Source organism: Pseudonocardia sp. (assembly GCF_029263155.1).
Lineage (GTDB): Bacteria > Actinomycetota > Actinomycetes > Mycobacteriales > Pseudonocardiaceae > Pseudonocardia.
In genome coordinates this window covers 1-57,099 of sequence record NZ_JAJCYB010000014.1, presented here as the reverse complement: position 1 = coordinate 57,099, position 57,099 = coordinate 1, and the positions used below count along the sequence as shown (strand labels likewise).

The following is a 57,099-nucleotide window of genomic DNA, read 5'->3' as shown; positions in this document are numbered from 1 at the left end:
TGCGTCGGCACGGCCGCGCCGACCACCACCACCGACATCACCTGCTCCGCGGCCGGGCGGGACTGCGCGCCGCGGATCCCGTGCCGCTGGAACGTCCAGATGGCCGTGGCCCAGTCGTCCCAGTCGTAGACGAACACGCCGCGCGTCCCGGACGAGCTGCCGGAGGCGGCGGCGTGGTAGCGGTCGAACAGGTAGGCGTCGGAGGTCAGGGCGGCCAGGTGGTCCTCGACGACGTCGAGCCGCAGGCGCTCGTCGGTGACGACGTCGTCGAAGTGCGCCATCAGGTCGTCCTTGGTCATCACCGGGATGCCGGTCAGGTCGGACTCGTCGACGGTGTCGACGTCGACGCCGGCCAGCCGCTCGCGGTGCCACGGCGAGGTCTCGCGGGCCACCCGCAGCAGCCGGCGCAGCTCGGTCGTGCGGTGCTCGGCGAGGCGGTCCGCGGGCCAGGTGAGGCGGTCGAGCATCGGGGGGAGCAGGGTGGCGGCATGGGCGATGTGCCGCTGCCGGAGCTGCTGGTAGGTGGTCTCGGTCGTGGGGGTCTCGGTCATGGCGGCGTTGTTCATGTCCGGGACGCTACGAACCGGCGCGCTGCGGGTCTGGCGTACTGGTACGTGCTGAGGTACGTGTTCCAGGAGTACGCAGCCCCAGCTCCGCGGCCCGCCGGGTGAGCTCCAGCTTCGACCGCACCCCCAGCCGCGCGTACGCCCGCGCGAGGTGCCCCTCCACGGTGCGCTCGCCGATGAACAGGGCGGCGCCGATCTCGCGGGCGGAGAGCCCGTCGACGGCGAGCTGGGCCACCTCGCGTTCGCGGGCCGTCAGTGACGACGGGCCCAGGGCCGCCGCGGCCGCCCGTTTGCCGCGGGTGCCCAGCGCGGCCAGCTCGTCGAGTGCCCCGGTCCGGCGCAGCACCGCGCCGCAGCCCTCGAACAGGGCCGCGGCCTCGGTGAGCGCCTCGACCGCCTGGTCCCGCTCACCGGTGCTGCGGGCGACGAGGACGAGCGCGCGGCCGCGGAGCAGGGGCCGGTCGGTGAGGGTGTCGGCGGCCACCCGGGCGAGGTCCCCGTCACGAGTGCACCACGCTGCGGCCAGGTCGGCGAGCGCGCGGTGCGACCCGAGGCCGGTGCGGCCGGCGATCTGCGCCAGCGCGTCCGCGGCGGCCGGTTCGGGCGTGCCGGACCGGGCGGCGATCTCGGCGAGATCACCCAGCGCCGCGACGGCCGCCACCAGATGGTCGCCGGCCACCGTCGCCGCGGCGACGCGGCGCAGGAGCGCGCACGCGTCGTCGGGTCGGCCGTCGCGCCAGGCGAGGAGCGCGTCGACGTGGTCGGCGAACCTGGTGTGCAGGCCCCAGCCGAGCGCCCGCAGCCGCCCCGACCAGCGGCGGGCGTCGGCGAAGCGACCGGCCTCGACCGCGGCCATCGCCGCCCCGCCGAGCCCGAGACCCACCCGTCGGGTGGCGGGCATCGGCCCGATGCCGGAGACGTCGCGGGCGACCGCGAGCGCTCGGGTGATCAGGCCGGCGTGGAGGCTGAACATCGCGTCGTAGTCGGCCGCGTTGCCCGGCGCCGCTGCCGTGATGGCGTCGAGGGCGGTCAGGCCCTCCTCGACGCGGTCCGCACTGATCGCGGTCATCGCCCGCCCGGCCGCGGCCAGGAACAGCAGGTTCGGATCCCCTCCCGACGTCGCGGCCAGCTCGTCGAACGCCGCCTGCGCCTCGGCCGGGCGGCACCGCCACAGCGCCACCTGGCCCAGGGTGCGCACCGCACGGCTGCGCACCACGGCGTCGCCGCACCGGGTGGCCTCCTCCGCCACCGCCCGGGCCTCGGTGTCGAGACCGGCGACGTCGCCCGTGACGCCGTGCAGCCAGGCCAGCTCGTGCGCGGCGAGCAGGGCGCCGCGTCGGTCGCCGGCCCGGGCGAACAGGTCGCGCGCCTCCGCGCAGATCTGCGCGGCCTCGGCGACGTCACCGTCGCCCCACCCGAGGAAGGTCGCCAGCCGCAGTTTCACCGGGGCTCGACGACCCGGGTCGTCGAGCGCGGCGAGCGCGGCGTCCATCGCCCGCAGCGCCGGCACGCCCTTCGCCGCGTGGTTGTCGGCGCGGTGGTCGACCACCCACTGCGCGTCCCACGACAGCGCGTCCACCACCTCGACCCAGCGGGGGTCGCCCGCCGGCAGCAGCGGCACCAGCGCGCCGAGCACGGTGAGCGCCTCCTGGAACGCGCCCGCCCGCTCGGCGGCGTGCACGGCCGTGCGCAGCACCGTCACCGCCTCGTCGTCGCCGGGGCCCGCCGAGCGGGCGAAGTGCCCGGCCGCCTCGCCCAGGCGTCCCATCGACCGCAGCACCCGCCCGACCTCCCGGTGCAGCAGGTGCCGCCGGGCCGCGGACATCCGCTGGTAGACCGCATCGGCGACGAGCGGGTGGGAGATCTCGACCGTGACGTCGGAGCCGCGGTCGTCCTCGCCGACCAGCCGGGCCCGCACCAGGTGCTCGATCCCGGCGACCAGCTCGGCGGGCGGGCGCCCGGACAGCGCGACCAGGCTGCGCAGGTCGGCCCGGCGCCCGATCACCGACAGCAGTTCCACGATCGTGCCGGCGACGGCATCGAGCCCGCGCAGCCGCAGCGCGACGCGGTCCGACAGCGCCTCGGGCAGCCGGCGCAGGGCGGGCCGGTGCAGGTCGGCGCCCTCCTCGACCAACGCGTGCAGCAGGCCGATGGCGTCCAGCGGGTTGCCGCGGGTGCGGTCGGCGAGCCAGGTGACCAGCGTCTCGGGCGGCGGGTCGCCGAGCACCGACGCCGCCAGCTCGCCCAGTGCCGACTGCTCCAGCGGTCCGACCGCGAGCCGGCGCGCGAGGCCGTCCTGTTCCAGCCGCACCAGCACCTCGACGGCCACCCCGTGCTCGGCCAGCTCCACCGGCCGCGCGGTCCCGATCACCAGCACCGGCTGGTCGGCGCAGTGGTGGGCCAGGTAGTGCAGAGCCTCCAGCGACGACGAGTCGGCCAGGTGCAGGTCGTCGACGACGAGCACCACCGGCCGTTGCGCGGCCAGCGCCCGCAGCAGCACGGCCAGTGCGTCGAGCAACCGGGTCCGCGGCGGCTCGACCCGCGGCGCCCGGTCCCCCCGATCGCCGAGCGTGGCCACGCTGCGCAGCAGCCCGGCCAGCTCGGGCTCGATGCCCGCGCACAACCGCCGGACCTCCTCGCGGGGCCGGGCCCGCAGCGCGCCGTCGAGCGCCTCGGCCCACACACCGAACGCCGTGGTGGAGCCGAGGTGGTAGGCGCGCGCGGTCAGGACGGCGAGCGCGTCGCCCTGCTCGGCGACGAACTGCCCGGCGAGCCGGGTCTTGCCCACCCCCGGGTCACCGACCAGCAGGACGCAGCCGAACCCGCCTGCGACGCTGCGCTGGAGCGCCCCGTCGAGCTCGCGCCACTCGACGTCGCGGCCGACCAGGGCGGCCCGCACCCGTCCGGTCACCGGTCCCCCTCTCTGCCGCGGGCCACGGCCGCACCTGGGACCCGACGAGTGGGACTCCCGTACGAACCTTGCGTACGACGGTCCCACTCGTCCGGCCCGGAACGGGGTCGACCGCCGGTGCGGAGATTGTGCCGTCCGGACGGGCCGAATCCCAGCGTCAGCCGCCGACCGCCGCCGCGTAGCGCTGCGCGAGTACCCGCAGGTGCTCCACCAGCGCCGGTGGCTCGGTGACGCGGAAGTCGAGGCCGAGCATGCCGACGTAGACGGCGACGACCTCCAGGCTGTCGGCGCCGGTGACCAGCACCGACGTCGTCGCGTCGACCGACTCGACCACGCCGACGGTCGGGTTGATCCGCGCGAGCACCTCTTCCGCGGCCGCGAACACGGTGATCCGGGCGTGCACCGCCCACCCCGTGGACGCGACGTCGCGGAGCACGAAGCTCGTGTAGTCGCCGCCCGGCAGCGGCGACGGAGCGAAGCGGCGGTGGGTGGGCATCCGCAGGCCGATCCGGTCCACGCGGAACGTGCGCCAGGTGCCCGAGTCCGGCTCGCGGGCGACGAGGTACCAGTGCCGCACCCAGCTGACGAGCCGGTAGGGCTCGACGAGCAGCGGCGGCGCGCCGTCGTGCTCGGGCTCGGTGCGGTCGACGCGCAGGTACTCGCCGTCGCGGATCGCGCTCGCGATCGCGGTGAGCACCGCCGCGTCCACCACGGGGTCCTCGACGTTGGTGTCGGTGTTGTCCGGGGCGCGGGTGGTGGTGGAGTGGATCGCACCGACCTGGCGGCGGAGCCGGTGGGGGAGCACGTGGTCGAGCTTCTCCAGCGCCCGCGCGCTGCTCTCCTCGATGCCGGCGATCCCGGTGGCGCCGCGCAGCCCGACCGCGATGGCGACGGCCTCGTCGTCGTCGAGCAGCAGCGGCGGCAGCTTCCCGCCCGCCCCCAGCTTGTAGTGCCCGGCGGTGCCACGGACACCGTCGACGGGATAGCCGAGCTCGCGGAGCCGGTCGATGTCCTTGCGGATCGTGCGGTCGCTGACGCCGAGGCGCCCGGCGAGCTCGGGGCCGGTCCAGTGCGGGCGGACCTGCAGCAGGGCCAGCAGCGCGAGTACCCGCGAGGTGGTCTGGTGCACGCGAGAATCGTCGCACGAACCGGAACGAAGTGTTCCTGTTTCGTTCCTACCGTGCTCCCATGACCGAGACGCAGACCATTCGCCCCTTCCGCATCGACATCCCGCAGGCCGACCTCGACGACCTGCTCGACCGGCTCGCCCGCACCCGCCTGCCGCGCCCGGCGCCCGGCGACGGCTGGGACCACGGCGTGCCGAACCACTACCTGAGCGAGACCGTGGAGCACTGGCGGTCCGGTTTCGACTGGCGCGCCCAGGAGGCGCGGATGAACGCCTTCCCGCACCACATCACCGGGATCGACGGCCAGGACGTCCACTTCGTGCACGTGCCGTCGGCCGAGCCGGACGCGACGCCGCTGCTGCTGGTGCACACCTACCCGGGCTCGTTCATCGACTTCCTCGACATGATCGGCCCGCTGACCGACCCCGTCGCCCACGGCGGCCGGGCGGAGGACGCGTTCTCCGTCGTGGTGCCGTCGATCCCCGGGTTCGGGTTCAGCGTGCCGCTCGCCGACGCCGGTTGGACCTCCGCACGCACCGCGCGGGCGTTCGACACCCTCATGCGGCGGCTGGGCTACGCGAGCTACGGCGTGCACGGCAGCGACAAGGGCGCGATCATCGCCCGCGAGCTGGGCCTGCTCGACCCGCCCGGCTTCCTGGGCCTGCACGTGCTGCAGCTGTTCTCCTTCCCGTCCGGGGACCCGGCCGAGTTCGAGGGGCTGACCCCCGCCGACCACGCGGGGCTGGAGCACATGCAGTGGTTCCAGTCGGTGGGCGGGTACAACACGATGAACGCCTCGCGCCCGCAGACCGTGGCCGCCGGGCTCTCCGACTCCCCGGTGGGCCAGCTCGCCTACTCCGAGCTGTTCGAGTCCTTCGGCAACGGCACCAGCCTGCTCACCCGCGACCAGGTGCTCACCCAGGTGACGCTCTACTGGCTCACCAACACCTCGGCGACGGCGGCGCGGTCGTACCTGGAGGACGCGCGGGCCGCGGCGGAGCCCGCGGTGAACGCGGCACCGACCGGGGTGGCCGTGTTCGCCGACGACTTCCGGACGATCCGCAACTTCGCGCAGCGGGACAACAGCGCCATCGTGCAGTGGAGCGAGTTCCCCCGCGGCGGGCACTTCGCGAGCATGGAGGTGCCCGACGACGTGACCGCCGACCTGCGGACGTTCTTCGCCGGTCTCCGTGCGGCCGGGCCGCGGGGCCGGTAGGCAGGCCCGGGGCCTGCGGCGGGCCGCCCGCTCCAGCCGCTCGCGGTGGCGCGGCCAGTACGCGGGGTCGTCCGCCCCCATGTTGTCGTGGTCCGGCCGGTGCCCGGCGGCACCGACAGGACCGGCTGACCTGCCCGGCCTACCGGCCCTACCGGCGCAGCGTGCGCAGGATGCGGGCCAGGTCGGCGCGGTCGGCGTCGCTGAGCCGGCCGAAGAAGCCCTCGGCGTCCGCGCTCCGGGCGGCCCGGACCGCGGCCCCGATCTCCCGGCCCTGGTCGGTGAGGTGCACGAGCGTGGCGCGCCGGTCCTCGGGATCCGGCCCGCGCTCGACCAGGCCACGGGCCTCCAGGTCGTCGACCACCTCGGTGGCCGAGCGGGGGGCGATGCGCAGGTGCTCGGCGAGGTCGCGCAGGCGCATCGTGCCGTGCCGCAGCAGTATCCACAGCGCCCGCGACTGCGACGGCGTGACGGCCCACGGCGCGAGCGCGTCGCGGCTGCGGTGGCGCAGCTCCCGGGTGACGGCCCAGAACGCCTCCGCGAGCGACTCCTCGGGCTCCTCGGGCACGGGAATACCGTACCCGGCCCTCACGTTGCTCCCTCATGATGAGGTAACCTCAGTATATTCCGTCCTGAAGGAGCCCTACTTGGAGCCCGATCCCCAGCACCGGCCGTACAAGCCCGGCCGCACCCCCGTCACCGCCACCGAGAAGAAGCAGGCGCGCGAGGTCTCCCTGCGCCGCATCGGCCGTCTGTTCACCCCCTACCGGAGCTCGGTCGCCGTCGTCGTCGCGATCATCGTCGCGTCCTCGATCGTCGCGCTGGCCTCGCCGTTCCTGCTCCGCGCGGTGATCGATATCGCGCTGCCCCAGCAGAACGTGCCGCTGCTGGCCTGGCTCGCGGCCGGCATGGTCGCGGTCGCCGCGGTCACCGCGGTGCTCGGTGTGGTCCAGACCTGGATCTCGACGAAGATCGGCCAGCAGGTGATGCACCGGCTGCGCACCGACGTGTTCGCGCACCTGCAGCGCCAGTCGATCGCGTTCTTCACCCGCACCCGAACCGGCGAGGTGCAGTCGCGCATCACCAACGACATCGGTGGCATGCAGTCGGTCGTCACCTCCACGGCCACCTCGGTCGCCTCCAACCTCACCACCGCCGTCGCCACCGCGGCCGCCATGGCCGTGCTGTCCTGGCAGCTCTCGCTCATCTCGCTGGTGGTCATGCCGCCCGCGATCTGGCTGACCCGCCGGGTCGCACAGATGCGCCGCGCGATCACCACGCAGCAGCAGCGCGAGCTGGCCGACCTCAACGTCACGGTCGAGGAGGGGCTGTCGATCAGCGGCATCCAGCTCTCCAAGACCATGGGCGCGGGCCCCGCCGTGGTCGACCGCTTCACCGCGTCCTCGGCGCGGCTGATCGACCTGGAGCTGCGCAGCCAGCTCGCCGGGCGCTGGCGGATGGCGTCGATGAACGTGATCTTCGCGGCGATCCCGGCCGTCATCTACCTCGGTGCGGGCCTGCCGATCACGGCTGGGGCGATGACCATCGGGACGCTGATCGCGTTCACCACGCTGCAGGCCGGGCTGTTCCGGCCGCTGATGGGGCTGCTCAACGTGGGCGTCTCCATCGTGGCGTCGCTGGCGCTGTTCGCGCGGATCTTCGAGTACCTCGACCTCACCGTGGACGTCGACGACCCGGCCGACCCCGTCGACGTCGACGTCTCCCGGGTGCGGGGCCACGTCCACTTCGACGACGTCACCTTCACCTACCCCGGCAGCGACGTCGCCGCGGTGGCCGGGGTGAGCCTCGACGTCCCGGCCGGCTCGACGCTCGCGCTGGTCGGTGAGACCGGCTCGGGCAAGAGCACGCTCGCCGCGCTGGCCGCCCGCCTCTACGACCCCGACGCCGGGCGCGTCACCATCGACGGGGTCGACCTGCGCGACATGCGGCTGACCGACCTCGCCGCGATCGTCGGCGTGGTGAGCCAGGAGACCTACCTGCTGCACACCACCGTCCGCGAGAACCTGCGCTACGCCAAGCCCGACGCCACCGACGCCGAGATCGAGGACGCCGCGCGCGCCGCGCAGGTGCACGAGCTGATCGCCGGCCTGCCCGAGGGCTACGACACCGTGGTCGGGTCGCGCGGCCACCGCTTCTCCGGAGGGGAGAAGCAGCGCATCGCCATCGCGCGCACGCTGCTGCGCGATCCCCGCATCCTCGTGCTCGACGAGGCCACCAGTGCCCTGGACACCGAGACCGAGCGGGCCGTGCAGCGCGCCTTCGACGCCCTGTCGCGGGGCCGCACCACGATCACCATCGCCCACCGCCTCTCGACGGTGCGCGACGCCGACCGGATCGCGGTGATCGACCACGGCCGCGTGGTCGAGTCCGGCACGCACGCCGGGCTGGTGGCCGGCAACGGCCGCTACGCCGCGCTGGCCGCCTGACCTTCTGCCTGCGGCGCGGTGCGGCGCGCGGGGCCCCGGGGACGCGCGACGTCGCCGCCGCAGGAACCGGGCCGTCGCCGCAGCGGGGCGGGTCGGACCGGCGGGCCGCGGGCCGGGTCGGACCGGCCTGCGGCGGGGCGGCGTGGGACCGGCCGGCCGATGCCATGATCGACGTCTCGGAACGGGGAACCGCGGCACACACCGTCGCCTGTTCCGGTCCGGCGATCACCGGGCCGCTCCGGGGCGGGGCGGGGCGGGGCGCGGCCGGGGCGCGGCGAGGCCCGGTCCGGCGGTGCGGTGATCGCCACCCCGGAACCCGGGGCGCACCTGCTCGTTCTCGTTCGTCGATCACGGCGACGCCGGGTGCCGAGGTGGGCCGTCCGGGCCCCGGCCGGCCGGCACGTCGTGCCGCGATCCCCGGGACATCACGGAATCGGCGGGTCGGGAGGATCATCCCGCGTTCCTGACCGCAGGGAGTCATCGGGCGTCACCCGTTCGGGTGGCACTCGTTGGATCGACCGTGGGCGAGCACCGGCGCAGGTCATCGGCCGCGCGCCTCGCGGGCGCGGCACTCGGCGGGTTCGTGCTGGTGGCGGCCTGCGGGTGGCTCGTGCAGGCCGCCGTCGAGCCGGTGCCGGCGTCGAGCCCGGTCGCCGCGCCCGCTCGACCGGCGGTCACACCGGTACCCGCGCCCGAGCCCGCACCCACCCTCGAGCCCGCACCCACTCCCGAGCCCGCGGCCGACACCCCCACCGCCGAGGCGGCCGGGCTGCCGGCGAGCACCACCTTCACGACGATCGACGGCGCCCCGCCCGATCCGGACCCGACCGCCGCGACGGACGGCACGGTCGTCCACCCGCTCCGCGCCACCGCGGTGCACGACGCCCCGGGCGGGACGCCGATCGCCACGATGGCCACCGAGCAGTTCGGTGACACCTGGCTCCCGGTGATCGGTGAACGGGACGGCTGGGTGCAGGTGCTGCTGCCGTCGCGGCCGGCCCGGTCGAGCGGCTGGATCCGCGCCGCCGACGTGGAGCGCGCCGTGACGCCCTACGTCATCGAGGTCCACCTCGGCTCGCGCACGATGGAGCTGCGCTCCGGTGGGGCGGCGGTCGGCACCTGGTCGGTCGGGGTGGGCGCCCCGGGCACCCCGACGCCGGTCGGTCGCACGTTCGTGCTGGGCGCCTTCCGCAACGCCGAGCAGGACTACTCGCCGCTGTTCTTCCCGCTGGGGACGCACAGCCCGACGCTCGACAGCTTCGGCGGCGGGCCGGGCACCGTCGCCTTCCACGGCTGGCCCACCGGTGACACGTTCGGAGCGGCCACGAGCAATGGATGCATCCGCGTGCCCGCCGACGCGCTGCGAGCGCTCACCGCGGTGCCGGTCGGCACGCTCGTGCTGATCGACGAGGCGTGAGCTATCGGGCCAGCAGGGTGGCGTAGCGGTCGAGGTCGACGTTGCCGCCGCTGACCAGCACGCCCACGCGCTGCCCGGCGAACTCCGGCGCGAGCCGGCGCAACGCCGCGAAGGCGAGGCAGCCGGTCGGCTCCACCACCATCTTGAGCGTGCTCGCGAACACCCGCATGGCGTCGACGAGCTCGGCGTCGGTGACGGTATGGATGTCGGTGACGCGGCGGCGGATGATCGGGAAGGTCAGCGTGCCCAGGTGCTGGGTCTGCGCGCCGTCGGCGATGGTGTCCGGGGTCGGGATGTGCACGATCTCGCCGCTGCGGAACGAGCGCTGCCCGTCGTCGCCCGCTGCGGGCTCGACCCCGAACAGCCGGCACGTCGGGGCCGCGGCCTCCGCGGCGAGCGCGGACCCGGCGAGCAGCCCGCCTCCGCCGAGGCAGACGAACAGCGCGTCGAGCCCGTCCACGTCCTCGAACAGCTCCAGCGCCGCGGTGCCCTGCCCGGCGATGACGTCGGGATGGTCGTACGGGGGCACGAGGGTGAGACCGTGCTCGGCCGCCAGCGCCGCGCCGATCCGCTCGCGATCCTCGGTGACGCGGTCGTAGCCGACGACCCGGGCGCCGTAGCCGAGGGTGGCGGCGACCTTGCTGCGTGGGGCGTCGTGCGGCATCACGATGGTGGCGGGCATGTCCAGGATCCGGGCGGCGAGCGCCACCGCCTGTGCGTGGTTGCCCGAGGAGTACGCGACGACTCCGGCGCGGCGCTGGGCGTCGGCGAGGCGCGACAGCGCCGTGAACGCGCCGCGGAACTTGAACGCGCCCATCCGCTGCAGGTTCTCGCACTTGAAGAACACACAGGCCCCGGTCTCCCCGTCGACCCGGCGGGAGGTGGCGACCGGGGTGCGGTGGGCGTGGCCGCGCAGTCGCTCGGCGGCCGCGCGGACGTCGGCGGGGGAGGGCAGTGGGTTCACCGGAGAAATTCTCCCGAATCGTGCGTCACCCGATCGGTCACACTGTCGTTGACAGTCCGTGCTGCTCGTGTCGAAGTGCGATCACGCGACGACCCACCGTGGTGGGGTGCCTCGTTCGCGAGTTCCGGGCCGCGATATGTTCGATGGACCGCGCCCGGAAGGGGTAGTCGTTCACTCTTCCGCGAGTCGCTCCCCGTACGCGCTGCCCCGGATGGGTTGGTAATGGCACAACACTCTGCGCCCGTCCGCACGGACCGACCGCGCCCGTCCACGTCCTCGTCGTTCATCCCCTGGGTGATCGGCGGCGTGGTCCTGCTGCTGGTCGTCGTGTTCGGCTTCGTGGGTCTCGGCGGCGGCGGGTCGACCGCCGCGACCGCCGGGTCCGACCAGCCGCCCGCCGTCGACGTCGCGTCGTTGCCGATCGCCGACACCTACGGCGAGCTCACCGGCGCGCCCGTCGACACCGCAACCGACGCGCCCACCGACGGGACGGTCGTGCACCCGCTGCGCGAGACCCCCGTGCACGACGCTCCCGGCGGCACCCCGATCGCGCGGGTCGAGCCGACCCAGTTCGGTGACGTCTGGTTCCCGGTGATCGCGGAGCAGGGCGAATGGGTGCAGGTGCTGCTGCCGTCCAAGCCGGCCGGTTCCACCGGCTGGGTCCGCTCGGCCGACCTCACCTCCGCGGTGACGGACTACCGCATCGAGGTCCACCTGGGTTCGCGGACGCTGGAGCTGATCCGCGACGAGAGGGTCGTCGAGCAGTGGCCGGTGGCCGTCGGCGAGGCGCAGACACCCACCCCGGCCGGGCGGACGTTCCTGCTCGGCGCGTTCAGCGACCCGGACCAGGACTTCTCGCCGGTGATCCTCCCGCTCGGGTCGCACAGCCCGACGCTCGACAACTACGGCGGGGGACCCGGAACCGTGGCCATCCACACGTGGCCCGACGACGACGTGTTCGGCAGCGCGACCAGCGACGGCTGCATCCGCGTTCCCGCCGACGCACTCGAACAGCTCACGGAGGTGCCGCTCGGCACCGTCGTGTTGATCGACCAGGACTGAAGGGGCATCAGCCACGTGAAGAACAAGAAGATCGCCGGCGTCGGGATCGCGGGCACCGTCGCCGCCACCGCCGTGACCGCACTGCTGCTCGGTGCCTCTCCGGCGATGGCCGACGAGAACGGCGGCTACGGTTCCGCCTACGCCATCGGCGCGACCGGCCTGATCCCGATCGAGCCGATGAAGTTCGTGGAGTCCGACGGCGAGCTCGTCCGCGACGAGGTCCTCGCCGTCGGCGAGCGCACCGAGCTCGAGGACGCGGGCATCTTCGTCGGTGTGCTGAACTCCGCCGCCGAGGCGGGCAGGGCCGAGTCGAGCGTCCTGCGCCTCGAACTGCTCGAGCTGCTGCGCGCCGATGTCGTCCGCACGTTCTGCGACGGCGACGAGGGTGGCGTCGAGCTCGTCAACGGCACGCTGCTGGGACAGAAGCTGCCCGACACCCCGCTGCCCGAGACCGAGATCAACGGATCGCCGCTGGCCCGGGTCACCCTCAACGACCAGGTCCGCAACACCGACGGGTCGCTGACGGTCACCGGTCTCGAGCTGACGTTGCTGCCCGGCCGCTCCGACGAGCGCAACGAGCGGCTCACCGCCGCGGACCAGGCCAGCCTGCCCCTGCTGGGTGACCTGCTCGGCGCCGACCTGCCGACCACGCTGGCCACCGAGAACGACGTGGTGGAGCAGCTGGGCCTGAGCCGCGGCGGGGCGCTGCAGACCATCACGATCGGCTCGGCGACCTGCGCCGTCGCCGACAAGGACGTCGACGTCGACAAGGACCTCGACAAGGACGAGGACTCGGACGACGAGCCCGTGGACGAGGACACGACGGACGACGACGACTCCGCCCCGGCCCCGACCGTCGTCGAGGCCTCGCTGCCGGTGACCGGCTGATCCCTCCCACCGGTCCGGGGCTGCGCCCGGAGACGCCCGTGCGGTGCCCCCAGTCGAAGACGGCTGGGGGCACCGCCCGTTCCCGGACGGTCGCCGATCACGGCGGGCGGCCGCTCAGGGGTCGGCGGTGCGGAACCGGTCCAGGATGCGGCGGTCGCGTTTCGTCGGGCGCCCGGCGCCGCGCTCGCGGCGGGCCACCGGGATCAGCGCCTCCGGTGGCGGCGCGGGCGTGTGGTCGACGTAGCAGGTGGCGGCGTCGGCCGCACCGACCCTGCGGTGGATCACCCGGACCACCTCCACCACCCGCGTGACGTCGTGCACCCGGGCCCGCACCCGGTCCCCCGGCTGGACCGGGGTCGCCGGCTTCGCGGGCCGGTCGTTGACCCGCACGTGCCCACCGCGGCACGCGGCCGCCGCGTCGGGACGGGTCTTGGTCAGGCGCACCGCCCACAGCCAGCGGTCCAGTCGGGTCGACTCCACAGCGCCGATGATGCCCGGTCCGCGCGACCGCCGTGGCAACCAACGGCACTTTCGTGCGCTCCGAGTGGACGGGAGGGCCGTTCGTGGCGTCAGGGTCGCCCGGCCCGCATCACGTCCACGACGGCCCGCACCCGCGGGTCGCCGCGCAGCTCCTCCAGCGACACCGGCAGCGGCAACCGCCAGTTCGGGTACTCGTCGACGGTGCCGGGCAGGTTCGGCTGGCGCACCTCCCCGATCACGTCGTACGGCGAGACCAGCGCGAGCCGGGAACGGGTCGCGGCCAGGAACGCGTGCATGGCGACGACCAGCGCCTCGTCGTCCGCCCCCGGCGCCGCGAAGCCCTCGGCCTCCAGCAGCGCCACCAGCTCCGCCCGCTCGGCCGCGGCGCGCCGCTCCTCGACGGCGACGTCGTCGAGCAGGCCCAGCTCGGCGCGCGCCCGCACGTGCTCGCCGCGCAGGAAGCCCATCGCGGTGGGCAGGTCGTGGGTGGAGACGGTGGCCACCGAGTCCGCCGACCACCGTGCCGGGGGCAGCAGCGGCTCGCCGTCGACGTCGAGGTCGCGGGTGAACCACAGCACCGACGAGCCCAGCATGTGCCGCTCCGCCAACCCCTCGGTGACCTCCGGCTCGACGGTGCCCAGGTCCTCGCCGATCACCAGCGCACCCGCGCGGTGCGCCTCCAGCGTGAGCACCGCGAGCATCACCTCGGCGTCGTAGTGGACGTAGGTGCCGCGGTCGGCCGACTCGCCGGGCGGCACCCACCACAGCCGCCACAGCCCGGCGACGTGGTCGATCCGCAGTCCGTCGGCCTGGCGCAGCTGGGCGCGCAGCAGGTCGCGGTAGGCGGCGTAGCCGGTCGCGTCGAGCCGGTCCGGGCGCCACGGCGGCAGCCCCCAGTCCTGGCCCTGCTGGGAGAACGCGTCCGGCGGTGCGCCCACCCGCACACCGAGCGCGAGCATGTCCGCCCAGGCCCAGGCGTCCGCGCCCTCGGGATCGCAGCCGACGGCGAGGTCGTGGACGATCCGGACGCCGTGCGCGCGGGCGGTGTCGCGGGCGGCCGCGAGCTGGGACTGCACCTGCGCCTGCACCCAGGCGTGGAACGCCACGCGCGGCGCCAGCTCGGCGGGCGCCGGTCCCGGCCGGCGCAGGTGCTCGGGCCAGCGGCTCCAGCGCCCGCCGAACCGCTCGGCGAGCGCGCAGAACGTGGCGAAGCCCGCCAGGTCGTCGTCGACCGCGTCCGCCCCGGCCCACCCCGGGCGACCGGATGAGCGCCACAGCAGCTCCAGCGCGGAGCGCTTCGCGGCCCAGGCGCGGTCGTGGTCGATGCGGTCGCCGCCCTCGGGGCGCAGGGCGTCGATCTCCGCGCGGGTCCGGGCGTCGGCGGCGCGGTAGGCGTCCAGGTCGGTGATCCGCAGGGCCAGCGGTGTGCCGAACCGGCGGCTGGAGGGCGTGTACGGCGAGGGCTGCACGGGCGGCACCGGCGTGAACGCGTGCAGCGGGTTGAGCAGCACCGCACCCGCGCCGTGCTCCCGGCCGGTCCAGGCGGTGAACTCCCGCAGGTCGCCGAGATCCCCGATGCCCCACGAGCTCCGCGAGTGCAGCGCGTAGAGCTGCAGCATCCAGCCCCACGACCGCTCCGGATCGGGCAGCGACGGCGGTGCGACCACCACCGTGACCTCGCGGCCGGCGGTCTCCAGGACGTACCAGCCCGGCTCCAGCCCCGCGGGGATCTCGGTGACGGCCCGGCGGCGGCCGTGCTCGTCGACCAGCACGCCGGGGCCGGGCAGCGCCCGGGCCCGGTCGGTGCGGGTCGCGACGGTGCCCGGCAGCACCCCGGAGGCCGTCCGGTCCCGCGCCGCGGCGAGCGCGGCACGGCGCGCCTGCGGGGTGCTCGCGTCCACGTCGAGCAGGCCCAGCACCCGCACCACCACGTCCTCGTCGACGGTCACCGGGCGCCGGTCCCCGTCGCGGTACCCGGTCGCGACGCCGTGTGCGGCGGCCAGCTCGCCCAGTTCGTCGTCCACGCTTCCCCCGTTCCCGACACCCCGCGCCATATCACGGTGTGTGATCGAGAGAATGCTAGGTTCAGTGGCACGGGCCGCTCCGGTCCGGTGCTCCGCGACATGCCGCGCGGGCGTGGATTCTCTTCTCGGCGGGGACACCGATGACCGTGCTTCCGATGGTGCTGATCGTCGTCGGCGTCCTGCTGCTGCTGGCGCTGGCCGCGGGGCTGTGGTGGCAGCGCCGCCGGTCCGCCGTGCCGGCCGGCCCGCGCACCGTCGCCGACCTGGTCAGCAAGCGGGCGGCGGAGGGCGCGTTCGCGGCCGGCCCGCCCGCTTTCGCCTCGGCCCCGACGCCCGGCGCCGAGATCGACGAGATCGACGAGATCTCCCGGATCGAGCCCGCCGACCTGGAGCCCGCCGATCTGGAGCCCGCCGATCTCGAGCCTGCCGAGATCGAGCCCGCCGATCCGGAGCCCGCCGATCCGGAGCCTGCCGAGATCGAGCCCACCGACGTCGCGCCTGCCGGGGAGGGACCGACCGTGGCGGAGCCCGCCGAGTCCGCCGCCGTGGCGGACGAGGGGGCCGCGGGCGGTGCGCCGGACGAGGTGGCACCGCCCGACCCGGACGTGGCCGAACCGGCGGCCGCGGATGCACCCGAGAACCCGGCGCCGGGCCCGCTGGGCGGGGAGGCGCCGTGGCGTCGCGCCACGCACATGTCGACCGCGGCCGAGGAGCGGGAGCCCGTGGCGGACCCCGAGCAGGCCGCCGAGTCGGGTCGCATCCCTGCACTCGCGCTGCTGCGCGGGCCGATCACCGCCGGCCCTCGCGACCCCGCCCTGGATCCGCCCTTCGCCGACGGTGACCCACCCCGCGGCCGCGTCGCCGACCCGCCGGCCTCCCCGCCGTCGCGGCCGGACCCGGATCCGGCCGTCGAGGACCGGCCGCACTGGAGCACGCCCGGCCGAGGGGTGGCCGGGACCGAGACCGACTTCGGGTCCCCGGGAGCGGTCGTCGCGGTCCTGCCGTTCCCGGTGGCCGATCCCGACATCATGTTCGACACGCCCCCCGCGCCGGTCCGGGCGGTCCACGGCGCCGGGCCGGTCGCCGAGCCCGTTGTGGCCGAGCCCGTTGTGGCCGAGCCGGTCGGTACTGAGCCCGATGACGCCGAGCCCGATGACGCCGAGCCGGCCGGTGCCGAGCAGGCCTCCGCGCAGCCGCTCGCCGCCGAGCCGGGTGAAGCGGAGTCATGGTCCGACCCCGCCCGGCCGCGTCGCGACCCGGCCCGGCTCGCTGCGGAGCAGGCCGCCGCGGACCTGGCGCTGCTGCGCACATTCGGCTCGGCGGATCTCGGGTCGCGCCCCGACCGGGCGCCGGTGGTCGCACTCGAGGGGTGCCGCAGGCCCGGGCCGGGGCCGGGGCCGGGGGCTGGGGCTGGGGCTGCACAGCCCGTCCGGTTCCGGACCGTGCGCCGCGACGGTGCCGCGATCCCGGACGTCGCCGTGGCCCTGCTCGACGACCGGGGGTACGAGACGTCCACCGGCCGTTCCGGTGTCGGCGGGAGCGGGGAGCTGCGCGCCCCCCACCCGGGCAGCTACGTCCTCGTGGCCACCGCCCCCGACCACCTGCCGGGTGCCGTCGCGCTCACCGTCGCGGAGGTCCCGGTCGACGCCGACGTGCTGCTGGTGCGCTCGGCGTCGCTGGTCGGCACGGTCACCGGCGAGGACGGCCCCATCGCCGGAGCTCGGGTCACCCTCGTCCAGGACGGGGAGGTGGTCGACTCCACCGAGTCCGGCGCGGACGGCGGGTACACCGTCGCCGACATGGCGGCAGGGGAGTACGCACTGTCCGTGGCGGCGGCGGGCTGCGAGCCGCACGTGACGCTGGTGGTGGTTCCCGAGGAGGCCGAGCTGGTGCACGACGTGGACCTCGCCCCGGCCGGTGTCGGCGCCGGATAGATTGACCGGCGTGGCGGACTCGGATGTGCGGATCGACGGGCGACTGACCGGCGCCCGGGGCGTCGAGCTGTTCTGGCAGGGCTGGCTCCCGGCGGGCGACCCGGCCGGGGTGCTGCTCCTGTGCCACGGCCTCGGCGAGCACTCCGGACGCTACGGCCACGTCGTCGACGCGCTGGCGCCCGACGGGTGGGCGGTCTACGGGCTGGACCACCGGGGTCACGGCCGCTCCGGCGGTCGCCGTGCCCATCTCGACCACTACGCCGACTGGCTCGACGACTTCGACGCCTTCCGGCGGCTCGTCGTGGCCCGGCATCCGGGACTGCCCGTGTTCCTGCTCGGCCACAGCATGGGCGGGCAGATCGCGCTGGCCTACGCCCTCGACCACGGCGCGGACCTGCGCGGGCTGGTCCTCTCGGCACCCGCGCTGGCCAGCAACGCCGTGCCGAAGGCGGCCGTGCCGGTGCTGCGCGGGCTCGCCCGCCTCGCGCCCACGCTGCGCCCGGCGGGCATCGACGCCACGAAGATCAGCAAGGATCCGGCCGTGGTCGCGGCGTACCAGGCCGATCCGCTCGTGCACCGGGGCAACCCGACGCTGGGCCTGTCGTCGGCGCTGTTCGCCCAGTTCGACGTGCTGCCCGAGCGGGCGCGCGAGTTGCGGCTGCCGCTGCTGTTGCAGCACGGCACCCTCGACGTCCTCACCGATCCGGCAGGCACCCGACGGCTGGAGGCCACCAGCGGCTCCCCGGACCAGACCGTGCACTGGTACGAGGGGCTGTGGCACGAGATCTACAACGAGCCCGAGCGCGGCGCCCCGCTCGCCGACCTGCGCGAGTGGCTGGCCACGCACCGATAGGCCTATCGGGGAACCTCGATCGCCGCGCCCATGTCGAAGGACACCCGGTCCGCGGTGACGGTGGCGAGCGGGCGGCGGGGCAGGCGCAGCGCCCGCAGCTCGTCGGCCATCGGGTGCCCCCGCCCCAGCTCCACGTGCGCGCCGCCGCCGACCCGCAACCGCAGCCCGCCGACCCGGGCCCGCACCGGCGAGGCGAGCACGCCGCCGCCGTGCGGGGCGAGCGCGGTGATCGCGCCGGGCACGGTGAACGGCAACCGCGGTGGCAGCGCTCGCATCGTGGCCGTGAGCACGTGCCGTCCGGTGTCGTCGGCGAGTCGGCAGGAGGCGTGGCCACCGTCGATGGTGAGGTCGACGCGCGCCGGCCACTTGGGCAGCCCCCACAGCGCGCGCCCGGCCTCCATCGTGAAGCTCTGCGTCACCGGGAGCTGGTGCACGTAGGGCCCGGTGACGCCGCGGTGCCGCACGAGGAACGCGACGCCGGCCTCGTCGTAGTCGCCCAGCTCGTTGACCCGGTAGTCGACCAGCACCAGCAACAGCGGCGTGCGTCCGGCGACCGACACGAGCTCCAGCCCGGTGCCGGCCACCAGCGGGCGCGCGAGCGCGGTGCGCACGAGGTAGGCGGCGCACGCCGCCGACGCCGCGCTGATCCGGACCGGGAACCCGAGACGCCGGCCCTGGACCTCCCAGCTGCCGTCGTCGAGCATCGTCGCCATGCCGGACATCCTCCCGGTTCGTGGGAGGGTGTGGGGGCAACGGGTGCGGACGTGCTCGGGTGTGGTCAGGCCCCTCGCCCCGGTCCCCGGCGAGATCCGGGCAGCCGCCGGGCCGACCACGTCGACCGGTGTCGGTGCACGAGCCGGCCGCCCCGTCCGCTCCCGCACGACCACTGGAGTACCCCGTGCTGCAGCACGCTCCTCGCGCCGTCCCGATCTCGCTCGGGCTCACCGACCTCGTCGCCCTCACCCGACGCGTCGCCATGGACGTCCGGGCCGGCGCCCACCCGGTGGTGATCGACCCGGAACGGCGCTGGTACCAGCGGATCCAGGGCGACGACTACGTCGACGTGTGGCTGATCAGCTGGGCCACCGAGCAGCACGCCGAGATGCACGACCACGCGGGCTCGCTGGGGGCGCTCACGGTCGTCTCCGGCACGCTGGCCGAGACCCGGTGGACGGCGAGCGGGCCGGCGTCGCGGCGGCTGCGGACCGGGCGCAGCGTCGGCTTCGGGCTGGGCCACGTGCACGACGTCGCCAACCCGTCGCCGACGCCCGCGGTGAGCGTGCACGCCTACTCGCCGCCGCTCACCGCGATGTCGTACTACGCCCCCGACCCGGACGGCGCGCGGCTCCGGTTGCACCGCACCCGTAGCGTCCTCGTCGAGGCTGGCACCTCGGAGGGGATCGGATGACGGTCGACGAGATGCTGGCCGCCGCCCGGGCCCGCCTCGACCGCCCGGACCCGCGCCGGGCGGCCACGATGGTTGCCGAGGGGGCGATCCTCGTCGACACCCGCCCCGGCTGGCAGCGCGCGCAGGAGGGTGAGCTCCCGGGGGCGCTGGTGATCGAGCGCAACCACGTCGAGTGGCGCTGCGACCCGACCTCCGCCGCCCGCGTCCCGCAGGCCGTCGACCACGACGTCACCTGGATCCTGGTCTGCTCCGAGGGCTACAGCTCCAGCCTGGCGGCGGCGTCGCTGCAGGAGCTCGGGCTGCGCAATGCCACCGACCTCGACGGCGGCTACCGGGCGTGGTGGGAGGAGTTCGGCGATCGCTAGGCGAAGGCGCCGATGCCGGTGATGTCGCGGCCCACGATGAGGGTCTGCATCGTCTCGGTGCCCTCGAAGGTGTGGATGGCCTCGATGTCGGCCCAGTGCCGCACCACGTGGTGCTCCAGCAGGATCCCGTTGCCGCCCAGCAGGTCCCGGGCCTCGGAGAGGACCTTGCGGGCCGTGCGGGTGTTGTGCATCTTGGCCAGCCCGGCGACGGTCGGGGACAGCCGCCCGGCGTCGGCGAGGCGGCCGAGCTGCATGCAGTAGAGCTGCATCGACGTCAGGTCGGCGAGCATGTGCACGAGCCGCTGCTGCACGATCTGGAACGACGCCAGCGGCTTGCCGAACTGCTCGCGCGCCATCGCGTAGCGCATCGCGGCGTCGTAGCCGGCGGTCGCGTGACCCAGCGCCATCCACGCGCAGATGCCGCGGGTGTTGGCCAGCACCTTCGCGCAGTCCTTGAACGTGCGGGCGTTCTCCAGCCGGTTCTCGTCCGGGACCCGCACGCCCGTCAGCTCGATGTCGGCCTGCCACACCGACCGCAGCGACATCTTGCCGGTGATCACCGATGCCTCGTAGCCCTCCGCCGGGGTCTCGACGACGAATCCCGTGACGTCGCCGGAGCCGGTGTCACGCGCCCACACGACGACGAGGTCGGCGATGGTGCCGTTGCCGATCCAACGCTTGCGGCCGTCGATGATCCAGTGGTCGCCGTCCTTGCGTGCGGTGGTCTCGAGCGCGATCGAGTCGGAGCCGTGGTCGGGCTCGGTGAGCGCGAACGCGCCGATCCTGTCCAGCGCAGACATCGCCGGCAGCCAGCGCTGCTTCTGCTCCTCCGACCCGCACATCGCGATCGACTGCATCGCCAGCCCCGCGTGCACGCCCAGGAACGTGCCCAGCGACCCGTCGCCGCGGTGCAGCTCCATGTGCACCAGACCGCACGCCATCGGGCTCATGCCCGCCGCGCCGTACCCCTGGATGTCCTCGCCGACGATCTTGAGCTCGGGCAGCCGTCGGAACAGGTGCCACGGCAGCTCGGCCTTCTCCCAGTAGTCGCCGATGTCGGGCAGCACCTCGTCGTCCACGAACTTGCGGACGGCGATGAACCGGTCCCACTGCTCGCCGGTGAACTGGTCGCGGACGGAGAAGAAGTCGGTGCCCAGTGCCTCACCGAGATGCGCGTATTCGGCCATCGGGCGATCGTGGCACGGCCCGCGCCGGGCAGCAGCACCTGGGATCCGATCGCCCGCCCCGCACTTCGGAGCCACAACGCCGTACCGAGGGCCTCGGGAACAGCACTGTGGCTCCGAAGTGCTGTCAGATGAGGGTGTGGGCGATGTCGTCGGCGTGGGCGTGCAGCCACGCGCTCGTGCGGGCCGCTCGCGATCGTGCCTGCGCCGTCCAGTACTCGGCGAAACCGGGGATCCCGCGGCGGGCGCCGTCGCCCACCAGTTCGGTCATCCACTCGTGGTGGCCGACCACGGCGGCGGGCAGGAGGGTCCGGCCGGCGTCGTCGAGGCCGTACGCGTCCGCGAGGACCCGCAGGCGGGTCAGCTCGCGGTTCCGGCGCCGGTCGGTGGTGTCGGTCGGGTCGCGCAGCGGGGCCCAGAGCCGGGCGGCGCCCGCGACGTCCCACACGGGGTGGCCGGGCGCGGCGAGGTCGAAGTCGATCAGGGCCACTGCCCGGCCGTCGCGGAACACGACGTTGTCGAGGTTCGGGTCGTTGTGGGTGATCCCCCCGTCCGCGAAGGGCTCCGGTGCCGACGCCGACCACGCGTGCGGCCGGGGGTCGAATCCGGTCACCGCGTCGTGGAAGCGCCGCAGCAGGTGTCCGACGCTGCGCAGCGCGGCGTCGGTGAGGCCCCAGCCCGGGGCGGGAGCCGTCACCGCCTGACCGGGGACGTAGCTGAGGATCTCGCGGCCGTCGTCGTCGATGCCGAGCACGCGGGGCGCGCCGTCGAAGCCGACGTCCTCCAGGTGGCGCAGCAGCGCGTGCACGGCGGGGGTGGTGCGGCGCAGCGGGCGGCGCACGGTGTCGCCGACGCGGTGCACGCGGCCCCGGTTGGCGGTGCCGCCCAGCAGGGGGACCTCAATGGCCATCGGCGGCCTCGATCAGCGCGTTGGCCAGCGTGGAGTGCGTGACCAGGCTGTTCACCAGCCCGCCCCGCACCGCCGCGAGCACGGCATGGGTCTTCGCGAGGCCGTACACGATGCCGATCACCTCGGGAACGGCCTCCATCTGCCGGTGCGTGATGCCGATCATGCGCTCGGTCAGCGCGGCCGGCACCGCCACACCGTGCGCGTCGACGAGCACGCCGGAGACGTCGGCGCAGACGCCCATCCGGGCGAGCTCGGCGCGCTCGGCCTCGCCGGTGGCGTCGTAGAGCGTGGACTGCTCCGGTTCCCACGCCCCCACCCCGGCAACGGCCACCGTCACCGAGCTGATCAGCGAGAACGCCCGGGCGACCTCCGGCTGCTGGCGCAACACGCGGGCGGTGGCGGCGTCGGGCACGGCCATGGGGGCGTAGAAGAAGTACGCGGGCCCACCGGAGACCCGGGCGACCTCGCGGACGAGCTCGATGGAGCTGTCGTCGACGCCGGGGCGGGCGAGCGCGCCGGTGAGCTGCACGACCGGCACCGGCGCGAGCCCGGTGAGCGCCGTGGCCATCGCGCTCACCGAGCGGGCCCAGGACAGGCCGAGCACGTCGCCGTCGGTGACGACCTCGCTCAGCAGCGCCGCCGCGGCCGTGCCCAGGTGCTCGCGCAGCGCGGCGGGGTGCTCGTCCGGGGTGTCGGTGACGACGCAGTGCGTGAGCCCCAGGGTGCGCATGAGCCGTCCGGACAGCTCGACGTCGACGGTGCCGGGGTAGCCGATCTCGATGCGCACGATCCCGCTGGAGCGGGCGTCCTCCAGCAGCCGGGCGACCTTGAACCGGCTCAGCGCGAACTCCTCGGCGATCTCGACCTTCGAGCGGCCGTCGAGGTAGTAGCGACGCGCGACGGACGCGGTGAGGACGAGCTGCGCGGGCCCCTTGGTCATCGACAACTCCTGCTCATCTGAGCGCTTCGACGCCCATTCTTACACGTTTCTTGGCCTGCAGGGTGAGCGCTGCCACACTTCGATCGTGTGATCGGGCTGGTGCTCATCTGAGCACTCTTCTGTCGGGCACTTTCTGTCGGGCACTTCTGTCGGGGAGGGTGAGATGAGACGTTCGCGCGCGGTGCTGCTCGCGATCGTGGTGCTGCTGGTGAGCTCGGGATGCGCGGGATGGGGCGGCTCCGTCGGTGGGGGCGGGCCGAACAGCATCAACGTGCTGATGGTCAACAACCAGCAGATGGTGGATCTCCAGCGGCTCACGGCCGACCACTTCACCCGCGAGACCGGCATCACCGTCAACTTCACGGTGCTGCCCGAGAACGACGTCCGCGACAAGATCAGCCAGGAGTTCTCCAGCCAGGCCGGCCAGTACGACGTCGCGACGCTGTCCAACTTCGAGATCCCGATCTACGCGCGCAGCGGCTGGATCGCGCCGATGGACTCCTTCATCGAGGCCGACCCGGAGTTCGACCAGGACGACATCCTCGCGCCGATGGTCACCTCGCTCACCGGTGACGACGGGCAGGTCTACGGCCAGCCGTTCTACGGCGAGTCCTCGTTCCTCATGTACCGCCGCGACGTGCTGGAACAGGCCGGCATCACCATGCCGGAGAACCCGACCTGGCCGCAGGTGGCCGACATCGCCGCGCGCATCGACGGCATCCAGCCGGGCATGGCGGGGATCTGCCTGCGCGGCCAGCCGGGATGGGGCCAGGTCTTCGCGCCGCTCACCACCGTGGTCAACACCTTCGGCGGCACCTGGTTCACGCAGGACTGGCAGGCGCAGGTGAACGCGCCGGAGTTCACCGAGGCCGTGACCTTCTACGTCGACCTCGTGCGCGAGCACGGCGAGACCGGCGCCGCGCAGGCCGGGTTCACCGAGTGCCTCAACAACCTCATCCAGGGCAACGCCGCGATGTGGTACGACGCCACCTCGGCGGCGGGATCGCTGGAGGCCGCCGACTCCCCGGTCCGGGGGCGCATGGGCTACGCCCCGGCCCCGGTGGTCGAGACCGACAGCGCCGGCTGGCTCTACGCCTGGTCGTGGGGCATCCAGGCGGCCAGCGAGCGCAAGGACGCGGCCTGGCAGTTCGTCTCGTGGGCCTCGGGCAAGGAGTACGAGCAGCTCGTCGGCGAGGAGATCGGGTGGTCGTCGGTACCCGCGGGCAAGCGGGCGTCGACCTACTCCAACCCGGACTACCTCGCCGAGTCGGCGGCGTTCGCCGAGCCGACGCGCCGGGCGATCGAGTCGGCCGACCCGCGCGACCCCGGCGTGCAACCGCGACCGGCGCTGGGCGTCCAGTTCGTCGGCATTCCGGAGTTCCCGGATCTGGGGACCCAGGTGTCGCAGCAGATCAGCTCGGCCATCGCCGGCCAGACGAGCGTCGCCGAGGCGCTCGACCGCGGCCAGGAGCTGGCCGACGACGTGGCGGAGCGGTACCGGTCCCGGGAGAGTGGATCATGACGACGACGGTGGAACGGCCCCGGACGGCCCAGCCCGAGGGGCCCGCGCTGCGCAAGGCCGGTGACTGGGCGCGCCGGGCCCCGCTGCTGCCCGCCCTGATCTTCCTGATCGTCGTGACGCAGCTGCCGTTCCTGGGCACGCTGGTGATCTCGTTCATGAACTGGAACGCCTACTACCCCGACGAGCGCGGGTTCGCGGGATTCGACAACTTCGCGCGCGTCCTCACCGACGTCACCACGCGCGAGGCGATCGTCACGACGATCGTGCTGACCGTGTCGGTGGTGGCGGTCAGCCTGGTGCTCGGCCTGCTCATCGCGCTGCTGCTCGACCGCGCGTTCCTCGGGCGCGGGTTCGTGCGCACGATGATGATCACGCCGTTCCTGGTGGTGCCGGTGGCCGCGGCGCTGGTGTGGAAGCACGCGCTCTACAACCCCGAGTACGGGCTGTTCAACGGCGTGCTCACCTGGATCTTCGGGGCGAACGCCCCGCAGCCGGACTGGATCTCCGCCGCACCGCTGACGTCCGTCGTCGCCGCGCTCGTGTGGCAGTGGACCCCGTTCATGATGCTGATCATCCTGGCCGGGCTGCAGAGCAAGCCGCTCGACGTCATCGAGGCCGCGCAGATCGACGGCTGCTCGAACTGGCAGATCTTCCGCTACATGACCTTCCCGCACCTGCGCCAGTACCTGGAGCTCGGCGGGCTGCTCGGATCGATCTACATCGTCCAGAACTTCGACGCCGTCTTCACGATCACCTCGGGTGGCCTGGGCACGGCGAACCTGCCGTACACGATCTACCAGACCTTCTACAACGCGCAGGACTACGGCCGGGCGTCCGCCGCCGGGGTCATCGTGGTGATCGGGACGATCCTCATCGCCATGTTCGCCCTGCGCACCGTGTCGTCGCTGTTCCGCCAGGAGGGTTCCCGATGACCGACGACGCACTTCTTCCCGCGGAGGAGCCGACATGACTGCCACTCTCGATGCTCCGGCCACCCCGTCCGGACTCGCCACGGCGAAGCCGCAGCGCCGCCGGTCGGGCACCTATCTCGGGGTGGTCGCCTGGATCGTCGGCATCCTGTTCGTGCTGCCGGTCGTGTGGATGGTCCTGACCTCGTTCCACAGTGAGAACGATGCGGCGACCAACCCCCCGTCGGTGTTCGCGCCGCTCACCCTCGACGGCTATCTCAACTTCTTCGGGGCGTCGACGGGGGCGAGCCCGTGGCCGCCGCTGCTCAACTCGATGACGGCGAGCGTCGTGTCCACGGCGCTGGTGCTCGTCCTGGCGATCCCCGCCGCGTACGCGCTGTCGATCCGTCCGGTGCGCAAGTGGACCGACGTGCTGTTCTTCTTCCTGTCCACCAAGATGCTGCCGGTGGTGGCCGGCCTGCTGCCGGTCTACCTGATCGCGCAGGGCATCGGGATGCTCGACAACATCTGGCTGCTCATCATCCTGTACACCTCGATGAACCTGCCGATCGCGGTGTGGATGATGCGCTCGTTCCTCGCCGAGGTCCCCGGCGAGGTGCTGGAGGCGGCGGCGATGGACGGCTGCTCGCTGATGCGCACGCTGCGCACGATCCTGATCCCCATGGTGCTGCCGGGGATCGCGGCCACGTCGCTGATCTGTTTCATCTTCAGCTGGAACGAGCTGCTGTTCGCCCGGGTGCTGACGGCGACCGTGGCGCAGACGGCGCCGGTGTTCCTGACGAGCTTCGTCACCAGTCAGGGGCTGTTCCTGGCGAAGGTGTGCGCGGCGGCAGTGGTGGTGTCGCTTCCGGTGCTCATCGCCGGGTTCGCGGCGCAGGACAAGCTGGTGCAGGGCCTGTCGTTGGGAGCGATCAAGTAATGAGAGCAGCTGTCATCTCCGCCGACCAGGTCACCGTGGAGACGGTGCCGGACCCGGCGCCGGGGCCGCGGGAGGTCGTCGTCGCCGTGGCCGGGTGCGGCATCTGCGGCACCGACCTGCACATCGCCGACGGGGAGTTCGCGCCCACGCTGCCGGTGACACCGGGGCACGAGTTCGCCGGGGAGGTCGTGGCGAGGGGTCGCGACGTCACCGAGGTGCAGGTCGGTGAGCAGGTGGCCGTGGACCCGTCGCTGCACTGCGGCGAGTGCTACTTCTGCCGGCGCGGGCGGGGCAACCTGTGCGAGCGCTGGGCCGCGATCGGCGTGTCGACGACGGGTGGTGCGGCCGAGTACGCGGTGGCGCCGGTGGCCAACTGTGTGGTGCTGCCCGCCGGGGTGTCGCCCGCCGACGCCGCCCTGATCGAGCCGCTGTCGTGCGCCGTGCGCGGCTTCGACGTGCTCGCCCCGGCGCTCGGCGACCACTACCTGATCTACGGCGCGGGCACGATGGGCCTGATGATGATGGAGCTGGCCAAGCGGGCCGGCGCGGCCAGCGTCAGCATGGTCGACCTCAACCCCGCTCGGCTGGAGACGGCGAAGGAGCTGGGCTGCACGGCCACCGTGACCGGCGCCGACGAGCTGGACCGCCCGCGCGGCTGGGACGTCGTGATCGACTGCACCGGGGTCGTCGCCGCCATCGAGGACGGCCTGGGCCGCGTGATCCGCGGCGGCACGTTCCAGCAGTTCGGGGTGGCCAACGAGGACGCCGTGGCGCGGTTCTCGCCGTTCCGCGTCTACAACCAGGAGATCCGGATCGTCGGGTCGATGGCGGTGCTGCACAGTTTCGAGCGGGCCGCGGAGCTCTTCGCCGACGGGGTGCTCCGGCCGGAGATCATGATCAGTGACCGCAGGCCGCTGGAGGAGTACCCGGCTGCACTGGAGCAGTTCCGGGCCGGGGTGGGACGGAAGATCCAGGTGCGCCCCTGACGCGGGGCGGCCGCGCTGTACGGCGCCGGTCGGGTGGTTCTGGAGGAGCGCGACGCGCCGCGACCCGGCGTCGATCAAGGTGATGGTCCTCCCGGGCGCGTGGTCAGCCGCTGACGCGCGAGATCTACGTCAGAGGGGTTCGTGCCATCGCTCTCCCCGCTCGCGTAGATCTCGTGCTGCGAACTGTGCGAAACGCCCACGGAGCGGATGCGGTTGCGGGCATCCTGCGCCGATGGTCGTACCGGGGTGGCCCGTCGCCTTTCGTGGCTCGCTCGCCGTCGCTGCGGGGCTCGTCACGAAGGACGTGCTGCGCGGGCCGCGGTTCGCGCGGCTGTTCCCCGATACGTACGTCGCCGCCGAGCGGAAGCGTGACCTCACACTGCGCTCGCACGCCGCCTACCGCTACGTCGAGGGCCGTGGAGTTCTGTCCGGCTACGCGGCGGCCGAGCTGCTCGGAGCCTCCTGCGGCCCGCGGGACGCGCCGGCCGAGGTGACTGTGTTCGCAGGGAAGCAACGGGTCCATCCCGGCCTGCTCGTCCACCGGGACCGCCTGGCGCCCGGGGAGATGCAGTGCGTCGGCACGCTCCGGACGACCACCCCGATCCGTACCGCCTGGGACCTCGCCCGCCGGGGTGACCTCGTCGACCGAGTGGTGGCGGTGGACGCGCTCGCCCGCGTCCACGGCTTCTCGCCCGACCTGCTGCTGAACTTCCTGGTGCACTTCCCCCGTGCGCGGGGGAACGACGCCGTCTGCGAGGTGCTATCGCTCGCCGACCGCCGGTCCGGGTCCCCGATGGAGACGCGCCTGCGCCTGTTGCTGGTGCTCGCCGGGCTGCCGCGGCCCGAGGTGCAGTGGGTGGTGCAGGACGAGCAGGCCCGCCGAGCGGTGTGGCTCGACCTGGCGTACCCCGAACACATGATCGGGATCGAGTACGAGGGCGAGGGACACACGACCCCGGAGGGCGTGCTGCGCGACATCGGCCGCGGTACCGACCTGGTCGACAAGGGCTGGCGCCTGTACAGCTACACGAAGTACGAGATCTACTGCGAACCGGAGAAGATCGTCGCGCAGATCCGGCGAGCGCTGGAACGAACCAGATCCACCTCAGTGGGGTCCATGGTGCCCGGGGCCCCGCTCAGGTAGATCTCGTGGCGTTCATAGCTCGTCGATCGCCTTCTGGATGCGCTTGATCGACACCGGGTACCTCGTGCGCATGGGGTGGGCGTAGAGGCTCACGCGCAGCTCCTCGATCATCCAGCGGATCTCGCGCAGCCCGGCCGCTGGCTCCGTACCGGGCTGCACGGCGGCCAGCTCGGCGGCGTACTCGTCGGCGACGGCGCGCACCTGCGCGGTCCACTCGGCATCGCGGGCCGGGTCGACGCGCAGCTTCTCGATCCGGCGCTCGATCGCCTCCAGGTAGCGCACGAGGTCGCCGAGCCGGGACGCGCCCGCGCTCGTCGCGAATCCCGGGCCGACCAGGGCGGTGAGCTGGGCGTCGATGTCGGCGAACCCGGCGCGGGTGCCCGGGGTGCGGTGCGCGTCGGCGAGCCGGGACTGCACGCGGTGCCACCCGTCCAGCACGGCGCGCACGGCGTGCAGCACCTGCAGCGTGGTGGACGCCAGCCGCTCCCGGAACAGCTTCTGCAGCCGCAGGTACCCGCGCTCGTCGAACGGGTCCCCGCCGGCGGCTGCGATCAGCGCGTCGGCCGCGGCGACGGTGCAGTCCTCCAGCAGCGCGGCGACCGAGCCGTGCGGGTTGCGCGACAGGGCCAGCTTCGCGGCGTTGTCCAGGTCGCGCTGCACCTGCCTGGCCGGCGACGTGGTCTCCCGCAGCAGCAACCGGCGCACGCCGCGGTGGTGGGCGGGGTCGCGCTCGGCGGCCGTCGGGAAGACGCGGACGTCCACGGCGTCGCCGCGGACCAGCAGGCCGGGGAACCCGGTGACGACGTGCCGGCCGCGGCGGATCGCGTGCTCGCGGGGGAGCGTGCCGATGGTCCAGGTGGTGAGGCCGTGGCGCTCCAGGTCGACGCCCGCGGCGGCCAGCTCGGCGCGCACCTTCGGGGCCAGCTCGCGGCGCAGCGCCTCCAGGTCGGTGCCGCGGGTGACCTCGGCGCCGTGCTCGTCCACCACCCGGAACGTGACGGTGAGGTGCTCGGGCAGCCGGTCGAGTTCCCAGGCCTCGCGCGGGATGTGGACCTCGCGCATCCGCCCCAGCTCCCGCTCCAGGCCGTCCAGCAAGGGTTCGTCCTGGTCGCGCAGCCGGGCGAGCACCGCGCGGGCGTGGTCGGGGGCGGGCGCGAACAGCCTGCGCAGCGACTTCGGCAGTGTCTTGATCAGCGCGATCACCAGGTCCTCGCGCAGGCCGGGCACCTGCCAGGTGAACGGCGTGGGGTCGATCTGGTGCAGCGCGGCCACCGGGACGTCGACGGTGACGCCGTCGGTGTGATGGCCGGGCTCGAACGCGTACGACAGCGGCAGCGTCAGCCCGCCCGCCTCGACGTGGTCGGGGTAGGCGGTGGCGTCGATCTCGGCGGCCTGGGCGGTGCGCACCATCTCGTCGGTGAGCTCGAGGGCAGGTTTCGCCTTGCGGTACCAGGTGTCGAAGTGCCGCCCCGACACCACGTGCGCCGGGATCCGCCGCTCGTAGAACTCGACGAGGGTCTCCGGGTCGACGACGAGGTCGCGCCGCCGCGCCCGGTGCTCGAGCTCCTCGGCGACCTCGAGCAGCTCGCGGTTGGCGTGGAAGAAGCGGTGGCGGGTGTCCCAGTCGCCCTCGACGAGCGCGTGGCGGATGAACAGCTCCCGCGAGACCTCGGGATCGACCCGCCCGTAGTCGACGGTGCGGTCCACCACGATCGGCACGCCGTAGAGCGTGACGCGCTCGACGGCCACCGCGGCGGCGCGCTTGCGCGACCAGTGCGGCTCGGAGTACGTCCGCTTCACCAGGTGCCCGGCGAGCGGCTCGATCCACTCCGGCTTGATCCGGGCGGCGGTGCGTGCGAACAGCCGCGAGGTCTCGACGAGCTCGGCCGCCATCACCCAGCGCGGGCCCCGCTTCGCCAGCGGCGATCCGGGGAAGATCATGAACTTCGCCCCGCGGGCGCCGAGGTACTCCTTGGTGTCGGCCTCCTTGAGCCCCACCTGGCTCAGCAGCCCGGCGAGGATCGACCGGTGGATGCGGTCGGCGTCCGCCTCGGTGTCGTTCACGCTCATCCCGGCGTTGCGGGCGGCCGAGCGGAGCTGCGCGTGCAGGTCCCGCCACTCGCGGATGCGCAGGTAGTGCAGGAACTCCTCGCGCAACTGCTTGCGGAACCGGCTCCCGGACAGCTCCCGGCGTTGCTCGTCGACGTAGGTCCACAGGTTGCGGAACGCGAGGAAGTCGCTGCCGTCCTCGGCGAAACGGGCGTGGCGCTCGTCGGCGGCCTGGCGCTGCTCGGTGGGGCGCTCGCGGGGGTCCTGCACCGACAGCGCGGCGGCGATGACGAGCACCTCCCGCAGGCAGCCGTTGCGGTCGGCCTCCACCAGCATCCGGCCCAGGCGCGGATCGACGGGGAGCGCGGCCAGGCGGCGACCGACCGGGGTGAGCGCGTGCGTCCCGTCGAGCGCGCCCAGCTCCTGCAGCAGCGCCAGGCCGTCGTTGACGCTGCGCTGATCCGGCGGGTCGACGAACGGGAACTCGGTGATCTCGCCCAGCTCCAGCGAGATCATCTGCAGCACGACCGACGCGAGGTTGGTGCGCAGGATCTCCGGATCGGTGAACGCGGGGCGGGCGTCGAAGTCGTCCTCGGAGTAGAGGCGGATGCAGATGCCGTCCGCGACGCGCCCGCAGCGGCCCGCGCGCTGGTTGGCGCTGGCCTGGCTGACCTTCTCGATCGGCAGCCGCTGCACCTTGAGCCGTCGCGAGTAGCGCGAGATGCGGGCCAGACCCGGGTCGATGACGTAGCGGATGCCGGGCACGGTCAGCGAGGTCTCGGCGACGTTCGTCGCCAGCACCACCCGCCGGCCGAGTGACGACTGACGAGGGGCGAAGACGCGCTGCTGCTCGGCGGTGGTCTGCCGGGCGTAGAGCGGGAGGATCTCGATGCCCGGGAAGTCCCGTCTCGCCAGGCCGTCGGCGGTGTCGCGGATCTCCCGCTCGCCGGGCAGGAACACGAGGATGTCGCCGGGGCCCTCGCGGCGCAGCTCGGTGACGGCGTCGGCGATTGCGGCGAGCTGGTCGCGGTCGGGGTCGGCGTCGGGGTCGTCGGGGTCGACGACCGGGCGGTACCGCATCTCCACGGGGTAGGACCGACCCGAGACCTCGACGATCGGCGCCGGGTGGGTGGGCGAGGACGCGAAGTGGGCCGCGAACCGCTCGGGGTCGATCGTGGCCGAGGTGATGATCACCTTGAGGTCGGGGCGGCGGGGGAGCAGCTGCGCGAGGTAGCCGAGGATGAAGTCGATGTTGAGGCTGCGCTCGTGGGCCTCGTCGATGATCAGGGTGTCGTACTGCCACAGCATCCGGTCGCCGGTGAGCTCGGCGAGCAGGATGCCGTCGGTCATGAGCTTGACCAGTGTGTTCTCGCCGACCTGGTCGGTGAACCGCACCTTCCAGCCGACGGTGTCGCCGATCTCGGTGTGCAACTCCTCGGCGATCCGCGCGGCCACGGTGCGCGCGGCGAGCCGGCGGGGCTGGGTGTGCCCGATCAGCCCGCGCACGCCGCGGCCCAGCTCCAGGCAGATCTTCGGGATCTGGGTGGTCTTCCCGGAGCCGGTCTCGCCGGCGACGATCACCACCTGGTGGTCGCGGATCGCGGCGGCGATGTCCTCGCGCCGGGCGCTGACCGGCAGGGTCTCCGGGTAGCTGATCGCGGGCACCGCGGCGCGGCGCGCGGCCACCCGTGCCTCGCCGGCGTCGACCGCGTCGGCGGCGGCCGCGAGCGCGCGGTCGCGGGCTCGCGGATCGCGGGTGCGGCGGGCGGTCTCCAGGCGCCGGGCGAGCCGGTGCTCGTCACGCAGGGTCAAATCCGGAAGCCGCTCGGCCAGCGCGTCGACGTCCCCCTCCGCGAGTCGGGGCGTGCGTACGCGCGAGTCGGGCTGTGAGTGCGGTGCGCCCGACCGCCCCCGGCGGGCTTGGGCCGCGGTGCCGTCGGGTGCGTCGGTCCGGGACGGGTCCTGACTCCGGCCCGCTGCCTGCGACCGCCGCCTGCGGGGGCGGCGGGGCCGGCGTTCGGTGTCGGATGCGGGATCCGGCGCGGAACCCGTGGGTCGGGCGGAAGGGGCGGGTGCGTCCGGCGCTGGGCGCGCGTCAGTGGCTCGGGCCGGGAAGGAGGACATCGTGGAACCAGTGTGCCTGTGGTCGTCGGTCAGACGGAGCGCAGGGCCGGTGTGATCTCGTCGGCGACCGGGCTGTCGGCCGCGGGGTGCTCGACCAGCGCGAGCACGCGGTTGGCGAGGAACCGGGCCGTGCGCACGGTGCTGCCGCCGCGGGTGGTCTCGCTCACCTCGACGACACCGCGCGAGTGCGTGATGCCGACCCTGCGTCCGGCGCGGGTGGCGGTGATCTCGTAGGTGCGCGTGGTGCCGCCGCCTGCGTCGATGACGATCTCGACCCGATCGCCTTTCATGGGCTGCCGCCGTCCTGAAGGGGGTGTTGACACCCGATACAACCGCTCCGACCTGCGAATTGTTCCCGGCAACGGGCAGAGTGAGGGGCGGCGTCGTGGGGGGACGACGCCGCCCGTCGCAGGCCGCGTCGAACGCGGCGTGGCTGGAGGTCGAACGTGGCTGAGGGTCCGAACCGGGCGCCGGTCGCCTCTCGGCGCGTGGCACACCCGTAGGCGGCAAGTGGTGAGACCCGGGGACACGGATCGCCCGGCTCGGACAGCCGGTACAACAGGCGTACCCCCGCCGGCATTCCCGGCCCTCAGGTCGGGGTCGGGTCGCCCGCCACGAAGCGCGTGACCTCGGTGCCGTAGCGCCCGATCAGCGTGCCGTCGGGGTGGAAGCCGGACGCCGTGAGCATCCGCGCCGACGCGGGATGGTCGACGTTCGCGTACGCCGTGGGAGTGACCCCGGGGAACCGCGTGCGCACGACCGGCAGCACCACGGCGAGGAGCTCGCGGCCGTGACCGCGGCCCCAGCGGCCGGGGGCCAGCCAGATCCCGATCTCGATCTCGGCGAGGTGGTCGACCTCGGCGACGACCAGGCCGACGAGCGGGTCGGCGTCCTGCGGCTCGTGGGCCAGCCACCACATGCCCTCGCCGCGGCCGCACGCCGCCATGCCGCGCCGGAACCGGGCGTCCGCGGTCGCCCGGCTCCACGGTGCGCCGACGCCGATCCGCGCGGTGACCTGCGGAGCCAGGGCGAGGCGACGGAAGTCCGCCGCGTCGTTCGCCGTGCACGCCCGCACGTGGATCACAGGGCGGCGAGCACCCCGTCGGTGAACGGGGGCCAGGCCTGCACCGCCCAGTCGCTGAAGTCGCGGTCGGTGAGCACCACGCAGGCGACGCCCGCGTCCGGGTCCACCCACAGGAACGTGCCGGCCTGCCCGAAGTGCCCGAACGTGCGCGGCGAGCTGGCGGCCCCGGTCCAGTGCGGCGACTTCCCGTCCCGGATCTCGAACCCCAGCCCCCAGTCGTTGGGCTTCTGGCGGCCGTAGCCGGGCAGGATGCCGTCGACGCCGGGGAACGCGACCGTCGTGGCCTCCCCGAGCGTGTGGGTGAGCTTCGGGGCCTGCAGCTCGGCCGCGAACCGGGCCAGGTCGGCGGACGAGGACACCGCACCCGCGCCCGGGGAGCCCTCCAGCCGGGTGGCGGCCATGCCGAGCGGCTCGCAGACCGCCTGGTGCAGGTACTCGGCGAACGGCATGCCGGCCGCCGCGGCGATGGTCTCGCCGAGCACGTCGAAGCCGGAGTTGGAGTAGATCCGCCGCGCGCCGGGCGCCGCCTGCACCACGCCGTCGGAGAACGACAGGCCCGAGGTGTGGGCGGCGAGATGGCGCACGGTGGCACCGTCCGGGCCGGCGGGCTGGTCCCACTCGATCGCGCCCTCCTCCACCGCGACCAGCACGGCGTAGGCGGACAGGAGCTTGGTGACCGACGCGAGCCGGAACTCCCGGTCCTGGTCCCCGGCCGTCGCGAGCACCGCGCCGTCGCGGCCGACGACCGCGGCGGCGGCGTGGTCGACCGGCCAGTCGAGCACCGCACCCGTCGCGGCGGCGAGGTCAGGCATCGCCGTACACCGGGATCGCGGCGCCGCTGATCGGGGCGGCGTCCGGACCGCAGAGGAACACGATCACCTTCGCGATCGCGGCCGGTGCGACGGCCCGGGCCGCCAGGTCGTCGGACATCCAGCTGCGGTTGGCCGGAGTGTCGATCACCGACGGCAGCACGGCGTTGACCCGGATCCGGTCCGCGCGCAGCTCCTCGGCGAGCAGTTGCGTGAGCCGCACGACCGCGGCCTTGCTCGTGGCGTGCGCGACCGGAGCGGGCCCGCCGACGGCCGTCTTCGACCCGACGGTGACGATCGCGCCCCCGCCGAGCGCGGCGAACCGGGGGGCGGCGGCCTGCGCCGTCCACAGCATCGAGCCGAAGTTGGAGCGCCACAGCGAGTCGAGCGTCTCCTCGTCGACGTCGGACAGCGCGCCGGGGCTGAACCCGCCCGCGAGGCCGACGAGGGCGTCGCAGTCGACGGGGATCCGGGTGAACGCCTCCTGCACGGCCGCCCGGTCGGACAGGTCGGCGGCCACGGCGTGCACGCCGTCCGGGGTACCGAGGGCGTCGAGCCGGTCGCCGGGTCGGTCCAGCGCCACGACCACCCGCCCGGCCGCGCGGAACTCGGCGACGACGGCATGTCCCAGTGCGCCCGCGGCGCCGGTCACGATGACTGCGTTCACGGCCGTCATCCTGCCCGTTGGACGCGCTGGGGGCAGGCCGGGGCCGCCGTGCCCGGCACGCGCGTTCGGGTCCTGGACGCCGATCCCCGGACACGCCGCGGCCGGATCGCTGCATGATCGGCGTCCGGGAACCCGGGGGCGTGCCTGCTGCGACGGTTGTGCGTTCCGAGCCGGTGATCTTCGGGCGGGCGGGCGGGCGGGGGCCGGGCCCGGGCCCGGGTGCTTGGTCGGCGTCTGGGAACCGGGGGGGGGGTGTGTGGGGGCCGGTTGGGTGTTCCGATCCGGTGATCTTTGGTGGGGCGCCGGTCGGGCCGGGGAGCATGATCGGCGTCTGGGAACCGGGGGGTGTGTGGAAGCCGGTTGGGTGTTCCGGGGCCGGCGATCGTGATGGGGCGGCGGTCGGGCCCAGGTGCATGATCGACGTCCGGGAACCGGGAGGTGTGCCAGGGACGGTTGTGCGTTCCGATCCGACGATCGACGTTCACCGGCCGGGTCGGGTCGGCTGCATGATCCGCGTCCCGGAACCGGGAGGTGTGCGGGAGCCTGGTGGGCGTTCCCAACCGATGATCACCCGTCGAGCCTGCCCCGCCCGGCGACCGCGACGGCAGTGGTCGAGGCGCGGTGGGGTCCGGCCCTCCCTCGCGCACCCGGTACCTGCCGCGCGCGTGGCGTCCGGGTCGCGCGCGCCGTCGGCGTCACGTCCGGCCGTGCCCGGGCCGCGGTCAGGCCGGGGCGCCCACCCGCGCTCTGCCGTGCGCCACCAGCAGCCGCCGTCCCAGCACCATCAGCGCGGCCGCGACCAGCATCGTCACCGCGCCGACGACCCACGCCGTCGGGTACGAGAACTGCGCCGCCAGGAACCCGAACCCGACGGGACCGACGAACCCGCCGCCGTACACGCCGGCCTGCACGATCGAGGTGGCCGCGGCCGGCGCGGACGGGTTGAGCCGCACCACGGCGAACTGCAGCAGCCCCGGCCACGCCCAGCCCAGGCCGAAGCCGAGGACGGTGCCGATCACCAGTGCCGGGGTGCCGGGCACCGCGAGCAGGGCGAGGCCGCCCGCCCCGAGTACGAGGCTGGCGGCGACCACCGCGATGTGCCCTCCGGAGCGGTGATCGGCCGCCCAGCCGTGGGCCAGGCGCATCGTCAATCCGACGACGCTGCCGAGCGTGAGCGTCAGACCAGCGGTGCCGGCGTCGACGCCCCGGTCCACCGCGGAGGCGACCAGGAAGATCCCCAGTGCCGACGACGACGCGGCGCCCAGCCCCGCGGCGACCCCTATCACCGAGAGCGCACCCGTGGCCCGCTCGCCCGGGGTGGCGGCGGTGCGGCCGCGGCCCGGGGTGTCGCGCGGGGCGACCAGCAGCGCGCTCAGCGCGAGGACGGCGCCGATCACGAACGCCCAGCGCCATCCGACGGTCAGGGCGACGGTCGGGACCGCGAGCCCGGACAGCAGCGTCGCGATCGGGATCGCCGACTGCTTGATGCCGAACGAGAGGCCGAGCCGGCCGGGGGGCACGTACCGCGCGAGCGTCAGGTTGGAGGAGAGCTGGCCGAGCACGTTGAACCAGGCACTGCTCAGCAGGATCGCCACGAGCGCCGGGTACGAGCGGGCGAACGCGGCCACAGCCGCCATCAGGGCGGCGGCGCCCACGACCGCGATCCGGCTGGTCGGCCCGGACCCGTACCGCTCGACCAGCCAGCCGCACGGCAACGACCCGAACGCGCTCACCCCGAAGTACAGCGCCACGACCAGGCCGAGTCCCGCGGGGTCGAACCCGAGCTCGCCGGAGATCTGCACGGCCAGCCCGCCGGTGAGGAACACGGGCAGGACGGAGACGGTGGTGGTGGAGACGGCTCCCGTCACGGCCAGGCCCGAGCGATTCACCTGAGCAATGCTAAGGGATGGTGCATGTGGACGCGCCGGCGTCCGCATCACATCCGGTACTCAGCCGCGGATGCGGCTGGCCTCCCCGCCCCACTCCTTCTCGCGCAGCTCGAACTTCTGCACCTTCCCGGTGGAGGTCTTCGGCAGCTCGTCGACGATCTCCACGTCACGGGGGGCCTTGTAGCGGGCGATCCGCGACTTCACGTGCTCGATCAGTTCCTCGGGGGAGGCGCTCCCGCCGTCGGCGAGCACCACGAACGCCTTGGGCCGCTCGCCGAACTTCTCGTCCGGCACCCCGATCACCGCGGCCTCCAGCACCGCCGGGTGGGAGACCACGGCCTGCTCCACCTCCACCGTGGAGATGTTCTCCCCGCCGGAGATCACGACGTCCTTGGCCCGGTCGCGCAGCTCGACGTAGCCGTCCGGGTGCATGACGCCGAGGTCCCCGGAGTGGAACCAGCCGCCCGCGAACGCCTTCTCGGTGCCCGCGGGGTCCTCGTAGTAGCCCTTCATGACGTTGTTGCCGCGCATCACGATCTCGCCCATCGTGGTGCCGTCGGCGGGCACGTCGACCATGTTCTCGTCCACGACTCGCAGCCGGTCGGCGCAGACCATGCCGACGCCCTGGCGGGCCTGCAGGGCGGCGCGCTCCTCCGGTCCGAGCCCGTCCCAGCCGCGCTGGTACTGGTTGACCGAGTACGGGCCGTAGGTCTCGGTCAGCCCGTAGACGTGCACGATCCGGAAGCCCATCCTCTCCATCTGCAGGATGGTCGTCGGGCTCGGTGGCGCGCCGGCGGTGGTGATCACGAGCGGGTAGTCCAGCGGCACGGCCTCGGGCGCCCGCATGATCGTGGTGACGACGGTGGGCGCGCCGTTGAGGTGCGTGACGCCGTGCTCGGTGATCAGCTCCCAGATGACGTCGCCGCGCACCTCGCGCAGGCACACGTGGGTGCCGCCGATCGCGGTCAGCGCCCAGGGCGTGCACCAGCCGTTGCAGTGGAACATCGGCAGCGTCCACAGGTACACGCTGTCCGGGGTGTGCGCGGAGTGCACGATCTCGCCGAACGAGTTCAGGTAGGCCCCGCGGTGGTGGTACATCACGCCCTTGGGCTTGCCCGTGGTGCCCGAGGTGTAGTTGATCGCGAGCGTGGCGTCCTCGTCGTCGACGGCCCAGTCGAGCGGCTCGTCACTGCCCCGGGCGAGCAGGTCGTCGTAGGTGACGCCGCTGCCGGTGCCGTCGCCCGGGTTGGCCGGGTCGATCACCGTGATGATCTCCTCGACGGTCTTGAGCTCGCCGGCCACGGGGGCCACCACCGGGTACAGCGCCGCGTCGACGACCAGCGCCTTCGAGCCGGAGTGGTCGAGGATGTAGCGCACCTCCTCGGTGGACAGCCGCGTGTTGATCGCCACGAGCACCGCGCCCGCCAGCGGCACCGCGAAGTGCGCCACGAGCATCTCGGGGATGTTGGGCAGCAGGTAGGCCACGCGGTCGCCGGGCTCGATCCCGGAGCCACGAAGCGCGTGCGCCACCCGCGTGGCCTCCGCGCCGAACTCGGCGTAGGTGTGGCGGCGCTCGCCGTACACGATGGCGGTCTTGTCCGGGTACACCGCGGCCGAGCGGGCGAGGAACGCCAGCGGCGTCAGCGGGGTGTTCCAGACGGTGGTCATCGGCACTTCTCCTCCGGGCGGGCGTACGACTGGCGCTGATCCTCTGCCCTGCCGGGCGGCGCGGCAACCGCCGGTCGGCGCGGGGGCGCTCAGTCGACGATCTTGATGGCGGCGCGGGGGCAGGCCTGCACGGCCTCCTCCAGCTTGGGCCGCAGCTCCTCGCCCGGGTTCTCCTCGAGGATGTACAGGAAGTCGTCGTCCCTGACCTCGAACACCTCGGGGGCGATGCCCATGCAGACGGCGTTGGACTCACACAGGTCGAAATCCACCTCTACCTTCATGACGACATGGTGCCCGCCGCGCCGCGCGCGTGTCACCGAAGGCGACCCTCACCGCGCACCCACCAGCCGGGCGTAGACCACGACGTTGTCGGTGTACCGGCCCCCGCCGCGGTCGAAGACCCCACCGCTGGTGATCAGGCGCAGCTCGGGCCCCGTGGTGTCGCCATGGACGTCGCCGGTGGGGAACGCGCTGCGGGCGAACCGTTCCACCCGGTAGGCGACGAACACGACCTCGGTGCCGTCCGCGCGGTGCACGCCCACCTCGGCACCCGGCGCCAGCTCGGGCAGGCGCGCGAACAGGCCGGGCGTGCCGCCGACCGCCACGTGGGCGGTGATGACGGCGGGGCCCGCGGCGCCTGGGGTCGGGCCGAGGACCGACCAGCCGGCCGTCGTCGCGTCCGGTGGTGCCCGCAGGACACCGCCGCCGTCGACGCCGAGGTCGACGATCCGCGCGGCCCGCAGCCCGATCACGGGGATGTCGAGGCGGACCGGGGTCGACCCCGCCAACCGCTCGACCGGTCGCAGGGGCGGTGCCGGCGGCACGGCCGGCGTCTGCGGTGTCGCCGCCAGCGGGACGACGGCCAGGTCGGTGGTCGCGGGCGGCCAGGCGGCCGGGCCCGTCGCGTGCGGGGTGGCGCAGCCCGCCACGACGGTGATCGCCGCGAGCGCGGCGAGCACCACGGCAGCGGCTCTCACGGCCTGGGTTCCGGCCCGGTCGGCATCCCGCCCGCCGTGGCTGCGGGCCGGGGGACCAGTGCCGCGGGTGGGGTGGTCGCGACCTGCGGTGTCGTCGGCACCGCGAGGTGATCGGCGGCTGCCACGCACCGTGCGCCGGAACACCCGGGGGGCTCGGCGGTGGCGGCCGCGACGGCCATGCCGACGGCCACCGCCATGCCGAACCCGGCGCAGCACGCCGCCGTCGCGGGACGGATGCGCGCGCGGGCGCGTCTCGTGTGGAACATGAGAGTCGGGGATCCTCTCGGGACTGCGGGTTCGGCCGTCGAGGGGGAGCGCCGGCCTGTACCCGTCCATCGCGCTGCGTCACGGCGCGTTACCCGATCGGGGAGAATCCCCGGCCTCGTGTCACTCCCGGCGCAGCACCGGTCGCAGCGCGTCGAGCACGTCCACGCTCTCGATCGTCGAGGGAACCGGCTCGTCGGCGTTGCCGTCGGCGATGCCCCGCATGGTCTTGCGCAGGATCTTCCCCGACCGGGTCTTGGGCAGGGCGGCGACCACGGCCACGTCCTTGAGGCTGGCCACGGCGCCGATCTGGTCGCGCACCAGCTGCACGAGCTCGGCGCGCAGTTCCTCCTCGTCGCGCTCGACGCCGGCCTTCAGCACGACGAGCCCGCGCGGGATCTGCCCCTTCATCTGGTCGGCGACCCCGATCACGGCGCACTCGGCCACGTCCGGGTGGCCGGCGAGGACCTCCTCCATCCCGCCGGTCGAGAGCCGGTGCCCGGCCACGTTGATCACGTCGTCGGTGCGGCCCATGACGTAGACGTAGCCGTCGGAGTCGATCCGCCCGCCGTCACCGGTGAGGTAGTAGCCGTCGAAGGCCTTCATGTACGAGGACAGGAAGCGCTCGTCGTCGTTCCACAGCGTCGGCAGCGAGCCGGGCGGCATCGGGAGCTTGACCACGATCGCGCCGTCCGTGCCCGCCTCGACCGGCTTGCCCGCGGTGTCGAGCACCTGCACGTCCCAACCGGGCAGCGGGCGGGTGGGTGAGCCGGGCTTGAGCGGCAGCAGCTCGATACCCGCCGGGTTGGCGACGATCGGCCAGCCGGTCTCGGTCTGCCACCAGTGGTCGATGACGGGGATGCCGAGCAGCTCGGACGCCCAGCGGTAGGTCTCCGGGTCGAGCCGCTCGCCCGCCAGGAACAGGTACCGGAGCTTGGAGAGGTCGTAGGACTTCGTGAACTCGCCGCGCGGGTCCTCCTTCTTGATCGCCCGGAACGCGGTGGGCGCGGTGAACATCGACTTGACGCCGTGCTCGGCCATCACCCGCCAGAACTGCCCGGCGTCCGGTGTGCCCACCGGCTTGCCCTCGTAGAGCACGGAGGTGGCCCCGGCGAGCAGCGGGGCGTAGACGATGTAGGAGTGGCCCACGACCCATCCCACGTCGGACGCGGTGAAGATCGTCTCCCCGGTGCCGACGGCGTACACGTTGGGCATCGACCAGTTCAGCGCCACCGCGTAGCCGCCGCAGTCGCGCACCACGCCCTTGGGCTTCCCGGTGGTGCCCGAGGTGTAGAGGATGTAGAGGGGGTCGGTGGCGGCGACGGGCACGCAGGCGGCGGGGGTGGCCGCGGCCGTGGCCCGCACCCAGTCGACGTCGCGCTCGCCCATCGCGGCCTCGGCCTGCGGGCGCTGCAGGATCACCTGTCGCTCCGGCTTGTGCGCGGCCAGCTCGATCGCCTGGTCGAGCAGCGGCTTGTACTCGATCACCCGCTTGCCCTCGATGCCGCAGGACGCGGAGACGATCACCTTCGGGGTGGCGTCGTCGATGCGCACGGCCAGTTCCTTCGGGGCGAACCCGCCGAAGACCACGGAGTGCACGGCGCCGATGCGCGCGCACGCCAGCATCGCGACCGCGGCCTCGGGCACCATCGGCATGTAGATCACGACGCGGTCGCCGTGACCGACGCCGAGCCCGGCGAGCGCACCCGCGAACGTCGCGACCTCGTCCCGCAGGGCCGCGTAGCTGTAGGTGCGCTGCGATCCGGTGACGGGGGAGTCGTAGATCAGCGCCGCCTGCTCGCCCCGGCCCGCGTCGACGTGGCGGTCCAGCGCGTTGTGGCAGATGTTGAGCTCCCCGTCGGGGAACCACCGGTAGAACGGGGGCCGCGACGCATCGAGGGCGCGGGACGGCGCGCGGTGCCAGTCGATGCCCGCGGCAGCGTCCAGCCAGAACTTCTCCGGGTCGGCCACGCTGGCCCGGAACACCTCGTCGTACTCGCCCACGACACCCTCCTCGTGCGGCCACGCGACACCGTCGTCCGTGGTTGTCCTCGCGGCGACCCTAGCCGCGAACCGGTTTCACCGTGCAGTTCACCTGGCCGGGTGGTCCGGCCCGGCCCGGTCGCCCGGCAGGGGTGTGTCGGGAGCGGTCAGATCGACCCGACGTAGCGACATCACCCGATCGGCCGACTCACGATCGGGTCACTCCGCTCGTTCCACCCCACGTAACGGATTGCCTACCACCCGTTCGTGCCACGCATGTCGACACGTTCGAGGGGGGTGCGGCGATGACACTCCCGCGGGCACGACGTGATGCCTGCGGGCAGGAGCACCGAGGGGGCTGCGTGGAACGGTTCGGAGGCGCGGTGCGGTTCGTCGCCGCCGCTGCCGCGCTGATCTGCCTGCTCGGCGCGTGCGCGCTCACCGGGGCCGGGCCGCAAGCGGTCGGCTTCGGGGCGGGTGGGCGCAGCGTGCCCTCGGTCGTCGGCCTGGAGGGGTGCGAGCCCGCGTGGGTCGGGGCCTGGCACGCAGCCGCGGAGCCGGCCCCGACCGATCCGGCACTCGCGGGGCGGACGCTGCGGATGATCGTGGTGCCGCAGGCCACGGGGTCGCAGGTGCGGGTCCGGGTCTCCAACGCCTACGGCACCACGCCGATGACGCTGGGCTCGGTGTCGGTCGCCTGGTCCGACGGCGCCGCCGGGCTGGTGCCGGACACCCTGCGGCCGGTCGCGTTCGCCGGACACCCGGACGTCGTCGTCGCCCCGGGGACGGAGGCCGTCAGCGATCCGGTCTCGGTGGTCGCGCAGGCCGGGCGGCCGCTCGCGGTGAGCATGTTCCTGCCGGTCGCGCCCGACGTCCTCACCCGGCACGAGGTGGCGCTGCAGACCTCGTACCTGTCCGTGCCGGGCGACGCCTCGCTCGTCGACGACGGGGCGGCCTTCGACACGCCGGTCGGGTCCTGGATGGTGCTCACCGGTGTCGACGTCCTCGCGCCGCGCCCGGTCAACACCGTCGTCGCGGTCGGTGACTCGATCACCGACGGGGTGGGTGCCCGCGCGGGCGAGCGGTGGCCGGACGCGCTGGCGCGCCGGCTCACGGCCACCGGCGGCACCGCCGCGATGTCCGTGCTCAACGCGGGGATCTCCCGCAACCAGCTGCTGGCCGGGGACGCCCCGCTGACCCGCTTCGACCGCGACGTCACCGGTGCCTCCGACGTGGTGCTGCACATCGGCACGAACGACATCGCCGCCGGGCGCGGCGCGGACGAGATCATCGACGGCCTGGTGGCGTTCGCCCGGCACGCCCGGGCCGCGGGCGTCCGCGTGGTGTTGACGACGATCACGCCGTCGGCCACGGGCGCGCACGGCACGCCGGCCGCGCGGGCCACCCGCGACGCGGTCAACGCCTGGGTGCGCGTCCACGGCCGGGAGCACGCCGACGGCGTGGCCGACTTCGCCGCGGCCGTGCACGACCCCCGCGACCCGACCCGCCTGGCCGCCGCGTTCGACTCCGGTGACGGTCTGCACCTGTCCGCCGCGGGCTACCGGGCCCTGGCCGACGCCCTGGACCCGGGGCTGCTGACCGGCAGTCCCTGCCTGGCCGACCAGAGCCCGGCACGCGTGCTGGTGTCCGGCCCCTGAGCCGCACGGAAACCCCGACTCGCGCGCACGGAGCCCCCGACTCGCGCGCACGGAGCCCCCGACTCGCGCGCGTTGGCAGGCCCTGCGTGCGCGAGTCGGGGTGTGGGTGCGCGCGAGTCGGGGTCTGCGTGTGCGTGTGTCGCGCTCTGGGTGTCGCGTCAGCCGAACGCGTGGCGCGCGACGGGCCCGATCGCACCCTGGAGCGCGGCCCTCACCCCACGTCCCTCCTCCGGATGCCGATGAACCCGACGGCCAGCAGCGCGGCGGTGATCACGACCATCCAGACCAGCGGTGTCGTGTCGATCTCGGTGCCGAGCGTGCGGGGCAGGTGCGTGAACGGCGAGAGATCCAGCAGCCACTGCGGGAGCGACAGCAGCTGCCCGAACTGGCCGAAGAGCAGGAACACCACCAGCACCGCCCACGCGCCGACGACGGCCCGTGGGAACACCCCGAACAGCGCGAGCGCGATCCCGACCAGCACCCATACCGCCGGCAGCTGCGCCACCGCGCCGACGACGAGCCGCGGCACCTGGCCGTCGACGTCGCCGAGCGCCGCACCGTGCACGAGGCCGGCGGCCAGCCCCGCCGTGAGCAGGGCCAGCGCGGGCCCGAACAGCGCCACGACGAGATGGCTCGACGTCCACCGCGTGCGCCCGACGGCCGTGGCGAGCACGTTCTCCGCGCGGCCGTCGGTCTCCTCGGACCGCAGCCGCAGCGCCGCGCCGATCCCGTACGCCGCCGCGAGCAGGCCGAGGATGCCGAACTCCGCCGCGAGGAAGACGTCGACGATCCCGTCCCCGCCGCCCAGTTGCCGCAGCAGCTCCACGATCTCCGGGCTGGAGTCGAGCACGTCGCCGATGCCCTGCGCGATCCCGCCGAAGGCGGCGCCGGCCACCGCGAACGCGGCCGTCCACCCCAGCAGGCTCGCCCGGTGCAGCCGCCAGGCCAGCCCGAACGGCCCGCCCAGCGCCCCGTGGGCCGGGCCGAGCCGGGCCGGGAGCACGCCGGCGGCGAGGTCGCGGCGCGCGGACAGCGCGAACGCGAGGCCCGCCAGGACCGCGGCCGTGCCGAGCGCGAGCCCGAGCACCCACCACCGGTCGCCGGTGAACGGCTGTGTGCGCGCCGCCCAGCCCAGCGGCGACAGCCAGGACAGCCATTCCACCGAGCCGCCGTCGCCCGCGGCCCGGGCCAGGAACGCGAGCCCCAGCACGCCGAGCGTGATGCCGGTGGCGGCCCGCGCGCCCTCGGTGAGCTGTGCGGCGACCGCCGCGACGGCGGCGAACACGATCCCGACCGCGGCCAGTGCCAGCCCCATCAGTACCGATCCCGCCACCGGCAGCCCCGCCGCGGCGATCAGCACCGCCACCCCGGTGGCGATCACCAGGCCGGCTCCGACGGCGACGGCGAGTGCCGCCGCCAGCCCGGCGTGCCGACCGACCACCCCGGCGCCGAGCAGCTCGCGCCGCCCGGCCTCCTCCTCGGCGCGGGTGTGCCGGATGACGGTGAGCACGCTCATCAGTGCCACCAGCACGGCGGTCAGCGACAGGCTGCGTCCCGCGGTGAGCGCGCCCAGGCTCGTGCCGTACATCGGGCCCTGGAGCGCGAGCAGCGCGGGGTTGGCGGTGACCCCGCCCGCGTAGGCCGCCCGCGCGGCCTCGGTCGGGAACAGCTCGGCGAAGCTCGGGGGTGTCACCCCCGGGATGACCACGAGCAGCACCACCCAGATCGGCAGCCGGATCCGGTCGCGGCGCAGCGCCAGGCGGATCAGCGATGCGGTGCCGGTGAGCGCCGCGGTCATCGCACGGCCGCTTCCCGGTCGACCCGCGCGTCCGGGTCCTGGGCGTAGTGCTGCAGGAACAACTGCTCCAGCGTGGGCGGGTGGCTCACCAGCGCGCGGACCCCGTGGTCGGCGAGCCTGCGCAGCAACCCGTCGAGGGCGTCCGCGTCGACCTCGCAACGCACCCGCGTGCCGTCGACGGTCAGATCGTGTACGCCGGGCAGCGCATCGATCCCCGCCGGTGGAGTCGCCAGCTCGGCGGTGACCGACGTGCGCGTGAGGTGGCGCAGCTGCGCCAGCGTGCCGCTCTCGACGGTGCGGCCGTCGCGGATGATGCTCACGCGGTCGCACAGCGCCTCGACCTCGGCGAGCACGTGACTGGACAGCAGCACCGTGCGGCCGCGCTCGCGCTCCTCGGCGATGCAGGTGCGGAAGACCTCCTCCATCAGCGGATCCAGCCCGGAGGTCGGCTCGTCGAGCAGCAGCAGCTCCACGTCGGAGGCCAGCGCGGCCACCAGCGCCACCTTCTGCCGGTTGCCCTTCGAGTACGTGCGCCCCTTCTTGCGCGGATCGAGATCGAAACGCTCCAGCAGTGCCGCCCGGCGGCCGGCGTCGAGCCCGCCGCGCATCCGCCCGAGCAGGTCGATGACCTCGCCGCCGGAGAGGTTGGGCCACAGCGTGACGTCGCCGGGGACGTAGGCCAATCGCCGGTGCAGCGCCGTGGCGTCGCGCCAGGGGTCGCCGCCGAGCAGTCGCACCTGGCCGGCGTCGGATCGCAGCAGCCCGAGCAGCACGCGGATCGTCGTCGACTTCCCCGAGCCGTTGGGTCCGAGGAATCCGTGCACCTCCCCGGCGGCGACGTCGAGATCCAGGCCGTCCAGGGCCCGCGTGGGTCCGAACGACTTGGTCAGGCCGGACACCGCGATCGGCGAATCAGCCATCCTGCTCACCCTCTCCGTACTCCCGCCGGAATCTCTGCACCATCGCCGGCCACTCGTTCTCGAGGAACCGGTAGAACGCCGCGCTCTCGCGCAGCCGGGCGGCCCGCGGACCGTCGGCGTCCCCGATCGCGGTCAGGCCCTTCGCCATCAGGTCGCCGAACACCCGGAACGTGCCGAGGTGGCTGTGTGCGCTCTCGAACGCGTCCGGCAGCAGCTCGTAGTGGTCGCTGCGGTCGCCGGGCACGGCGACCCGGGTGATCAGCCCGTAGCTCTCCAGCAACCGCACCGCGGTGCTGACCGAGGCCTTGCTGAGCCCGAGCGCGGCGACGAGCTCGGCGGTGGACTGCCGCGCCGGCTCGCAGATCAGCATCCAGCCGAGCAGCCGCCCGGCCCCCCGAGGAACGCCGAAGCGCTCGAAGACGAGCGCCATCTCCTCGGCGAACTGGCGCTCCGGTCCCGTCGACCCCGACACCCGGCCCTCGCTTCCATAGCGTTCAGTACGGACTGAACGTACTGGACGGTGAGCTGTGCGGGCGTCAGGATTCCGTCAGGATCGGGGAGCGACCGGCGCCGCAGCGACAGCGCCCTAGGAACGCCGCAGCCGGCTCATCGGCCCGCGCCTGCGTTTCTCGGCCTCGGCGACGACGGCTATCGGCCCGGTGGGGGTGTCCTCCTGGTCGAGCCGCTCGATCACCCAGTCGACGGCCAGCGAGCCCGGTGAGACGCCGCGCTCCTCGGCGATCCGCCGCAGCTGCTCGATCCGCAGCGCGGGCAGCCGTAGCTGGAACACCTGGGCGGTGCCGAACCGCCCGGTCCGCTCCGTGGCGTGCTCGTCGGTCCCGGGCGCGAGCGCGGCCAGATAGGAATCGAGCTCGGCATCCTCGACCTCCGGCTGCGGAGCGCGGTTGCGCGCACGGTGTTCCGGGGCCATGGGCAGACCCTACGGCGAACCGTCAGCCCGCGAGCTCGAATCCGGCCTCGGACACCGCCGCGGCGATCTCGTCCCGCTCGACGTCGCGGTCGGCGAGCACCGTGACCAGCCCGTTGTCCAGCCGGACGTCCACCGCCGTCACGCCCTCGATCTCGGAGACCTCCTCCGTGACCGACATCACACAATGCTGACACGTCATGCCGGTGACGGTGACGCAGGTGCGGAACGGTGTCTCGACGGCCATCGGGCCTCCTCGTCGGCAGTACGGCCGGACTATGGTGGCAGAGGCCTGGGCGGCCTCCGTCACCGGTGGCCCGCGCCGACGCGGAGCGTCACGGCGGGACGTGATCCTCACTCGGCAAGGGGCGTGCGTCAGGGTCCCCCGATAGGTAACGTCTCGGTCACGGCCGAGGGGGTGGCTGCGGCGCGTGCCTGGTCCGGGACGGGGGTCCCGGATCGGGTGACCGGGCCGCCTCCCCGGCCGCGACCGAGGACGACCGACCGGGGAGGCGTCGATGAGTGGCGGAATCGGAAGTGCGCGGCGGGATCTGGGCGAGGACCGGGAGGCTGCGCCCGGTTCGATCCCCACACCACGCACGGCATCGGACGCCTACCGCGTCTCCGACGACCAGCTCAACCGCGCCCGCATGGTGGTGGCGCGCAACTCCGGCGACACCGACGACCTCCGCGAGCTTCTCGACATGCTCGGCCTCATCTCGTCGTCACCGGACCTGCCTCCGCCGGTGAGTCGCTGACCCCCCGGTGTGGGATGCGGGCGCGGGCTGTCCTATGCTTGCCTCGCTCCCAACGGACAGTCGGTGAGGCGAGGACCGCTCCGGCAGTCCACGTCCCCATCGTCTAGTGGCCTAGGACTCCGCCCTTTCAAGGCGGCAACGCGGGTTCGAATCCCGTTGGGGGTACGGTTCCATCGCTCGGTGCTTCAAGATGTACGCAAGGCCCAGTGGCGCAGTTGGTTAGCGCGTCGCCCTGTCACGGCGAAGGTCGCGGGTTCGAGTCCCGTCTGGGTCGCTCCACGGTCCGGTGTCCCACCGGACCTCCCGGCCAGGTAGCTCAGTTGGTACGAGCGACCGCCTGAAAAGCGGTAGGTCGGCGGTTCGACCCCGCCCCTGGCCACCACGTCCCACCAGGCGAGCATTCCTGTCTTTCCGGCACAGGTGCCCCTATTCGCCGCCGAGCGGTCGTCGAGGATCCCCCGTCAAGCCGGGAAACCGGTATCGGACGACGCGATCTCCGTTGCGGGTCGCCCATGCGCTCCGTGCGCCGATGCGGGAGACCGCGCGCAGCACGGGCGGGAACAGCGCTACCTCCGGGCCCGTCCCATGGGAAGTTCCTCGATCAGCGCCAGCCCCACGCCCCAGGACTCCGGTTCGTGTGGGTCGTCGATGCCTTCCCGGGTGGGGCGTGCAGCGCTGCCGCCGGGGGCGACGACCGAACCGGCCGACGAACAGTTCGCCCGCGTGCTCGGGCCTCCTGCTGGACGGACTGGTCGACGGGCCGCCACGGTAGTCGGAGCACCGGCTTCGCCCCGGCCGGGGTTCCCGGACTCAGGACCTTTCCTCCGGGTCGTCGCGCCCGCGACGCAACGGCGTCCGCCCCCGACCGAGGACCGCCGCCGCCGCGGCGAGGGTCGCGACGTGCAGGGGCCAGCCCATGACGACCCGCGCGACGCCCAGCCAGCCCACCGCCCCCGACAGGTACAGGGGCACCTGCACGAGCAGGCGGAGAACCATCGGTGCGACCGCGACCGCCGTCAGGCGGTTGCCCAGCCGCATGATCGCGGGATCGGACCGCCAGTCGCGCTCACCGATCAGCTCGGCGACGAGGTAGCCGCCGACGGGGCGGCGGACCAGCAGGGACCCGCCCAGCAGGACGGTCCAGCCGGCGGCCGTGAGGATGCCGGGCAGGAACACGTTCTCGGCGTCCCCGGTCGCGGAGGCCAGCAGCGCGCCGATGCCGACGCCGACCGCCCCCTGCAGCGCGGGCCGGACCGGTTCGCGACGCAGCACCCGTACCAGCAGGACCGCGGCCGCCGTCGCCAGGCTCGCCGCCAGGGCCCAGGTCAGCTGCCGGCCGATCACGAAGACGAGCGTGAACACCACGAGCGGGATCGCCGACTCGACCGCCGCGCGGGCACCACCGAGCCGGGCGACGAGCTGGGCGCGCACCTCGGCCTCCACGGTCGGCGTGTCAGGTTCGCGCCCGCGGCCGGAGCCGTACGAACCTCGTCCGTCCTCCATCGATCTCACCTCCGGATCACGGGTTCTCCGTGTCGGGTCGGCGTCGGAGCGGCCAGCCGGGGCTCGGCGGCCGGCCGGCAGCCGCCCACCGTAGTCGGCACAGGCCGTGCACGCCGTTGCGGCGACCGCGGGCGGGCTCCCCGGTGATCCCGAGCCGGCCGCGGTGTCACGACCTCGGCGTCCGCGGTGTCCTGTGGTCACCCCCCCACGAAGGAGCAGCGCCATGGCCAGCACGTTCCGCATCCCCAGGGCAGAGATCACCGGCCTCTACGGCCGCGTCATGACCGCGTACGCCCGCCGCGCCTGGGGCAAGGTGCCCGACAACGCCCACGTCCTGTGGCACCACCGCAGGGTGCTCAAGGCGATCTTCGGCTTCGAGTCCAAGGTCGCGAGGTGGAACGCCCTCGACCCGACGCTCAAGTCCTACGCCCAGCTCGCCTCCGCCGGGGTGATCGGCTGCTCGTGGTGCCTGGACTTCGGCTACTTCATGGCGCACAACGACCGACTCGACCTCGCCAAGGTGCGTGAGGTGCCGCGCTGGCGCGAGTCGACGGTGTTCACCGCCGTCGAACGCGACGTGCTCGCCTACGCCGAGGCGATGTCGACGACCCCGCTCACGGTGACCGACGAGCTCACCGCACGGCTGCTCGCCGCGCTGGGCGCGCCTGCGGTGGTCGAGCTGACGCAGATGGTCGCGCTGGAGAACATGCGGTCGCGGTTCAACGCCGCCGCAGGGCTGGAGAGCCAGGGCTTCTCCGACGTCTGCGAGGTTCCGCTCGCCGTACCGTCCACGCCGTGAGCGATGCCCCGGTGCCCGATCCCGCTGTGCCCGATCCCGCTGTGCCCGATCCCTACGGCGAGCACCGCAACCTGCTCTTCACCGTCGCCTACGAGATGCTCGGCTCGGCCGCCGACGCCGAGGACGTGCTTCAGGAGACCTGGCTGCGCTGGACCGGCGTCGACCAGGACGGGGTGCGCGAGCCCCGGGCCTACCTGGTGCGGATCACCACCCGGCTGGCCCTGAACCGGCTCCGGACGCTGGCGCGGCGCCGCGAGACCTACGTCGGCCCGTGGCTGCCCGAGCCGTTGCTGACCGTGCCCGACGTGGCCGACGACGTCGAGCTCGCCGAGAGCGTCTCGACCGCGATGCTGCTCGTCCTCGAGACCCTCACCCCGGTCGAGCGGGCGGTCTTCGTCCTGCGCGACGTCTTCGGGTTCGGCCACGACGAGATCGCGGTGGCCGTCGACAAGTCGCCCGCCGCGGTGCGCCAGATCGCCCACCGGGCCCGCGGACACGTCGAGGCGCGCCGGCCCCGGGCGGCGGTGACCGCGGCGGAGCGCGACGCCGTGCTGGGCCGCTTCGCCGCCGCCGTGCGCAATGGTGAACTGCAGGCCCTCATGGACGTGCTCGCCCCCGACGTCGTCATGCTCACCGACGGCGGCGGCGTGGTCTCGGCCGCACGGGTGCCGATCCGCGGCGCCGCGAAGGTGGTGCGTTTCCTGAGCGCGGTGACACCCGCGCACGTCCAGGTCACGGCGGAGGTCGCGATGGTCAACGGGGCCCCGGCGCTGCGACTGCTCGCCGACGGCGCCCTGGACACCATCGTCACCGCGCGGATCGAGGGCGGCCTGGTGACCGGGCTCTACCTCGTACGCAACCCCGACAAGCTCGCCCGGCTCGACGAGGCGGTGGTGCTGATCCGGTGAGGCCGAACCTGAGACCGGTCTAATGATCCACTCAGGAGGGGCTCACGTGCGGGCGGTGAGGTGGGTGCCATGAACAAGACGACGACGTTCCTCGCACTGGCCGCGACCACCGCGGTCCTCACCGCCTGCGGCTCGGGCACCGACACCTCCGCTGCGCCGGTCGCGCCGGTCACGGCCGCCCAGGCGCCGACCGCGACCACGGCGGCCTCCCCGACCGCGACCACGGCGGCCTCGCCGTCCGCCGCTCCCACCGCCGCCCCGGTCGCGCCCGTGTCGGACCCCGGGGCCGAGGTCGACGCCGACGACCAGTCCGGAGACGGGACGACCGCCGTCATCCGCGAGGCCCGGATCACGGTGGGCCCCGGCTGGCTGGCCGTCCGCAGCGACGACGACAACGGTGGGCGGTTGCTCGGCTCCGCAGCGGTGGCACCGGGGCAGACCGGGCCGGTGACCGTCACCCTGACCGAGCCCGTCCCGTCCGGTGACGACGACGATCTCACCGTCGTGCTGCACACCGACGACGGTGACGGGGTCTTCGACGAGCGGCTCGACCCCCGCGTCCTGGACGACGACGATGACGACCAGGACGACGACGACATCGAGGACGACGACTTCGACTACCGTCTGAACTGACGGGTACACCGCTTGCGTCGCCAACTATCATCACCCGATAGGGGTACGCGACCGCCGCCCGTCGCGGACGAGGGAGGGAACCGGAATGCCGGCGCTACCTCCGCTGCTCAGACTGCGGAGCTGGCCGGTCTGGATGCTCCCGGCGCGCCTGGTCGGCCTGCTGCTGGGGATCGAGGTGCTGGCCGCACTCGTGCTGGCGCGCGGTCTCGTGCTCGCCGGTCCGGGCGTGGACGCGACACAGTTCTGGACGCTCGGGGCGTTGACGCTCGCGGGCATCGCGCACACCGAGGCGTCGCTGGGCGTGGAACGGGCACGGCACCGCGTCGACGACGAGCCGCACATCGACCTGAGCTCGGTGTGGACGTTCGCCGCGGCGCTCCTGCTCCCGGCGTGGCTCGCCACCGGCGCGGTCCTGCTGATCTACCTCCATCTCCACGTCCGTGCGTGGCGAGCGGTCGGTACGCCGCTGCACCGGGTGGTCTTCAGCACCGCAACGGTCGTGCTGGCGGTCCACGCCGTGACCTGGGTCAGGGACGGCGCCGCCGTCGGCGACCAGTTCGGGTCGATCGCCGGGCTGCTCGTCGTCCTGGCCGCGATCGTGGCCTACGCGCTGGTGAACCTGCTCCTGGTCGCGGTGGCGCTGCGGCTCAACCTCCCGGGGGCCTCGTTCGGGCAGGTCGTCGGGCATCGCGACGAGCTGGTGCTCGAGATCGCCACGCTCGCCATGGGCGCGGTCGTCGCCGGCGTCGTGGCCGTCCTCGGACCGGCCTACGCGATCCTCGTCCTGCCCCCGCTCGTGGTGCTGCACCGCACGGTGCTGGTCCGCCAGCTCGAGGAGGAGGCCAGCATCGACGGCAAGACCGGCCTGCTGAACGCCGGGGCCTGGCGGCTGCAGGCCGGCCTCGCCGTACGCGCCGCCCGCCGCGACGACGGCTCCGTGGCGGTCCTGCTGCTCGATCTCGACCACTTCAAGATCGTCAACGACAACCACGGCCATCTCGCGGGGGATCAGGTCCTGTCCGCGATCGGGGCGGCGCTGCGCGCCGAGGTGCGCGACCAGGACCTGGTCGGGCGCTTCGGCGGTGAGGAGTTCGTGGTGCTGCTCGTCGGCGACCCGGGGGCCGACCCGGTCACGTCCGCCGTGGCCGTGGCCGACCGCATCCGCCGACGCATCGACGGCCTGCGGCCCGTGGTGGCGTCCCAGCGCGGGTCGGTGGTGCTCGACGGCGTCTCGGTCTCCGTCGGCGTGGCCGCGTTCCCGCGCGACGGCACCGACCTCGACCGGCTGCTCGAGGTGGCCGACGGCGCGCTGTACGCCGCCAAGGAGGCGGGACGCAACTCGGTGCGCTACGGCGGCCGACCCGGTCTCGACCCGGTCTGAAGCTCTGCACGCCGGGGTCGCCGCGCCGTGGCACGATTCCCGGGCAGGTGCGTACCCCGGGTGTGGTGCGCGCAGGAAGGTCCGATGTCCGCACATCCGGAGGTCGCCACGGACGGTGCCCGCAGGCCCGGACGTCGTCCCGTGACGTCCCGCACCGAGATCGAGCACATCGCGCTCGACCTGTTCACCCGTCGCGGGTTCGACTCCACCACCGTCGACGACATCGCCGCCGCCGGGATCGGGCGCCGCACCGTGTTCCGCTACTACGCGTCCAAGAACGACATCCCGTGGGGTGCGTTCGACGAACAGCTGCAGCGGATGCGCGCCACGTTCGCCGCCCTGCCACCCGCGGTGCCGTTGATGGCCGGCGTCCGCGCCGCCGTGCTGGACTTCAACGACGTGCCCGTCGCCGAGCAGCCGTGGCACCGCAGGCGCTTGCGGCTCATCCTCGACACGCCCACGCTGCAGGCGCACTCGACGCTGCGGTACGCGGCCTGGCGCGACGTCGTCGCCGACTACGTGGCGGGGCGCCTCGACCTGAGCCGCGACGACCTGCTGCCCCAGACGATCGGCCACGCGAGCCTCGGCGCGGCTCTCGCCGCGTACGAACGCTGGCTCGGGCACGATGACGGTGAGTTGCGAGAGCTGCTCGACACGGTGTTCCGCGCACTCGAGAGCGGATTGGCCGCGCCGGCCCGGGGAATCGCGGGAATCGACTGAGGAATTGCCGGCACCGGCCGCCCGAATGCGCTGTCCGGGGGGCCGGTGCCGCGGCCGTGGTCTCGATTTCCCGGCCGGTTCAGTTGATTGTCAGCCCCGGGACGTCGGGCGCGGTGGGCACCCCGGCCGGCGGGACCGCGACACCCGGAGCCGGTACCGCGGCGGCGGGATCGGGTACGGCGGCGGGGTCGGGCAGCGCTGCGGCGGGGTCGGGCACGGCCGCCGGGTCGGGCAGCGGCGCGGCCGGGCCGGGCTCGGCTCCCCCGGGGTCCGGAAGGGCACTCGCCGGGTCCGAGGCGGCCGGGTCGGGCACGGTCGGGAGATCCCCTGGAGCGGCCGGCGGGTCCGGGCACTCGACGGGCAGGCCGGTGGCCGGATCCGTCGGCGCCGGGAGTGCACCGCCGGGATCGGTTGCCCCGGGATCGGTCGCCCCGGGATCGGCGAGGCCCGGCGCGGCGGGGACCGGTACGCCGGGCGGCGCCGGGACCGCGGGAACACCCGGGTCCGCGGGAACGGCCGGAACCGCAGGTACCGCGGGCGTCTGGCCGGGATCGGCGAGGCCCGGACCGGTCGGCGTGGGGTCGGGCAGCGACGGGTCGGCGGTGCCCGGGTCCGGTGCCGCGGGGACCGCGGCGCAGGGATCGGTCACCGGCGGTTCCGGGAGCTGGTCGGCTCCGGCCGGCAGGGCCGCGGGCACGTCCGGCACGCCGGGCGCGGCGGGCAGGTCCGGCGCGCCGGGCACACCGGGTACGCCGGGCGCGGCGGGTACGCCGGGCGTCGCGGGCAGCCCGGGGTCGAGAGCCGGGAGCGCGGCGGGCGGGTCCGCGGGCACGGTGCCGCCCAGCACGTCGGGCAGGAGCTCCTGCAGGGTGAGCAGCAGGCCGTTGAGCAGGCCGCCCAGCGGGGTGGGCGGCTCCGGTACCTCCAGCCCGGTGTCCTCGACGGGCACTTGCTGCGGCGCAGCGGCGCTCGCGCTCGTGGCACCGATGACGGCGAGGACACCGCTCGCCGTCACGGCGACAATTGCCTGGGTCATTCTGTGACTCCGCATCGGAGCCTCCCCGAGATCGGTGGGCGTGACGACACGGAATGATGCGCGTGGGGTAAGTGGGGCGCTAGAGCCGCTGTTACCGACCGGCGGTCGCCGATGCGCCGGAGCGTGCACACACGGTCACCACGACCGGTCCTGCCACCGTTCCGGGGGTCATCCGGACCGGGTCGGCCGGTGCCCCGTCACCCGGACGCGCCGGGGTCGTCGCCTCGCCGCACCGGACCGCGTGCACGCCATCACCCGTCGAGGTGGGAGTTGGCCGGACTCCCTCGAACGGACAAGATCGTCACCATGCGTGGGTGTGTCGGGGACCGATCTTCACACTGGGTGATCATCGATGCGCGGCGCGGACACGCCGGTCAGAGGGGGCCGGTCCAGCGTGCCGTCAGCGCGAGGCCCTCCTCGATCCCGCGGGGTGCGAACCCGAGGGCGCGGGCACCGCGGTCGTCCACCCGCACCGGGGGGAAGTGTCCGTAGACCTCCGAGCGTCGGGCGAAGGTGCCGGCGTCCTCGCCCAGTCGGGAGCCCGGTGCCCGCACCGCCACCCGACTGCCGCCCACGAGGTCGGCGAAGGAGTGCAGCATGCGGCCGAAGGTCGCCGTGTGCCCGCACAGGACGTAGCGCCTGCCCGGTTCGCCCCGATCCAGTGCGAGCAGGTGTCCCTGTGCCGCGTCCTCCGCGAGCACCCAACCGATCTCCGAGTCCACCACCGCCGGGACCTCGCCCCGGGCGGCGGCCAGGAACAGCCCGTTGTAGCTGTAGGGGCCCTGCGGGCTCGGCCCGTAGACGCTGACCGGGTTCGTGATCATGGCGCCCAGGCCCTCGGACGCCGCCGCCAGCACCAGCCGCTCGGCCGCGGCCTTGCTCGTGGAGTACGCATCGGTCAACACCGGTGGGAGGGTCGGCTCCTCGGCCACCAGCCCCTCGGCGTCCAGCACGGCGGCGCTGCTGCTCGTGTAGACCAGCCGTGGCACGCCTGCGGCCATCGTGGCGGCCAGCACCGTCCGGGTGCCCTCGACGTTCGCGCGCCGCGTCTGCTCCGCGGAGTGCCCCACCGACCCCGCGAGGTGGAGCACCCCCGTGCATCCGCGGGCAGCACGGGTGAGGGCGTCGAGGTCGGCCAGGTCGGCGAGGGCGACGTCGACCCCCGGCGGGAGCAGGGTCCGTGCCCGTTCGGCGTCGCGCACCGCCACGCGCACGTCGCGGCCCTGACCCACGGCCAGATGGACCAGTGCACTGCCGAGGAACCCGGTCGCTCCCGTGACCAGCAACATGCGGCCATCGTGTCAGCCGCTGGTCGACGACGGCCGGGCGACGACCGGCGGAACCACTGATGGCCTAGCCGTCGAACCTGAGACCCGGACCGGTCACCCTCAGCTCAGCGGGCGACCGGTCGGGACGCGGTCGGGCCCGTCCGCTCGGCTCGATGTCACGCACGGTCGTCGCTCGAACCTTCGCGGTGCGTCTCCCGGGCCCCATGCTTGGTGTTGAGGAACACATCAGGACTTCGACGCAGGAGGTTTGAACCATGTCGGGCTGGGACAGCTACCGCACGGTCCACGGTGCGGAGCTGCGCGCGGCAGCGCGGGAGTTCACCGTCCACGGCTGGCCGGTGATCGAGCAGTCCGCCACCGAGCTGCTGCTCGTCACGGGCGCGGCGTTCGACGTCCTGGAGGTGCCCGCGGCCATCGGGCGCGGCATCTGCGCCCAGCTGCGCGCGGTGGATGCCGTCGTCGCGGTGGCGGCCACCCCGACCGGTAGCTGGTGGTACCCGATCGCCACCGGAGCGGTGCTGCCGGCCGATCTCCGCGACGCCGAGGGCGTCACCCTGCACACCGGCGGCGCCGCCGTGCTCGCGCCTCCGTCGCAGGTGCCCGACGGCTGGGTGCACTGGCGGGTCGCCCCGGCGCTGACCGGGTACCGGCTCCCGCCCGTCGAACTGATCGTCCCCGCCGCCACCGAGAGCGCTCGGTGGCGGGCCGACCGGGAGAGGCATCCGGGCGCCCAGCGGCCCGCCGCTGCCGCCGCGGTCGGGATGCGGTTCTAGCCAGGACCGCGAACCGGGCCCGGTTCCGCCCCGCTGCTGCAGCTCGTCGAGCCGCGCCGGGCGCGGCCCGGGCACCCCGGTGAGGTGCGGCGCCCGAGATGGCACTTCCGTCTCGCCGCGCTGCCGCACCCCGAACGTGGGCGGGGGGCGGGGGTGGGCCCCCCCCCCGCCCCCGACCATCCTCCACGGTCGCGAAGAGGTGCCCCCGGAGGCGTGGGGGCACCACGCCTCCGGGGGGCACCGGATCGCCGGGGCGCGCCCGGCCGTCCTGCATTCGTTCCGGCGGCC

The 57,099-nt window shown here is 73.9% G+C and carries 51 protein-coding genes and 3 tRNA genes (1 of these 54 only partly in view); 25 read left to right on the top strand and 29 right to left on the bottom strand.

The features are described 5' to 3' along the window. The 3 genes from Q1K26_RS02370 to Q1K26_RS02360 all read right to left on the bottom strand — a co-directional run. A protein-coding gene (locus tag Q1K26_RS02370; RefSeq protein ID WP_300007449.1) for a hypothetical protein crosses the window boundary here: on the bottom strand, positions 1–566 show its beginning. 841 nt of this gene lie to the left of the window's left edge; only the first 566 of its 1,407 coding nucleotides appear in the window; the start codon lies at positions 564–566; its stop codon lies off the left edge, out of view. Between the two features lie 10 nt (positions 567–576). Further along, entirely contained in the window at positions 577–3,477 is a 2,901-nt protein-coding gene (locus tag Q1K26_RS02365) for a LuxR family transcriptional regulator (protein ID WP_300007448.1), read from the bottom strand. Between the two features lie 157 nt (positions 3,478–3,634). Beyond that, positions 3,635–4,606 (bottom strand): WYL domain-containing protein, encoded by a 972-nt coding sequence (locus tag Q1K26_RS02360; protein WP_300007447.1) that lies wholly within the window; start codon positions 4,604–4,606, stop codon positions 3,635–3,637. A gap of 59 nt (positions 4,607–4,665) precedes the next feature. Between Q1K26_RS02360 and Q1K26_RS02355 the strand changes: the two genes are divergently transcribed. After that, on the top strand, positions 4,666–5,820 hold the full coding sequence (locus Q1K26_RS02355; RefSeq protein ID WP_300007446.1) for an epoxide hydrolase family protein: 1,155 nt from the start codon (positions 4,666–4,668) through the stop codon (positions 5,818–5,820). Between the two features lie 148 nt (positions 5,821–5,968). Here Q1K26_RS02355 and Q1K26_RS02350 read toward each other — a convergent pair whose 3' ends face one another. Then, on the bottom strand, positions 5,969–6,385 hold the full coding sequence (locus Q1K26_RS02350) for a MarR family transcriptional regulator (RefSeq protein WP_300007445.1): 417 nt from the start codon (positions 6,383–6,385) through the stop codon (positions 5,969–5,971). Between the two features lie 79 nt (positions 6,386–6,464). Between Q1K26_RS02350 and Q1K26_RS02345 the strand changes: the two genes are divergently transcribed. Continuing rightward, positions 6,465–8,264: an ABC transporter ATP-binding protein gene (locus Q1K26_RS02345; protein ID WP_300007443.1), complete on the top strand. Its 1,800-nt coding sequence runs from the start codon at positions 6,465–6,467 to the stop codon at positions 8,262–8,264. A 520-nt stretch (positions 8,265–8,784) separates the two neighbouring features. Further along, positions 8,785–9,681, top strand: coding sequence for a L,D-transpeptidase family protein (locus Q1K26_RS02340; RefSeq protein ID WP_300007442.1), 897 nt, complete (start codon positions 8,785–8,787; stop codon positions 9,679–9,681). A gap of 1 nt (position 9,682) precedes the next feature. Here Q1K26_RS02340 and Q1K26_RS02335 read toward each other — a convergent pair whose 3' ends face one another. After that, entirely contained in the window at positions 9,683–10,636 is a 954-nt protein-coding gene (locus tag Q1K26_RS02335) for a threo-3-hydroxy-L-aspartate ammonia-lyase (RefSeq protein ID WP_300007457.1), read from the bottom strand. A gap of 303 nt (positions 10,637–10,939) precedes the next feature. Here Q1K26_RS02335 and Q1K26_RS02330 point away from each other — a divergent pair, with 303 nt between their 5' ends. Then, positions 10,940–11,707 (top strand): L,D-transpeptidase, encoded by a 768-nt coding sequence (locus tag Q1K26_RS02330; RefSeq protein WP_300007441.1) that lies wholly within the window; start codon positions 10,940–10,942, stop codon positions 11,705–11,707. Between the two features lie 15 nt (positions 11,708–11,722). Then, a complete protein-coding gene (locus Q1K26_RS02325) occupies positions 11,723–12,595 on the top strand; it encodes a choice-of-anchor P family protein (protein WP_300007440.1) in 873 nt (290 codons plus the stop codon). A 114-nt stretch (positions 12,596–12,709) separates the two neighbouring features. Here Q1K26_RS02325 and Q1K26_RS02320 read toward each other — a convergent pair whose 3' ends face one another. Both Q1K26_RS02320 and malQ read right to left on the bottom strand, forming a co-directional pair. Then, complete coding sequence (locus tag Q1K26_RS02320) at positions 12,710–13,075, bottom strand: S4 domain-containing protein (protein WP_300007439.1); 366 nt, start codon at positions 13,073–13,075, stop codon at positions 12,710–12,712. Positions 13,076–13,164: 89 nt separating this feature from the next. Then, the gene (gene malQ / locus Q1K26_RS02315) at positions 13,165–15,099 is read right to left on the bottom strand and encodes a 4-alpha-glucanotransferase (protein WP_300007438.1); all 1,935 of its coding nucleotides are present in this window, start codon (positions 15,097–15,099) and stop codon (positions 13,165–13,167) included. 140 nt (positions 15,100–15,239) lie between these two features. Between malQ and Q1K26_RS02310 the strand changes: the two genes are divergently transcribed. Continuing rightward, positions 15,240–17,033, top strand: a complete 1,794-nt coding sequence (locus Q1K26_RS02310) for a carboxypeptidase regulatory-like domain-containing protein (protein ID WP_300007437.1) — start codon at positions 15,240–15,242, stop codon at positions 17,031–17,033. A 10-nt stretch (positions 17,034–17,043) separates the two neighbouring features. Further along, positions 17,044–17,886 carry an alpha/beta hydrolase gene (locus tag Q1K26_RS02305; protein ID WP_300007436.1) on the top strand — a complete coding sequence of 281 codons (843 nt, stop codon included), beginning with the start codon at positions 17,044–17,046 and terminating at the stop codon, positions 17,884–17,886. Between the two features lie 2 nt (positions 17,887–17,888). Here Q1K26_RS02305 and Q1K26_RS02300 read toward each other — a convergent pair whose 3' ends face one another. After that, a complete protein-coding gene (locus Q1K26_RS02300; RefSeq protein WP_300007435.1) occupies positions 17,889–18,599 on the bottom strand; it encodes an acetoacetate decarboxylase family protein in 711 nt (236 codons plus the stop codon). 185 nt (positions 18,600–18,784) lie between these two features. On the opposite strand from Q1K26_RS02300, the gene Q1K26_RS02295 reads away from it, so the two are divergent. Then, the gene (locus Q1K26_RS02295) at positions 18,785–19,294 is read left to right on the top strand and encodes a cysteine dioxygenase family protein (protein WP_300007434.1); all 510 of its coding nucleotides are present in this window, start codon (positions 18,785–18,787) and stop codon (positions 19,292–19,294) included. After that, positions 19,291–19,659 carry a rhodanese-like domain-containing protein gene (locus tag Q1K26_RS02290; protein ID WP_300007433.1) on the top strand — a complete coding sequence of 123 codons (369 nt, stop codon included), beginning with the start codon at positions 19,291–19,293 and terminating at the stop codon, positions 19,657–19,659. The genes Q1K26_RS02295 and Q1K26_RS02290 overlap by 4 nt, the downstream gene beginning before the upstream one ends. Here the strand turns inward: Q1K26_RS02290 and Q1K26_RS02285 are convergent. The 3 genes from Q1K26_RS02285 to Q1K26_RS02275 all read right to left on the bottom strand — a co-directional run bounded on the left by Q1K26_RS02285 (position 19,656) and on the right by Q1K26_RS02275 (position 22,693). After that, entirely contained in the window at positions 19,656–20,846 is a 1,191-nt protein-coding gene (locus Q1K26_RS02285) for an acyl-CoA dehydrogenase family protein (RefSeq protein WP_300007432.1), read from the bottom strand. The genes Q1K26_RS02290 and Q1K26_RS02285 overlap by 4 nt on opposite strands. Positions 20,847–20,970: 124 nt before the next feature. After that, a complete protein-coding gene (locus Q1K26_RS02280) occupies positions 20,971–21,753 on the bottom strand; it encodes a phosphotransferase (protein ID WP_300007431.1) in 783 nt (260 codons plus the stop codon). Beyond that, complete coding sequence (locus tag Q1K26_RS02275) at positions 21,743–22,693, bottom strand: sugar-binding domain-containing protein (RefSeq protein WP_300007430.1); 951 nt, start codon at positions 22,691–22,693, stop codon at positions 21,743–21,745. Before Q1K26_RS02275 ends, Q1K26_RS02280 begins: the two co-directional genes overlap by 11 nt. 163 nt (positions 22,694–22,856) lie before the next feature. On the opposite strand from Q1K26_RS02275, the gene Q1K26_RS02270 reads away from it, so the two are divergent. The 5 genes from Q1K26_RS02270 (at position 22,857) to Q1K26_RS02250 (ending at position 28,193) form a co-directional block, all read left to right on the top strand. Continuing rightward, a complete protein-coding gene (locus Q1K26_RS02270) occupies positions 22,857–24,215 on the top strand; it encodes a sugar ABC transporter substrate-binding protein (RefSeq protein WP_300007429.1) in 1,359 nt (452 codons plus the stop codon). Then, complete coding sequence (locus tag Q1K26_RS02265; protein ID WP_300007428.1) at positions 24,212–25,147, top strand: sugar ABC transporter permease; 936 nt, start codon at positions 24,212–24,214, stop codon at positions 25,145–25,147. Before Q1K26_RS02270 ends, Q1K26_RS02265 begins: the two co-directional genes overlap by 4 nt. 34 nt (positions 25,148–25,181) lie before the next feature. After that, on the top strand, positions 25,182–26,063 hold the full coding sequence (locus Q1K26_RS02260) for a carbohydrate ABC transporter permease (protein ID WP_300007427.1): 882 nt from the start codon (positions 25,182–25,184) through the stop codon (positions 26,061–26,063). Continuing rightward, positions 26,063–27,049, top strand: coding sequence for a zinc-dependent alcohol dehydrogenase family protein (locus tag Q1K26_RS02255; RefSeq protein WP_300007426.1), 987 nt, complete (start codon positions 26,063–26,065; stop codon positions 27,047–27,049). Before Q1K26_RS02260 ends, Q1K26_RS02255 begins: the two co-directional genes overlap by 1 nt. 232 nt (positions 27,050–27,281) lie before the next feature. Continuing rightward, a complete protein-coding gene (locus Q1K26_RS02250) occupies positions 27,282–28,193 on the top strand; it encodes a hypothetical protein (protein ID WP_300007425.1) in 912 nt (303 codons plus the stop codon). A gap of 12 nt (positions 28,194–28,205) precedes the next feature. On the opposite strand, the gene hrpA is transcribed toward Q1K26_RS02250, so the two are convergent. From hrpA to Q1K26_RS02200, 10 genes are all read right to left on the bottom strand, one after another. After that, the gene (hrpA, locus tag Q1K26_RS02245) at positions 28,206–32,366 is read right to left on the bottom strand and encodes an ATP-dependent RNA helicase HrpA (RefSeq protein ID WP_300007424.1); all 4,161 of its coding nucleotides are present in this window, start codon (positions 32,364–32,366) and stop codon (positions 28,206–28,208) included. 29 nt (positions 32,367–32,395) lie between these two features. Continuing rightward, positions 32,396–32,656, bottom strand: coding sequence for a hypothetical protein (locus Q1K26_RS02240; protein WP_300007423.1), 261 nt, complete (start codon positions 32,654–32,656; stop codon positions 32,396–32,398). Positions 32,657–32,955: 299 nt separating this feature from the next. Continuing rightward, on the bottom strand, positions 32,956–33,450 hold the full coding sequence (locus Q1K26_RS02235; RefSeq protein ID WP_300007422.1) for a GNAT family N-acetyltransferase: 495 nt from the start codon (positions 33,448–33,450) through the stop codon (positions 32,956–32,958). Next, positions 33,447–34,262, bottom strand: a complete 816-nt coding sequence (locus tag Q1K26_RS02230; protein WP_300007421.1) for a serine hydrolase domain-containing protein — start codon at positions 34,260–34,262, stop codon at positions 33,447–33,449. The genes Q1K26_RS02235 and Q1K26_RS02230 overlap by 4 nt, the downstream gene beginning before the upstream one ends. After that, positions 34,255–34,926: an SDR family oxidoreductase gene (locus Q1K26_RS02225; protein ID WP_300007420.1), complete on the bottom strand. Its 672-nt coding sequence runs from the start codon at positions 34,924–34,926 to the stop codon at positions 34,255–34,257. The genes Q1K26_RS02230 and Q1K26_RS02225 overlap by 8 nt, the downstream gene beginning before the upstream one ends. A gap of 722 nt (positions 34,927–35,648) precedes the next feature. Next, complete coding sequence (locus tag Q1K26_RS02220) at positions 35,649–36,815, bottom strand: MFS transporter (RefSeq protein WP_300007419.1); 1,167 nt, start codon at positions 36,813–36,815, stop codon at positions 35,649–35,651. A gap of 60 nt (positions 36,816–36,875) precedes the next feature. After that, complete coding sequence (locus Q1K26_RS02215; protein ID WP_300007418.1) at positions 36,876–38,483, bottom strand: acyl--CoA ligase family protein; 1,608 nt, start codon at positions 38,481–38,483, stop codon at positions 36,876–36,878. Positions 38,484–38,572: 89 nt separating this feature from the next. Further along, entirely contained in the window at positions 38,573–38,764 is a 192-nt protein-coding gene (locus tag Q1K26_RS02210) for a ferredoxin (protein ID WP_300007417.1), read from the bottom strand. 48 nt (positions 38,765–38,812) lie between these two features. Further along, on the bottom strand, positions 38,813–39,460 hold the full coding sequence (locus tag Q1K26_RS02205; RefSeq protein WP_300007416.1) for a sortase: 648 nt from the start codon (positions 39,458–39,460) through the stop codon (positions 38,813–38,815). Positions 39,461–39,847: 387 nt separating this feature from the next. Next, complete coding sequence (locus Q1K26_RS02200) at positions 39,848–41,728, bottom strand: propionyl-CoA synthetase (protein WP_300007415.1); 1,881 nt, start codon at positions 41,726–41,728, stop codon at positions 39,848–39,850. 341 nt (positions 41,729–42,069) lie between these two features. Between Q1K26_RS02200 and Q1K26_RS02195 the strand changes: the two genes are divergently transcribed. Next, positions 42,070–43,365: a GDSL-type esterase/lipase family protein gene (locus Q1K26_RS02195; RefSeq protein WP_300007414.1), complete on the top strand. Its 1,296-nt coding sequence runs from the start codon at positions 42,070–42,072 to the stop codon at positions 43,363–43,365. Between the two features lie 211 nt (positions 43,366–43,576). On the opposite strand, the gene Q1K26_RS02190 is transcribed toward Q1K26_RS02195, so the two are convergent. The 5 genes from Q1K26_RS02190 to Q1K26_RS02170 form a co-directional block, all read right to left on the bottom strand. Next, entirely contained in the window at positions 43,577–45,163 is a 1,587-nt protein-coding gene (locus Q1K26_RS02190) for an ABC transporter permease (protein WP_300007412.1), read from the bottom strand. Further along, positions 45,160–46,083 (bottom strand): ABC transporter ATP-binding protein, encoded by a 924-nt coding sequence (locus Q1K26_RS02185; RefSeq protein ID WP_300007411.1) that lies wholly within the window; start codon positions 46,081–46,083, stop codon positions 45,160–45,162. Before Q1K26_RS02185 ends, Q1K26_RS02190 begins: the two co-directional genes overlap by 4 nt. After that, positions 46,076–46,555, bottom strand: a complete 480-nt coding sequence (locus Q1K26_RS02180; protein ID WP_300007410.1) for a MarR family transcriptional regulator — start codon at positions 46,553–46,555, stop codon at positions 46,076–46,078. Before Q1K26_RS02180 ends, Q1K26_RS02185 begins: the two co-directional genes overlap by 8 nt. Positions 46,556–46,669: 114 nt before the next feature. Continuing rightward, positions 46,670–47,014 carry a hypothetical protein gene (locus Q1K26_RS02175; RefSeq protein ID WP_300007409.1) on the bottom strand — a complete coding sequence of 115 codons (345 nt, stop codon included), beginning with the start codon at positions 47,012–47,014 and terminating at the stop codon, positions 46,670–46,672. 22 nt (positions 47,015–47,036) lie between these two features. Then, complete coding sequence (locus Q1K26_RS02170) at positions 47,037–47,258, bottom strand: copper ion binding protein (RefSeq protein WP_300007408.1); 222 nt, start codon at positions 47,256–47,258, stop codon at positions 47,037–47,039. 271 nt (positions 47,259–47,529) lie between these two features. Here Q1K26_RS02170 and Q1K26_RS02165 point away from each other — a divergent pair, with 271 nt between their 5' ends. The 4 genes from Q1K26_RS02165 to Q1K26_RS02150 all read left to right on the top strand — a co-directional run bounded on the left by Q1K26_RS02165 (position 47,530) and on the right by Q1K26_RS02150 (position 48,151). After that, the gene (locus tag Q1K26_RS02165) at positions 47,530–47,769 is read left to right on the top strand and encodes a hypothetical protein (protein ID WP_300007407.1); all 240 of its coding nucleotides are present in this window, start codon (positions 47,530–47,532) and stop codon (positions 47,767–47,769) included. 92 nt (positions 47,770–47,861) lie between these two features. After that, a tRNA-Glu gene (locus tag Q1K26_RS02160) sits at positions 47,862–47,934 on the top strand. 35 nt (positions 47,935–47,969) lie between these two features. Continuing rightward, positions 47,970–48,043 (top strand) — tRNA-Asp (locus Q1K26_RS02155). 31 nt (positions 48,044–48,074) lie between these two features. After that, a tRNA-Phe gene (locus Q1K26_RS02150) sits at positions 48,075–48,151 on the top strand. 428 nt (positions 48,152–48,579) lie between these two features. Here Q1K26_RS02150 and Q1K26_RS02145 read toward each other — a convergent pair. Continuing rightward, complete coding sequence (locus tag Q1K26_RS02145) at positions 48,580–49,272, bottom strand: DUF3159 domain-containing protein (RefSeq protein ID WP_300007406.1); 693 nt, start codon at positions 49,270–49,272, stop codon at positions 48,580–48,582. Between the two features lie 223 nt (positions 49,273–49,495). Between Q1K26_RS02145 and Q1K26_RS02140 the strand changes: the two genes are divergently transcribed. The 5 genes from Q1K26_RS02140 (at position 49,496) to mftR (ending at position 53,713) form a co-directional block, all read left to right on the top strand. Further along, complete coding sequence (locus Q1K26_RS02140) at positions 49,496–50,071, top strand: carboxymuconolactone decarboxylase family protein (protein ID WP_300007405.1); 576 nt, start codon at positions 49,496–49,498, stop codon at positions 50,069–50,071. A 26-nt stretch (positions 50,072–50,097) separates the two neighbouring features. Then, entirely contained in the window at positions 50,098–50,979 is an 882-nt protein-coding gene (locus Q1K26_RS02135) for an RNA polymerase sigma-70 factor (protein ID WP_300007456.1), read from the top strand. 69 nt (positions 50,980–51,048) lie between these two features. Continuing rightward, positions 51,049–51,612, top strand: a complete 564-nt coding sequence (locus Q1K26_RS02130; protein WP_300007404.1) for a hypothetical protein — start codon at positions 51,049–51,051, stop codon at positions 51,610–51,612. An 85-nt stretch (positions 51,613–51,697) separates the two neighbouring features. Then, positions 51,698–52,993: a GGDEF domain-containing protein gene (locus Q1K26_RS02125; RefSeq protein WP_300007403.1), complete on the top strand. Its 1,296-nt coding sequence runs from the start codon at positions 51,698–51,700 to the stop codon at positions 52,991–52,993. Between the two features lie 84 nt (positions 52,994–53,077). Beyond that, complete coding sequence (gene mftR, locus Q1K26_RS02120; RefSeq protein WP_300007402.1) at positions 53,078–53,713, top strand: mycofactocin system transcriptional regulator; 636 nt, start codon at positions 53,078–53,080, stop codon at positions 53,711–53,713. 79 nt (positions 53,714–53,792) lie between these two features. On the opposite strand, the gene Q1K26_RS02115 is transcribed toward mftR, so the two are convergent. Together Q1K26_RS02115 and Q1K26_RS02110 are read right to left on the bottom strand one after the other, a co-directional pair. Next, entirely contained in the window at positions 53,793–54,749 is a 957-nt protein-coding gene (locus tag Q1K26_RS02115) for a hypothetical protein (RefSeq protein ID WP_300007401.1), read from the bottom strand. A gap of 374 nt (positions 54,750–55,123) precedes the next feature. Continuing rightward, positions 55,124–56,038: an NAD-dependent epimerase/dehydratase family protein gene (locus tag Q1K26_RS02110; protein ID WP_300007400.1), complete on the bottom strand. Its 915-nt coding sequence runs from the start codon at positions 56,036–56,038 to the stop codon at positions 55,124–55,126. 254 nt (positions 56,039–56,292) lie between these two features. On the opposite strand from Q1K26_RS02110, the gene Q1K26_RS02105 reads away from it, so the two are divergent. After that, positions 56,293–56,811 carry a hypothetical protein gene (locus Q1K26_RS02105; RefSeq protein ID WP_300007399.1) on the top strand — a complete coding sequence of 173 codons (519 nt, stop codon included), beginning with the start codon at positions 56,293–56,295 and terminating at the stop codon, positions 56,809–56,811. Positions 56,812–57,099: the final 288 nt, after the last annotated feature.

Coding starts and splice junctions, on each gene's coding strand:
- Q1K26_RS02355 (WP_300007446.1), top strand. CDS start 4,666: ATGACCGAGACGCAGACCATTCGCCCCTTCCGCATCGACATCCCGCAG.
- Q1K26_RS02310 (WP_300007437.1), top strand. CDS start 15,240: ATGACCGTGCTTCCGATGGTGCTGATCGTCGTCGGCGTCCTGCTGCTG.
- Q1K26_RS02300 (WP_300007435.1), bottom strand. CDS start 18,599: ATGGCGACGATGCTCGACGACGGCAGCTGGGAGGTCCAGGGCCGGCGT.
- Q1K26_RS02290 (WP_300007433.1), top strand. CDS start 19,291: ATGACGGTCGACGAGATGCTGGCCGCCGCCCGGGCCCGCCTCGACCGC.
- Q1K26_RS02285 (WP_300007432.1), bottom strand. CDS start 20,846: ATGGCCGAATACGCGCATCTCGGTGAGGCACTGGGCACCGACTTCTTC.
- Q1K26_RS02280 (WP_300007431.1), bottom strand. CDS start 21,753: ATGGCCATTGAGGTCCCCCTGCTGGGCGGCACCGCCAACCGGGGCCGC.
- Q1K26_RS02275 (WP_300007430.1), bottom strand. CDS start 22,693: ATGACCAAGGGGCCCGCGCAGCTCGTCCTCACCGCGTCCGTCGCGCGT.
- Q1K26_RS02270 (WP_300007429.1), top strand. CDS start 22,857: ATGAGACGTTCGCGCGCGGTGCTGCTCGCGATCGTGGTGCTGCTGGTG.
- Q1K26_RS02265 (WP_300007428.1), top strand. CDS start 24,212: ATGACGACGACGGTGGAACGGCCCCGGACGGCCCAGCCCGAGGGGCCC.
- Q1K26_RS02260 (WP_300007427.1), top strand. CDS start 25,182: ATGACTGCCACTCTCGATGCTCCGGCCACCCCGTCCGGACTCGCCACG.
- Q1K26_RS02255 (WP_300007426.1), top strand. CDS start 26,063: ATGAGAGCAGCTGTCATCTCCGCCGACCAGGTCACCGTGGAGACGGTG.
- Q1K26_RS02250 (WP_300007425.1), top strand. CDS start 27,282: ATGGTCGTACCGGGGTGGCCCGTCGCCTTTCGTGGCTCGCTCGCCGTC.
- hrpA (WP_300007424.1), bottom strand. CDS start 32,366: ATGTCCTCCTTCCCGGCCCGAGCCACTGACGCGCGCCCAGCGCCGGAC.
- Q1K26_RS02240 (WP_300007423.1), bottom strand. CDS start 32,656: ATGAAAGGCGATCGGGTCGAGATCGTCATCGACGCAGGCGGCGGCACC.
- Q1K26_RS02230 (WP_300007421.1), bottom strand. CDS start 34,262: ATGCCTGACCTCGCCGCCGCGACGGGTGCGGTGCTCGACTGGCCGGTC.
- Q1K26_RS02215 (WP_300007418.1), bottom strand. CDS start 38,483: ATGACCACCGTCTGGAACACCCCGCTGACGCCGCTGGCGTTCCTCGCC.
- Q1K26_RS02210 (WP_300007417.1), bottom strand. CDS start 38,764: ATGAAGGTAGAGGTGGATTTCGACCTGTGTGAGTCCAACGCCGTCTGC.
- Q1K26_RS02190 (WP_300007412.1), bottom strand. CDS start 45,163: ATGACCGCGGCGCTCACCGGCACCGCATCGCTGATCCGCCTGGCGCTG.
- Q1K26_RS02185 (WP_300007411.1), bottom strand. CDS start 46,083: ATGGCTGATTCGCCGATCGCGGTGTCCGGCCTGACCAAGTCGTTCGGA.
- Q1K26_RS02175 (WP_300007409.1), bottom strand. CDS start 47,014: ATGGCCCCGGAACACCGTGCGCGCAACCGCGCTCCGCAGCCGGAGGTC.
- Q1K26_RS02170 (WP_300007408.1), bottom strand. CDS start 47,258: ATGGCCGTCGAGACACCGTTCCGCACCTGCGTCACCGTCACCGGCATG.
- Q1K26_RS02165 (WP_300007407.1), top strand. CDS start 47,530: ATGAGTGGCGGAATCGGAAGTGCGCGGCGGGATCTGGGCGAGGACCGG.
- Q1K26_RS02145 (WP_300007406.1), bottom strand. CDS start 49,272: ATGGAGGACGGACGAGGTTCGTACGGCTCCGGCCGCGGGCGCGAACCT.
- Q1K26_RS02140 (WP_300007405.1), top strand. CDS start 49,496: ATGGCCAGCACGTTCCGCATCCCCAGGGCAGAGATCACCGGCCTCTAC.
- Q1K26_RS02130 (WP_300007404.1), top strand. CDS start 51,049: ATGAACAAGACGACGACGTTCCTCGCACTGGCCGCGACCACCGCGGTC.
- Q1K26_RS02125 (WP_300007403.1), top strand. CDS start 51,698: ATGCCGGCGCTACCTCCGCTGCTCAGACTGCGGAGCTGGCCGGTCTGG.
- mftR (WP_300007402.1), top strand. CDS start 53,078: ATGTCCGCACATCCGGAGGTCGCCACGGACGGTGCCCGCAGGCCCGGA.
- Q1K26_RS02115 (WP_300007401.1), bottom strand. CDS start 54,749: ATGACCCAGGCAATTGTCGCCGTGACGGCGAGCGGTGTCCTCGCCGTC.
- Q1K26_RS02110 (WP_300007400.1), bottom strand. CDS start 56,038: ATGTTGCTGGTCACGGGAGCGACCGGGTTCCTCGGCAGTGCACTGGTC.
- Q1K26_RS02105 (WP_300007399.1), top strand. CDS start 56,293: ATGTCGGGCTGGGACAGCTACCGCACGGTCCACGGTGCGGAGCTGCGC.